The organism is Betaproteobacteria bacterium (assembly GCA_016194905.1).
In the GTDB taxonomy this organism is placed as follows: Bacteria; Pseudomonadota; Gammaproteobacteria; order Burkholderiales; family JACQAP01; genus JACQAP01.
Window position 1 is genome coordinate 1 of the sequence record JACQAP010000031.1, and the last position, 54726, is coordinate 54726.

Annotated in this window: 62 protein-coding genes and 2 pseudogenes (1 of these 64 only partly in view); 36 read left to right on the forward strand and 28 right to left on the reverse strand. The window is 59.7% G+C overall.

What is annotated here, in order from left to right; all coding sequences use genetic code 11:
- Positions 1 to 247 precede the first annotated feature (247 nt).
- The 4 genes from soxZ to HY067_20765 form a co-directional block, all read right to left on the reverse strand.
- On the reverse strand, positions 248 to 568 hold the full coding sequence (gene soxZ, locus HY067_20750) for a thiosulfate oxidation carrier complex protein SoxZ (protein MBI3530383.1): 321 nt from the start codon (positions 566 to 568) through the stop codon (positions 248 to 250).
- Positions 569 to 573: 5 nt separating this feature from the next.
- The gene (locus HY067_20755) at positions 574 to 984 is read right to left on the reverse strand and encodes a sulfur oxidation protein SoxY (protein ID MBI3530384.1); all 411 of its coding nucleotides are present in this window, start codon (positions 982 to 984) and stop codon (positions 574 to 576) included.
- A gap of 129 nt (positions 985 to 1113) precedes the next feature.
- Positions 1114 to 3294, reverse strand: coding sequence for a xanthine dehydrogenase family protein molybdopterin-binding subunit (locus HY067_20760; protein ID MBI3530385.1), 2181 nt, complete (start codon positions 3292 to 3294; stop codon positions 1114 to 1116).
- A gap of 7 nt (positions 3295 to 3301) precedes the next feature.
- Positions 3302 to 3748, reverse strand: a complete 447-nt coding sequence (locus tag HY067_20765; GenBank protein MBI3530386.1) for a (2Fe-2S)-binding protein — start codon at positions 3746 to 3748, stop codon at positions 3302 to 3304.
- A 324-nt stretch (positions 3749 to 4072) separates the two neighbouring features.
- Between HY067_20765 and HY067_20770 the strand changes: the two genes are divergently transcribed.
- The 9 genes from HY067_20770 to xylB all read left to right on the forward strand — a co-directional run bounded on the left by HY067_20770 (position 4073) and on the right by xylB (position 14706).
- Positions 4073 to 5404, forward strand: a complete 1332-nt coding sequence (locus HY067_20770) for an MFS transporter (GenBank protein ID MBI3530387.1) — start codon at positions 4073 to 4075, stop codon at positions 5402 to 5404.
- Between the two features lie 480 nt (positions 5405 to 5884).
- Complete coding sequence (locus HY067_20775) at positions 5885 to 7192, forward strand: sugar ABC transporter substrate-binding protein (protein ID MBI3530388.1); 1308 nt, start codon at positions 5885 to 5887, stop codon at positions 7190 to 7192.
- A 67-nt stretch (positions 7193 to 7259) separates the two neighbouring features.
- Positions 7260 to 8117: a sugar ABC transporter permease gene (locus HY067_20780; protein MBI3530389.1), complete on the forward strand. Its 858-nt coding sequence runs from the start codon at positions 7260 to 7262 to the stop codon at positions 8115 to 8117.
- A gap of 7 nt (positions 8118 to 8124) precedes the next feature.
- Positions 8125 to 8955: a carbohydrate ABC transporter permease gene (locus tag HY067_20785; GenBank protein ID MBI3530390.1), complete on the forward strand. Its 831-nt coding sequence runs from the start codon at positions 8125 to 8127 to the stop codon at positions 8953 to 8955.
- A gap of 32 nt (positions 8956 to 8987) precedes the next feature.
- The gene (locus HY067_20790) at positions 8988 to 10034 is read left to right on the forward strand and encodes an ABC transporter ATP-binding protein (GenBank protein MBI3530391.1); all 1047 of its coding nucleotides are present in this window, start codon (positions 8988 to 8990) and stop codon (positions 10032 to 10034) included.
- Positions 10035 to 10074: 40 nt separating this feature from the next.
- Complete coding sequence (locus HY067_20795; protein MBI3530392.1) at positions 10075 to 11463, forward strand: mannitol dehydrogenase family protein; 1389 nt, start codon at positions 10075 to 10077, stop codon at positions 11461 to 11463.
- Positions 11460 to 12257: an L-iditol 2-dehydrogenase gene (locus HY067_20800; protein MBI3530393.1), complete on the forward strand. Its 798-nt coding sequence runs from the start codon at positions 11460 to 11462 to the stop codon at positions 12255 to 12257. Before HY067_20795 ends, HY067_20800 begins: the two co-directional genes overlap by 4 nt.
- 12 nt (positions 12258 to 12269) lie before the next feature.
- Positions 12270 to 13199, forward strand: a complete 930-nt coding sequence (locus HY067_20805) for an AraC family transcriptional regulator (GenBank protein MBI3530394.1) — start codon at positions 12270 to 12272, stop codon at positions 13197 to 13199.
- A 13-nt stretch (positions 13200 to 13212) separates the two neighbouring features.
- The gene (gene xylB / locus HY067_20810; protein ID MBI3530395.1) at positions 13213 to 14706 is read left to right on the forward strand and encodes a xylulokinase; all 1494 of its coding nucleotides are present in this window, start codon (positions 13213 to 13215) and stop codon (positions 14704 to 14706) included.
- Positions 14707 to 14928: 222 nt separating this feature from the next.
- On the opposite strand, the gene HY067_20815 is transcribed toward xylB, so the two are convergent.
- Complete coding sequence (locus HY067_20815; protein MBI3530396.1) at positions 14929 to 15213, reverse strand: MerR family DNA-binding protein; 285 nt, start codon at positions 15211 to 15213, stop codon at positions 14929 to 14931.
- A gap of 77 nt (positions 15214 to 15290) precedes the next feature.
- Here HY067_20815 and HY067_20820 point away from each other — a divergent pair, with 77 nt between their 5' ends.
- From HY067_20820 to HY067_20855, 8 genes and pseudogenes are all read left to right on the forward strand, one after another.
- Positions 15291 to 15638 (forward strand): mercury transporter MerT, encoded by a 348-nt coding sequence (locus tag HY067_20820; protein MBI3530397.1) that lies wholly within the window; start codon positions 15291 to 15293, stop codon positions 15636 to 15638.
- Between the two features lie 12 nt (positions 15639 to 15650).
- On the forward strand, positions 15651 to 15926 hold the full coding sequence (merP, locus tag HY067_20825) for a mercury resistance system periplasmic binding protein MerP (protein ID MBI3530398.1): 276 nt from the start codon (positions 15651 to 15653) through the stop codon (positions 15924 to 15926).
- A 4-nt stretch (positions 15927 to 15930) separates the two neighbouring features.
- Complete coding sequence (locus HY067_20830; GenBank protein ID MBI3530399.1) at positions 15931 to 16146, forward strand: hypothetical protein; 216 nt, start codon at positions 15931 to 15933, stop codon at positions 16144 to 16146.
- A 471-nt stretch (positions 16147 to 16617) separates the two neighbouring features.
- The gene (locus tag HY067_20835) at positions 16618 to 17103 is read left to right on the forward strand and encodes a hypothetical protein (protein MBI3530400.1); all 486 of its coding nucleotides are present in this window, start codon (positions 16618 to 16620) and stop codon (positions 17101 to 17103) included.
- Between the two features lie 124 nt (positions 17104 to 17227).
- A pseudogene (locus HY067_20840) lies at positions 17228 to 17896 on the forward strand (DJ-1/PfpI family protein).
- 55 nt (positions 17897 to 17951) lie between these two features.
- Positions 17952 to 18545: a sigma-70 family RNA polymerase sigma factor gene (locus HY067_20845; GenBank protein MBI3530401.1), complete on the forward strand. Its 594-nt coding sequence runs from the start codon at positions 17952 to 17954 to the stop codon at positions 18543 to 18545.
- Positions 18546 to 18548: 3 nt separating this feature from the next.
- Complete coding sequence (locus HY067_20850; protein ID MBI3530402.1) at positions 18549 to 18719, forward strand: zf-HC2 domain-containing protein; 171 nt, start codon at positions 18549 to 18551, stop codon at positions 18717 to 18719.
- Positions 18720 to 18764: 45 nt separating this feature from the next.
- Entirely contained in the window at positions 18765 to 19529 is a 765-nt protein-coding gene (locus tag HY067_20855) for a haloacid dehalogenase type II (GenBank protein MBI3530403.1), read from the forward strand.
- A gap of 136 nt (positions 19530 to 19665) precedes the next feature.
- Here HY067_20855 and HY067_20860 read toward each other — a convergent pair whose 3' ends face one another.
- From HY067_20860 to HY067_20900, 9 genes are all read right to left on the reverse strand, one after another.
- Positions 19666 to 20067, reverse strand: coding sequence for a VOC family protein (locus HY067_20860; protein ID MBI3530404.1), 402 nt, complete (start codon positions 20065 to 20067; stop codon positions 19666 to 19668).
- A 54-nt stretch (positions 20068 to 20121) separates the two neighbouring features.
- The gene (locus tag HY067_20865) at positions 20122 to 20646 is read right to left on the reverse strand and encodes a GNAT family N-acetyltransferase (GenBank protein ID MBI3530405.1); all 525 of its coding nucleotides are present in this window, start codon (positions 20644 to 20646) and stop codon (positions 20122 to 20124) included.
- An 85-nt stretch (positions 20647 to 20731) separates the two neighbouring features.
- Entirely contained in the window at positions 20732 to 21247 is a 516-nt protein-coding gene (locus tag HY067_20870; protein MBI3530406.1) for a hypothetical protein, read from the reverse strand.
- A 384-nt stretch (positions 21248 to 21631) separates the two neighbouring features.
- Positions 21632 to 22612: an SMP-30/gluconolactonase/LRE family protein gene (locus HY067_20875; protein ID MBI3530407.1), complete on the reverse strand. Its 981-nt coding sequence runs from the start codon at positions 22610 to 22612 to the stop codon at positions 21632 to 21634.
- A gap of 194 nt (positions 22613 to 22806) precedes the next feature.
- The gene (locus tag HY067_20880) at positions 22807 to 22977 is read right to left on the reverse strand and encodes a hypothetical protein (protein MBI3530408.1); all 171 of its coding nucleotides are present in this window, start codon (positions 22975 to 22977) and stop codon (positions 22807 to 22809) included.
- 125 nt (positions 22978 to 23102) lie between these two features.
- A complete protein-coding gene (locus HY067_20885; protein MBI3530409.1) occupies positions 23103 to 23825 on the reverse strand; it encodes a hypothetical protein in 723 nt (240 codons plus the stop codon).
- The gene (locus HY067_20890; protein ID MBI3530410.1) at positions 23822 to 24721 is read right to left on the reverse strand and encodes a hypothetical protein; all 900 of its coding nucleotides are present in this window, start codon (positions 24719 to 24721) and stop codon (positions 23822 to 23824) included. Before HY067_20890 ends, HY067_20885 begins: the two co-directional genes overlap by 4 nt.
- Before the next feature lie 2 nt (positions 24722 to 24723).
- Positions 24724 to 27246: a CHAT domain-containing protein gene (locus HY067_20895; GenBank protein MBI3530411.1), complete on the reverse strand. Its 2523-nt coding sequence runs from the start codon at positions 27244 to 27246 to the stop codon at positions 24724 to 24726.
- Positions 27247 to 27343: 97 nt separating this feature from the next.
- Complete coding sequence (locus tag HY067_20900) at positions 27344 to 27706, reverse strand: hypothetical protein (protein MBI3530412.1); 363 nt, start codon at positions 27704 to 27706, stop codon at positions 27344 to 27346.
- A gap of 156 nt (positions 27707 to 27862) precedes the next feature.
- On the opposite strand from HY067_20900, the gene HY067_20905 reads away from it, so the two are divergent.
- From HY067_20905 to HY067_20915, 3 genes and pseudogenes are all read left to right on the forward strand, one after another.
- Positions 27863 to 28282: a two pore domain potassium channel family protein gene (locus tag HY067_20905; protein ID MBI3530413.1), complete on the forward strand. Its 420-nt coding sequence runs from the start codon at positions 27863 to 27865 to the stop codon at positions 28280 to 28282.
- 42 nt (positions 28283 to 28324) lie between these two features.
- Positions 28325 to 29143, forward strand: coding sequence for a class II aldolase/adducin family protein (locus HY067_20910; protein ID MBI3530414.1), 819 nt, complete (start codon positions 28325 to 28327; stop codon positions 29141 to 29143).
- A gap of 238 nt (positions 29144 to 29381) precedes the next feature.
- A pseudogene (locus HY067_20915) lies at positions 29382 to 29582 on the forward strand (superinfection immunity protein).
- Between the two features lie 452 nt (positions 29583 to 30034).
- On the opposite strand, the gene HY067_20920 reads toward HY067_20915, so the two are convergent.
- The 7 genes from HY067_20920 to HY067_20950 form a co-directional block, all read right to left on the reverse strand.
- A complete protein-coding gene (locus HY067_20920) occupies positions 30035 to 30178 on the reverse strand; it encodes a hypothetical protein (GenBank protein MBI3530415.1) in 144 nt (47 codons plus the stop codon).
- Between the two features lie 182 nt (positions 30179 to 30360).
- Positions 30361 to 30807 carry a hypothetical protein gene (locus HY067_20925; protein MBI3530416.1) on the reverse strand — a complete coding sequence of 149 codons (447 nt, stop codon included), beginning with the start codon at positions 30805 to 30807 and terminating at the stop codon, positions 30361 to 30363.
- A 93-nt stretch (positions 30808 to 30900) separates the two neighbouring features.
- Complete coding sequence (locus HY067_20930) at positions 30901 to 31134, reverse strand: hypothetical protein (protein ID MBI3530417.1); 234 nt, start codon at positions 31132 to 31134, stop codon at positions 30901 to 30903.
- Between the two features lie 350 nt (positions 31135 to 31484).
- Positions 31485 to 31658, reverse strand: a complete 174-nt coding sequence (locus HY067_20935; GenBank protein MBI3530418.1) for a hypothetical protein — start codon at positions 31656 to 31658, stop codon at positions 31485 to 31487.
- A gap of 247 nt (positions 31659 to 31905) precedes the next feature.
- On the reverse strand, positions 31906 to 32877 hold the full coding sequence (locus HY067_20940) for a hypothetical protein (GenBank protein MBI3530419.1): 972 nt from the start codon (positions 32875 to 32877) through the stop codon (positions 31906 to 31908).
- 59 nt (positions 32878 to 32936) lie between these two features.
- A complete protein-coding gene (locus HY067_20945) occupies positions 32937 to 33095 on the reverse strand; it encodes a hypothetical protein (GenBank protein MBI3530420.1) in 159 nt (52 codons plus the stop codon).
- A gap of 231 nt (positions 33096 to 33326) precedes the next feature.
- On the reverse strand, positions 33327 to 34382 hold the full coding sequence (locus HY067_20950) for an amidohydrolase family protein (GenBank protein MBI3530421.1): 1056 nt from the start codon (positions 34380 to 34382) through the stop codon (positions 33327 to 33329).
- Between the two features lie 297 nt (positions 34383 to 34679).
- Between HY067_20950 and HY067_20955 the strand changes: the two genes are divergently transcribed.
- Both HY067_20955 and HY067_20960 read left to right on the forward strand, forming a co-directional pair.
- Positions 34680 to 34973: a type II toxin-antitoxin system HigB family toxin gene (locus HY067_20955; protein ID MBI3530422.1), complete on the forward strand. Its 294-nt coding sequence runs from the start codon at positions 34680 to 34682 to the stop codon at positions 34971 to 34973.
- Between the two features lie 10 nt (positions 34974 to 34983).
- Entirely contained in the window at positions 34984 to 35358 is a 375-nt protein-coding gene (locus tag HY067_20960; protein ID MBI3530423.1) for a helix-turn-helix domain-containing protein, read from the forward strand.
- Positions 35359 to 35724: 366 nt separating this feature from the next.
- Here HY067_20960 and HY067_20965 read toward each other — a convergent pair whose 3' ends face one another.
- The 5 genes from HY067_20965 to HY067_20985 form a co-directional block, all read right to left on the reverse strand.
- Positions 35725 to 36909, reverse strand: a complete 1185-nt coding sequence (locus HY067_20965; GenBank protein ID MBI3530424.1) for a GGDEF domain-containing protein — start codon at positions 36907 to 36909, stop codon at positions 35725 to 35727.
- A gap of 190 nt (positions 36910 to 37099) precedes the next feature.
- Positions 37100 to 37429, reverse strand: coding sequence for a hypothetical protein (locus HY067_20970; GenBank protein ID MBI3530425.1), 330 nt, complete (start codon positions 37427 to 37429; stop codon positions 37100 to 37102).
- Between the two features lie 228 nt (positions 37430 to 37657).
- The gene (locus HY067_20975; GenBank protein ID MBI3530426.1) at positions 37658 to 38056 is read right to left on the reverse strand and encodes a GFA family protein; all 399 of its coding nucleotides are present in this window, start codon (positions 38054 to 38056) and stop codon (positions 37658 to 37660) included.
- 90 nt (positions 38057 to 38146) lie between these two features.
- Positions 38147 to 38779, reverse strand: coding sequence for a hypothetical protein (locus HY067_20980; protein MBI3530427.1), 633 nt, complete (start codon positions 38777 to 38779; stop codon positions 38147 to 38149).
- Positions 38780 to 38958: 179 nt separating this feature from the next.
- Positions 38959 to 40248 (reverse strand): beta-lactamase family protein, encoded by a 1290-nt coding sequence (locus HY067_20985; GenBank protein MBI3530428.1) that lies wholly within the window; start codon positions 40246 to 40248, stop codon positions 38959 to 38961.
- 457 nt (positions 40249 to 40705) lie between these two features.
- On the opposite strand from HY067_20985, the gene HY067_20990 reads away from it, so the two are divergent.
- The 5 genes from HY067_20990 (at position 40706) to HY067_21010 (ending at position 46305) form a co-directional block, all read left to right on the forward strand.
- Positions 40706 to 40984 (forward strand): type II toxin-antitoxin system RelE/ParE family toxin, encoded by a 279-nt coding sequence (locus HY067_20990; GenBank protein ID MBI3530429.1) that lies wholly within the window; start codon positions 40706 to 40708, stop codon positions 40982 to 40984.
- Positions 40984 to 41286, forward strand: a complete 303-nt coding sequence (locus HY067_20995) for a HigA family addiction module antidote protein (GenBank protein ID MBI3530430.1) — start codon at positions 40984 to 40986, stop codon at positions 41284 to 41286. Before HY067_20990 ends, HY067_20995 begins: the two co-directional genes overlap by 1 nt.
- A gap of 226 nt (positions 41287 to 41512) precedes the next feature.
- The gene (locus HY067_21000) at positions 41513 to 41950 is read left to right on the forward strand and encodes a Dabb family protein (GenBank protein ID MBI3530431.1); all 438 of its coding nucleotides are present in this window, start codon (positions 41513 to 41515) and stop codon (positions 41948 to 41950) included.
- A gap of 273 nt (positions 41951 to 42223) precedes the next feature.
- The gene (locus HY067_21005; GenBank protein ID MBI3530432.1) at positions 42224 to 43957 is read left to right on the forward strand and encodes a hypothetical protein; all 1734 of its coding nucleotides are present in this window, start codon (positions 42224 to 42226) and stop codon (positions 43955 to 43957) included.
- Positions 43958 to 44262: 305 nt separating this feature from the next.
- Positions 44263 to 46305, forward strand: a complete 2043-nt coding sequence (locus HY067_21010; protein ID MBI3530433.1) for a hypothetical protein — start codon at positions 44263 to 44265, stop codon at positions 46303 to 46305.
- A 208-nt stretch (positions 46306 to 46513) separates the two neighbouring features.
- Here HY067_21010 and HY067_21015 read toward each other — a convergent pair whose 3' ends face one another.
- Positions 46514 to 47728, reverse strand: a complete 1215-nt coding sequence (locus tag HY067_21015) for an RtcB family protein (GenBank protein ID MBI3530434.1) — start codon at positions 47726 to 47728, stop codon at positions 46514 to 46516.
- A 514-nt stretch (positions 47729 to 48242) separates the two neighbouring features.
- Here HY067_21015 and HY067_21020 point away from each other — a divergent pair.
- The 4 genes from HY067_21020 to HY067_21035 all read left to right on the forward strand — a co-directional run bounded on the left by HY067_21020 (position 48243) and on the right by HY067_21035 (position 49873).
- Positions 48243 to 48770 carry a DUF3617 domain-containing protein gene (locus HY067_21020; GenBank protein ID MBI3530435.1) on the forward strand — a complete coding sequence of 176 codons (528 nt, stop codon included), beginning with the start codon at positions 48243 to 48245 and terminating at the stop codon, positions 48768 to 48770.
- A gap of 187 nt (positions 48771 to 48957) precedes the next feature.
- Positions 48958 to 49215 carry a DUF4160 domain-containing protein gene (locus HY067_21025; GenBank protein MBI3530436.1) on the forward strand — a complete coding sequence of 86 codons (258 nt, stop codon included), beginning with the start codon at positions 48958 to 48960 and terminating at the stop codon, positions 49213 to 49215.
- Between the two features lie 4 nt (positions 49216 to 49219).
- Positions 49220 to 49465 carry a DUF2442 domain-containing protein gene (locus tag HY067_21030; GenBank protein MBI3530437.1) on the forward strand — a complete coding sequence of 82 codons (246 nt, stop codon included), beginning with the start codon at positions 49220 to 49222 and terminating at the stop codon, positions 49463 to 49465.
- Between the two features lie 105 nt (positions 49466 to 49570).
- Entirely contained in the window at positions 49571 to 49873 is a 303-nt protein-coding gene (locus HY067_21035) for a helix-turn-helix domain-containing protein (GenBank protein ID MBI3530438.1), read from the forward strand.
- A gap of 96 nt (positions 49874 to 49969) precedes the next feature.
- Here the strand turns inward: HY067_21035 and HY067_21040 are convergent, their stop codons facing one another.
- Positions 49970 to 51007, reverse strand: a complete 1038-nt coding sequence (locus HY067_21040; GenBank protein ID MBI3530439.1) for an aldo/keto reductase — start codon at positions 51005 to 51007, stop codon at positions 49970 to 49972.
- A 191-nt stretch (positions 51008 to 51198) separates the two neighbouring features.
- Between HY067_21040 and HY067_21045 the strand changes: the two genes are divergently transcribed.
- The 5 genes from HY067_21045 to HY067_21065 form a co-directional block, all read left to right on the forward strand.
- Entirely contained in the window at positions 51199 to 51438 is a 240-nt protein-coding gene (locus HY067_21045) for a helix-turn-helix domain-containing protein (GenBank protein ID MBI3530440.1), read from the forward strand.
- A 3-nt stretch (positions 51439 to 51441) separates the two neighbouring features.
- On the forward strand, positions 51442 to 52776 hold the full coding sequence (locus tag HY067_21050; GenBank protein ID MBI3530441.1) for a type II toxin-antitoxin system HipA family toxin: 1335 nt from the start codon (positions 51442 to 51444) through the stop codon (positions 52774 to 52776).
- Positions 52777 to 53058: 282 nt separating this feature from the next.
- The gene (locus HY067_21055) at positions 53059 to 53604 is read left to right on the forward strand and encodes a Spy/CpxP family protein refolding chaperone (protein MBI3530442.1); all 546 of its coding nucleotides are present in this window, start codon (positions 53059 to 53061) and stop codon (positions 53602 to 53604) included.
- A 95-nt stretch (positions 53605 to 53699) separates the two neighbouring features.
- Positions 53700 to 54404: a response regulator transcription factor gene (locus tag HY067_21060; GenBank protein ID MBI3530443.1), complete on the forward strand. Its 705-nt coding sequence runs from the start codon at positions 53700 to 53702 to the stop codon at positions 54402 to 54404.
- Between the two features lie 7 nt (positions 54405 to 54411).
- A protein-coding gene (locus tag HY067_21065; protein MBI3530444.1) for a HAMP domain-containing histidine kinase crosses the window boundary here: on the forward strand, positions 54412 to 54726 show its start. Its footprint extends 939 nt past the window's final position; the window shows 315 of its 1254 coding nt (coding positions 1-315); it begins with the start codon at positions 54412 to 54414; its stop codon lies off the right edge, out of view.

Below are 54726 nucleotides of genomic sequence, written 5' to 3' on the forward strand. Positions count from 1 at the left end.
AGGGGCTAGGGGCTAGGGGCTAGGGGCTAGGGGCTAGGGGCTAGGGGCTAGGGGCTAGGGGCTAGGGGCTAGGGGCTAGGGGCTAGGGGCTAGGGGCTAGGGGCTAGGGGCTAGGGATTGGAAAACTCTTCGTGATTTGGTTCCTGCTTTTTTACATCACGCATCTTTCTTCCGCAATCGCTATATTTCCCTAATCCCAAGCCCCTGTTTTTCCCCTAGCCCCTAGTCCCTGCTTCATCCCTAGCCCCTACGCGACGCTCAGCATCTGCGTAACCGTCGCGACGCCCCCTTGGTCATCCTTCCAGGTAAAGACGAAATCGCCGCTTTCCGCGGCCACTGCATAAAACGTAAAGAACGGATTGGTGGAAACGGCGGGATAAAGCTTTGCGCGGAAAATCTCGCGGCCGTTGTAGGTGCAGTCGAAAGATTCGACGATGTGGCGCGCAATCTCCTTGCCGGTGTTGTCGAGCCGGAAACCGGATTCCATCGGATGCTGCACCAGCGTGCGGATCTCGATGACCTCGCCGCGCTTCGCGCTCCCGGGCATGCGCACCCGCGCCGCGCCCATGCGGCTCACAGTCCGCACTCCGAGGTAACGACTTCGATATCCGCGGCAGCCGACCACAGCGAGTCGTCGCTCAGTACTGCCACCGCCGTGAGCTGCTGCGAAGTCGCCACGCGCGCGCGCGAAGTCAGGACTGCCTTGCCGTTGTAAGGCCCGAGCCGCACTTCCAGGATGCGCGGCAGATGGTTCTTTTCCGCGAACAGGTGGATGCTCTTCACGTACTCCTGTTCCGTCATCGGGCTGTCCACGCTGACGGTGACCGGCACGACGCTGCCGTTCTCCGCCAACCTGGGTATCTCGAGCTTCACCTTGCCGCGCTTGATCGGACGATCGCCGAACGTTTCGCGCAGCGCGACGACGAGCTCGTCGGGCGTCGCCTGCGCCGGCCGGACGAGAAGCAGGCACGCGCCGGCAGCCAACGCGCCGAGCGCGCGCCGCCGGCCCGCATCGTGACAAGCGTAACGATGTGACCGGTTTCCTGCTAAGTCCCGAGTCGTAAGTTCCGAGGCCTTGCTCTTTCTAGCCACGAGCCACCAGCCACTAACCACTCATGTTTTATAACTGAACCCATGATTCTTGAACGGCAGCGAACGCACGCGCTTGCCCGTGGCGGCGAAGATCGCATTGCCGAGCGCGGGGATGACCGCGCCGATCGGCGGCTCGCCGACTCCGCCCCAGAATCCGCCGGTGGGCACCAGGACGGCTTCGATCTTCGGCGTTTCGGCCAGGCGCAGGACCCGGTAATCCGAGAAGTTGCTCTGCACGACGCGACCGTCCTTGATGGTGATCTCTTCGTGCATGGCCGAACTCAGACCCCAGATCACGCCACCCTGCATCTGCGCGACGACCGCGTCCGGATGCACCACGTAGCCGCTGTCGAGCGCGACGACGACGCGTTTGACTTCGATGACCGTACCGTCCGTCACCGCGATCTCGACCACCGCGGCGGTGAAGCTGCCATAGGAATCGACCACCGCGATCCCGCGGTGAATCCCCTTCGGCGCCGGCTTGTCCCAGGCCGCGGCTTTCACCACCGCTTCCAGCACCCCGAGGTCCTTCTTGCCCTTCAGCAGCGGACGGCGGAACTCAACCGGGTCCCGGCCGGTGGCTTGCACCAGTTCGTCGATGAAGCATTCGCGGAAGAAGGGATTATGCGTGTGAGCGACGGCACGCCAGAATCCCGGCGGCACGTGCGGATTGCGCATCGCGTACTCGTCGGTGAAGTTCGGCACGACATACGGATTGTCCTGGAAGGACCGCACGTTCACCGGGTCGATGCCGTTCTTGATATCGGCCGGCCGCACCGTGATGAAGATGGACTGGTCGGCCTGGCGCACCTGCCACGCGTTCCAGTTGCCGTCCTTGTCCAGTCCGGCGCGCAGCTTCACCAGTGCCACCGGGCGGTAGCGGCCCTGCCTCATGTCTTCCTCGCGCGACCATTGCAGCCTGACCGGTGTGCCCGGCATCTTCTGCGCGATCGCCACGGCTTGCTTGGTGTACTCCTGATGCGGCCCGCGCCGGCCGAAGCCGCCGCCGGCGTGCATCTTGTGCACGATCACGTTTTCCAGCGGAATGCCCGCCGCTTCGGATGCCGCTGCAATAGTGGATTCGCCGTTCTGCGTGCCGACCCAGACTTCGACCTTGTCATCCGTCACGATCGCCGTCGCGGTCTGCGGCTCCATTGTCGCGTGGTTCAGATAAGGCGCGTGGTATTCCGCCTCGATCACTTTCGCCGCACTGCCGAGCGCAGCTTCCGCGTCGCCGTCCTTGCGCGCGACCGGAACGTCTTTCGCATCGATCCCGGTGCGCAGGAATTTCATGATGGATTCACTGGTGACGTTGCCGCTCTCGCCCACGTCCCATTCCACCGGCACAGCCTTGAGCGCCTGGTTGGCACGCCACCAGTTGTCGGCAACTACCGCGACCCAGTCGTCGCCGGCGACAACGGCCTTCACGCCGCGCGTGCCCTTCACTTTCGAATCGTCGTAGTTTTTGACCTTGCCGCCGAATACCGGGCACTGGACGATGGACGCGTGCACCAGGTTCGGCAGGCGCACGTCGGCGGCATAGATCTGCTTGCCGGTGGTCTTGTCGGCGATGTCGAAGCGGGCCGGCGAGGTGCCGATCAGCTTCCAGTCCTTCGGGTCCTTGAGCTTCGGCTCCTTCGGCACGTCGAGTTTCGATGCCGCCGCAGCCATCTTGCCGTAAGTGGTGCGCTTGCCCGACGCATGCGAGATCACGCTTTTCGCGGCCTTGCACTCGGCGGCGGGCACGCCCCACTCCTGCGCCGCTGCCGCAACCAGCATCTCGCGCGCGCTCGCCCCCGCCTTGCGCAGATACTCCTGCGATTCGCGGATGCCGCGGCTGCCGCCGGTGGACATCGATCCGAAAATGCGATTGCGCCTGATATGGTCGTTCACGTCCGCGTATTCCGGACGAACCTTGCTCCAGTCGCATTCGAGTTCCTCGGCGACCAGTTGCGCGAGGCCGGTGAAGGAGCCTTGTCCGAGTTCGGAACGGGCAACGCGGATGACCACGGTGTCGTCGGGCTGGATCACAACCCAGTGCGTGACCTCCGGTGTGCCTGCGGCAACGGCGGGAGTGCCGGCGGCAGCGGCGGCCTGCACCGTGCCCGACAGATCGACGCCGAGCACCAGGCCGCCGGAAACGGCGGCGGTCCTGACGAGAAAATCGCGGCGTCCGGCTTCGAATTTTTGCGGTTTCATCATGGCCTCCTCAGGCGGACTTCGCGACGAGATGGATCGCTTCGCGTACGCGCGCGTAGGTCCCGCAGCGGCAGATGTTGCTCATCGCATCGTTGATCTGCGCGTCCGACGGATTCTTGACTTCTTTCAGCAGCGCCGCGGCGGCCATGATCATGCCGCTCTGGCAGTAACCGCACTGCGGCACCTGCAGCTTCACCCAAGCTTTCTGCACCGGGTGCGACCCGTCCTTCGACAGCCCTTCGATAGTGATGACTTTGCCGGTTACCGCGGACACCGGCATCACACAGGAGCGCACCGGCTTGCCGTCGATGTGCACCGTACAGGCACCGCACATTGCGATGCCACAGCCGTATTTGGTGCCGGTCATGCCCAGTTCATCGCGCAATACCCAAAGCAGCGGCATGTCGTCTTCGACATTCACACTGACCTGTTTTCCATTGACATTGAGAGTGCCCAAGATGTGCTCCCGAAATGAATGTGTAAGGAAATATTTCGCCGCAGACCTGCCTGCCGACGATGGTAGCAAAGATACTACCGCAGGGAGTGCGACGGTAGCGGGAATGTCGTAAGGATCGTGACGCCGTATAAGGGCCTGAATCGTAACCTGGCATTCGTTCTCCCCCAGTTCTCGACATTCAAGCCTGCTCTCAGGCCGCACTTGCCTCGTCACGCCGTCACGATCGTAACGTTCGTCACGGCCATTCCTGCATAATCACGCGCGACAACCAACAATCGACGGCGCCTGACGCGCTGCGACAAAACATTCCCGGGGGGAACCACGATGGATTCACGCTTCAGGCCCGAATTCCAGCGCAGCACAATCCTGAAAGTGTCGTGGCGGCTGTTGCCGTTGGTCGTGGTCGCCTACCTGGTGGCCTACATCGACCGCACCAACGTCGCCTTCGCCGCGCTGACGATGAACAAGGATCTCGGCATCAGCGCCTATCTATATGGCCTGGGTGCAGGGATTTTCTTCTTCGGTTATGCGTTGTTCGAAGTGCCGAGCAACATGGTTCTCGAAAAAGTCGGGGCGCGGCTGTGGATCGCCCGCATCATGATTACCTGGGGCATCATCTCCGGCCTGATGGCCGCCGCAACGGGGCCGATCAGTTTTCTCATCCTGCGTTTCCTGCTCGGTGTCGCCGAAGCGGGTTTCTTCCCCGGCATGATTCTGTACTTCACTTACTGGTTTCCGGCGCAGTATCGCGGGCGCGTGATCTCCACACTGTTCGTTGCCGTCCCCCTCGGCAATGCGCTGGCATCGGTGGTTTCCGGCGCCGTCATGGAAATGGAAGGGGTCTGGGGCCTGCATGGCTGGCAATGGGTGTTCATCATCGAAGCCTTGCCCGCGGTGCTGCTCGCCGTCGTCGTGCTGATGCTGATGACTGACCGCCCCGCAGTGGCGAGCTGGTTGAATTCCGATGAAAAGGAATGGCTCGATACGGAATTGAAGGCCGAACGCGCGAAGATCGAAGGCGTCGGCCGCCTGACCCTATTGCGTGCGCTGACCGACCGGCGTGTGCTCGTCTTGTCCATGATTTATTTCACCAGCGTCATCGCCAGCTACGGCATCACCTTCTTCCTGCCGCAGATCGTCAAGGGATTGGGGCACTCTAACTTCGTGACGGGACTGCTGACCGCGATCCCCTATGTGATCGGCGTGATCGGCCTGATTTGCTGGGGACATTCCTCCGACCGGCGCAAGGAACGGCGCTGGCATCTGATAGTCGCCTCGACGGTCGGCGCTATCGGCCTCGCCGGCACGGCTTTCTTCACCGGGTCCGCCTGGGCGCTGGTCACAATGTCCGTCGCCGCCGTCGGCCTGTACGGTTCGCGGCCGTCCATGTGGCCGATGCCCTCGCAGTTTCTCACCGGAGCCTCCGCCGCGGTCGGCATCGCGCTGATCAATTCGATCGGCAACCTCGGCGGCTATGTCGGACCGTTCGTCGTCGGCTGGATCAAGGACAGCACCAGGAGCTTCGAGATGGGCGTGTATTTTCTGGCGGGCTGCGCGTTTACCTCCGCGCTGATCACCTACTTCGCGAAGCGGGCGACGGGGGCGGTCGTAGGGGCCAGGGGCTTCCCACGAGCGGATACCGGCCTTCGGCCATAAGGGGCTAGGGGCTAGGGGCTAGGGGCTAGGGGCTAGGGGCTAGGGGCTAGGGGCTAGGGGCTAGGGGCTAGGGGCTAGGGGCTAGGGGCTAGTAAAGTCTAGTTGCTCCGCGCGCGCGGCATTTTGTTCTTTAGTCTTTCCTTTTACCTTTCCTCTTTCCTCTTTATCTCTTTTCTCTTCGCCCCATGGCCTCAGCCTCCGGCTGCACCTTGCGTATTCACAGACAGCGCTTAGACGCTCTTGCTCGCGGCCATGAACAACCGGTTGCGCGCGAGGTTACCAACTGGTAGTCAACCGCGCCCGCACAATACTATTTTCTTGCCGGATTGCCGGATTCCCGGCCTATTTCCGCAAAACAGTATCTATCGCAGGTCCCGCGAGTATCAGAGCACCCCGCTGCCCCGCCTATCATGAACACCACCGATGTGACCAGCAAGCCGCACCGGGTCGACTAAAACTATATTAGAGGAGACTTGCAACATGAACCTGAAATCAGCCTTAGCGCTGGCATTCGGCCTGGCCGTTGCTGGTGCCTCGAACGCTGCCACCGAGCTTGTGATCGCAACGGTCAACAACGGTCACATGATAGAGATGCAGAAGCTCACGAAGTTTTTCGAGCAGGCAAACCCCGATATCACGATCAAGTGGGTCACGCTCGAAGAGGGCGTGCTGCGCCAGCGAGTAACGACCGACATCGCCACGAAGGGTGGCCAGTTCGACATCATGACCATCGGGATGTACGAAACCCCGATCTGGGCCAAGAAGAATTGGCTTCAAGAACTCAAGCCCGATGCCGCGTATGACGTAGACGACCTCCTGCCGGCGATGCGCCAGGGCCTGTCGGTCGACGGCAAGCTGTATGCGGCACCTTTCTATGGCGAGAGCTCGATGCTGATGTATCGCAAGGACCTCGCCGACAAAGCCGGTGTCAAGCTTCCGGAGCGGCCGACCTGGGCGCAGGTCAAAGACCTCGCCGCGAAAATCCACGACCCGAAAAACGGCGTCTACGGGATTTGCCTGCGCGGCAAGCCGGGCTGGGGCGACAACATGGCATTCCTGACTACGCTGGTCAACACCAACGGGGGACAGTGGTTCGACATGAACTGGAAGCCGCAGCTCGAATCCAAGCCGTGGAAAGACGCCATCAAGTTCTACGTGGATCTGCTGAACAAGTACGGACCACCCGGATCGTCGGCCAACAGCTTTAACGAGATCCTGGCGCTGTACAACGAGGGCAAGTGCGGCATGTGGGTCGATGCCACGATCGCCGCCTCTTTTATCAGCGATCCGAAGCAGAGCAAGGTCGCCGACAAAGTGGCTTTCGCGCAGGCGCCTGTCGCGGTGACGCCCAAGGGCGCCAACTGGCTGTGGGCTTGGGCACTGGCGATTCCGGCCGGTTCCAAGAACCAGGAAGCGGCGCAGAAGTTCATCGCCTGGGCCACGTCGAAGGACTACGTGAAACTGGTCGGCAAGGAAGCGGGCTGGGGCAGTGTGCCCACCGGAACGCGCAAGAGCACCTATACATCGCCGGAGTTCTTGAAGGCGGCCAAGTTTGCCGACGCCGAGAAGAAGGCGATCGACACCGCCAATCCCAACGACAGCACGCTGCCGAAATCGCCATACGTCGGCGTCCAGTTTGCCGCGATCCCGGAGTTTCAGGCCATCGGTATTGCGGTCGGACAGCAAATGAGCGCGGCTTTGGCCGGGAAAGTCACGGTCGATGAGGCGCTGAAGAGCTCACAGAATTCGGCAGACCGCGAGATGAAGAAGGCGGGATACTACAAATAATCCCCGAGTGTGTGTCATCTGACGTTCGGGCCGGCCGGCGCCGGCCCGACTACCAGGCACTGAAACGATGACCCGATTTCTTCCCCGAGCGCTGCTCGCGCCCTCGGTAATCACGCTCTTCCTGTGGATGATCGTGCCGCTGCTGATGACGATCTACTTTTCGCTCATCCGCTACAACCTCATGCAGCCAGGCGAGCATGGCTTCATCGGATTAGCCAACTACCAGTACTTCATCACCGACTCGTCGTTCGGGCCGGCCATAATCAACACGTTGCTCCTGCTCGGCAGCGTCATTGTCATCACCGTCGTCGTCGGAGTTTCGCTGGCCCTTCTCATCGACGATCCGTTCCCGGGGCGCGGCCTGGTGCGCGTGTTGCTGATCTCGCCCTTCTTCGTGATGCCCACGGTGAATGCGCTGCTGTGGAAGCACATGATGATGAACCCGATCTACGGGGTGTTCGCGCAGGTCTGGATTTTCTGCGGGATGCAACCCGTGGATTGGATGACGGACTGGCCGCTGTTCTCCGTCATCTTGATGGTTGCGTGGCAGTGGTTGCCGTTTGCCACGCTCATCTTCGTGACTGCGCTGCAGTCGATGAACCGCGAGCAGTTGGAAGCTGCACGCATGGATGGCGCACGCTACCTCCAACAGCTGCGCTATCTGTACGTTCCACACCTCGGACGCTCGATCGCGGTCGTGATCATGATCGAGATGATTTTCCTCATGAGCGTTTTCGCTGAAATCTACACGACTACCGGCGGAGGCCCGGGCGATGCCAGCACCAACGTCGCATTCCTGATCTTCAAACAGGCGTTGCTCAACTTCGATGCCGGCGTGGCTTCGGCCGGAGCCCTCTTTGCCGTCGTCCTCGCCAATATCGTGGCGATATTTCTCATCCGCCTCATCGGCAAGAACCTGGATTGACGAACATATGGCTCCCGCGCCCGCCTTTTCCACCGTCCTGCTCGTGCGTACCGTCGTCGCATGGATCGTGACTCTCCTGCTCTTCTTTCCGCTCGGCTGGCTGGTGCTGACCGCCTTCAAGACCGAGTTGCAGGCGATATCGGTGCCCCCGCTGCTGTTCTTCACGCCAACGCTCGACAACTTCGTAGAGGTGCAGCAGCGCAGCGACTATTTGCTCTACGCGAAGAACTCGCTGATCACCAGCGTGGTTTCGACGCTGCTCGGGCTGGCCATCGCGGCGCCCGCGGCGTACTCGATGGCGTTCTTCCGCAGCAAATGGACGCGGGACGTGCTGATGTGGATGCTGTCCACCAAGATGATGCCGGCGGTGGGCGCGCTGGTGCCGATCTATGTGCTGGCACAGACAACGGGACTGTTGGACACGCGCCTGGTATTGATCGTCGTGTTCACCCTCAGCAACCTGCCCATCATGGTATGGATGCTTTATTCGAGCTTCCGCGAGATTCCGCACGAGATCCTCGAAGCGGCCCGTATGGACGGGGCGACCGTGTGGCAGGAGTTCCGCCGGGTTTTGCTGCCGCTGGGGATGGGCGGGCTCTTCTCCACCGGTCTCCTGTGCCTCGTGCTGGCGTGGAACGAAGCGTTCTGGTCGCTCAACCTGAGCGCGGCAAAGGCCGGCACCCTGGCTGCGTTGATCGCCTCGTACTCGAGTCCGGAGGGTCTGTTCTGGGCCAAGCTGTCGTGCGCCTCGTTCATGGCGATCGCACCGATCGTGGTCTTCGGTTGGTTCTGTCAGCGGCAATTGGTACAGGGGTTGACGTTCGGCGCGGTGAAATGAATCGGCGGTGAAGTAACCTGGGAGTAACGCGCATGGCCTTTCTCGAACTCAATGGCGTAGAAAAATTCTTCGGCGAACAACGTGCCATCAAGGGCATCGACCTGACCATAGAGAAAGGCGAGTTCGTCGTCTTCGTGGGGCCCTCGGGATGCGGCAAGTCGACGCTGCTGCGCCTTATCGCCGGGCTGGAAACAGTCGATGGTGGCTCCGTACACCTCGACGGGCGCGACATCACCAAGCTTCCATCGTCGAAGCGCGATCTCGCGATGGTGTTCCAGAGCTATGCGCTCTACCCGCACATGAGCGTCTACGACAACATGAGCTTCGCCCTGATGCTGGCAAAGGTAGATCCGGCAGTGATCCGCGAGAAGGTCGAGCACGTCGCGAAAATTCTGAACCTGGAACCTTACCTGAAGCGCACGCCGAAAGAGCTGTCCGGCGGTCAGCGCCAGCGCGTCGCCATCGGGCGTGCAATCGTGCGTTCGCCCAAGGTATTTCTGTTCGACGAGCCGCTGTCCAACCTCGATGCGGCGCTGCGCGGACAGACGCGGGTGGAAATCGCAAAACTGCATCGGGAACTGGGTGCCACCACGATCTACGTCACCCATGACCAGGTGGAGGCCATGACGCTCGCGCACCGTGTCGTCGTGCTGCGTGACGGCCGGGTCGAGCAGGTGGGCACACCATTGGAGGCGTATTACCGCCCGAACAGTCAATTCGTCGCGCAGTTCATCGGCACCCCGCAAATGAACATGGTCGCCGGTCCCGATGTGGGTCAGTTCCAATCCGCGCTGCACATGCCGGTGCCACCCGGCGGTTACCTGGGCCTGCGTCCCGAGAGCCTGACCTTGAGCCCACCCGGTGGCGGACAACTGCAAGCCCGCGTCGAGTTGGTGGAGGCACTGGGCGCCGAGACGCTAGTCTACGTCAGCACCGCGCGCGGCACTCAGCTGGTGGCTCGCAAAAATAGCACCCAGAACCTGCCGCAGGTCGGCGATACGGTCGGGGTCCAGATCGACGCCACGGCTGCCCATCTGTTCGACTCGCAGGGTCGGGTCGTAGCGCCTTCCGCACGCTGATTTTCCGCCGGAGGCGCCATCCATGTCGGCCCCGCTCGTGATGCTCCACCTGGGGCTCGGCTTCTTCCATCGCGCGCATCAGGCGGTGTACGTTCACCGTCTCATCGAATCGGGAGACAACGGCTGGGTGCTGGCTGGTGGCAACACCCGGCCGGACATGATGGAGCTGATGGCCAACCTCGCGGCCCAGGGCGGCAGATACACGTTGGAGACCGTTGCGCCCACGGGGGCGCGAAGCTACACCAAGATCACGGCGATCAAGACTGTCGTCCCGTATGAGCCGAGCCTGGCAGGTTTGATCGCGATCGGAGCCGATCCCTCGACGCGCATCATCTCGTTCACCGTGACGGAGGCTGGATATTATCTAGACGCCAGGAATCGCCTGGATTTGACGTTTCCGGATCTGGCGGCTGATGTCGCGGCGGCGCGGCAGGGCAAGCCAGGCGGCACGATCTACGCCGCGCTTACAGCTATCTTGCGCGAGCGCATGCGCCGCTCGGGTGGCAAGGTCACGCTGCTCAACTGCGACAATCTGCGGCACAACGGCAAACGCTTCCGCGGCGGCCTGCTGCAGTTTATCGCGCTGCTGAACGACACCCGGTTGCACGACTGGGTCGTGGCGAACACCAGCAGTCCGAACGCAATGGTGGACCGCATCACGCCACGCCCACCGCCCGATACCGCCATGCGTGTCAAGAACGCCACCGGCTGGGACGACGCTGTGCCCGTCATGAGCGAAAGCTTCATCCAATGGGTGATCGAGGACGATTTCTGCAATGGCCGCCCGGCGTGGGAGCGCGTCGGGGTGGAGATGGTCGAATCGGTGAACCCCTACGAGGAAGCGAAGATCCGCATTTTGAATGCGAGCCACACCTGCGTCGCCTGGGCGGGCACGCTGGTCGGCTACCGGTATATTCACGAAGGCACGCGCGATCCGGCGATCCGGCGGATTGCACGGGAGTACGTAACCAACGACGCGATTCCCTGTCTCTCCACCCCGGAGCGGCCTAGTCCCATCGATCTCGCCGCATACCGCGACGTCGTACTGGAGCGCTTCGGCAATCCCGCGATCCAGGATTCGAGTCAGCGCGTGGCCATGGACGGCTACTCCAAAATCCCGGGCTTCATTGTCCCAACGGTCCGGGAGCGCCTGGAGAAGAACGCGTCGATAGCCAGCGTATCGATGCTTCCCGCGCTGTTCCTCGCGTTCCTGCAGCGCTGGCACCGCAATGAGCTTCCATACACTTATCACGATCAGGCGATGGACCCCGGAGCGGCGCACGCGATCTGCGCGGCGAGCGACCCGGTGGAAGCGTTCTGCGGCGATGCGGTGCTATGGGGTCCGACAGCCGGCGATCCGCGCCTGGTCCGGGAAGTCCGAGCGGCAGGCCGGCGCGTCGCAAGCCTCGTCCAGGAGCATCAGCGATGAACCAGCGCCTCGGGAACCGGCACGCCTTGCTTACCGGGGCGGCGGGCGGCATTGGCCTGGCGGTAACGGCCGCCTATCTTGCGAACGGAGCGCGCTGCACGGCGGTCGATGTGACGCGAGAACCTTCCCGGGAGCTCGCCGCGCTGATCGTGCAGCACCGGGATCGGCTGCAATACGTCGCCTGCGATGTCTCCCGCACCGCGCAGATCGATGATCTCATTGCTGCGGCGCAGGCGCGCTTCGGCATCATCGGCATCCTGTTCAACAACGCTGCACTGTTCGACCTCGCCCCGCTGCTGGAAAGCGACGAGGCGATGTACGACCGGCTTTTTGCCGTGAACGTGCGCGGCATGTTCTTCGTCATGCAGAAGGTGCTCGCACAGATGGTCGCGCAGCACGGCAATTCCGGCGCACCTGGAACGGTCATCAACCTCGCGTCGCAAGCGGGCCGGCGCGGCGAGGCCCTGGTCTCGCACTATTGCGCCACCAAGGCCGCGGTCGTAAGCTACACGCAGTCCGCCGCGCTCGCGATGGCACCGTACGGCATCCGTGTGAACGCGATAGCCCCGGGCGTGATCGACACACCGATGTGGAACCAGGTGGATGCGCTCTTTGCCCGTTACGAACAGCTCCAACCCGGAGAGAAAAAGGTTGCCGTAGGCAAGGCCGTGCCGCTCGGCTACATGGGCCGTCCCGACCAGGTCGCCGGAGCGGCAGTCTTTCTGGCGAGCGATGAAGCGTCCTACATCACGGCCCAGACGTTGAATGTGGACGGCGGCAGCGTGATGAGCTAGGGAGAGCAAAGTATGCGTGCCCACCAACGTCTTCTGCCCAGACATCGACAGCCTGAACTCGAACTCGATGCCTCGCGCATGCCTTCGCTCGGCTACGAGGCAGCGGAAGATGTCGGCTTCATCCGCTGCCTAGATCATGGCTTCCCGACGCCTCTCGCGCGTTGGCATTATCACGACGAGTATGAGCTCCACCTCATCGTGGCGACTTCCGGCAAGGCCTTCGTGGGTGATTGGATCGGACAGTTCCAGCCCGGGCATCTGGTCCTCACGGGGCCCCGCCTGCCTCACAACTGGATCTCCCTCGACTTGCCGGACGGCGGCGTACGCCTGCGCGACCGGGTGATTCAGTTTCATCACGAGCCGATCGAGACAGCCTGTAGGAGCGTGTCGGAACTTGCCGAGGTCCTGCCCCTGTTGGAGCGCGCGCGCAACGGGATCGAATTCTTCGGCCTTTCGGATCACGCGCGCCTTTTCTTCGAAAGAATCAAGAGCAGCCGGGGCCTGGAGCGGTTCGCCGCCTTCTGCCAGTTCATGGCCGATCTGTCGCGCTGCACCGAATACCAATTGCTATCCAGCGTGCGATTGCAGAGTTTCGACGACGATGTCTCGCTCGAGCAGATCAACAGCATCGTCAACCAGCTTACCGAGAACATCGCGCAAGCGCCGTCGATGAGCGAATTTGCGGCGCAGTTCGGCATGACCGAGAGCCGGTTCTCGCGTTTCTTCCGGCGCGCCACGGGGAACAATTTCATCGACTTCGTCAACCGCGTGCGCATCAGCAGAGCCTGCCTGTTGCTGATGGAATCGAACCGCTACATCACGCACATCTGCTACGACGTCGGCTTCAACAATGTCGCCAACTTCAATCGACGCTTCCTGGAAATAAAGGGCATGACGCCAAGTGAGTTCCGGCGTCATGCCAACCGCCGATTCGGCGACTGAGCCGGATTCGCGCATGTACCTCGGCATCGACCTCGGCACCTCCGAGGTCAAGGTATTGCTCCTCGATGCCGGCCATCAGGTTGTTGCAGTAACCGGGGAATCGTTGCAGATCTCCCGGCCCCGCCCACTATGGAGCGAGCAACACCCGCATGAATGGTGGGCCGCGCTCGACGGCACAATGCTGCGCCTGGCGGCGAAGCACGGCGGTGCGATGGCAAGGGTCAGGGCAATCGGCCTGTCGGGCCAGATGCACGGAGCCGTGTTGCTCGATGCATCGGGCGAAGTGCTTCGCCCTGCAATTCTCTGGAACGATGGCCGCAGCGGTGACGCGTGCGCCGCGCTGGAGTCGGCTGTGCCTGAGCTGCGCGGCATCACGGGCAATCTCGCAATGCCCGGCTTCACCGCACCGAAGTTGGTCTGGCTGCGTGAGAACGAGCCGGAAATCCACGCTCGCACCGCTTGTGTTCTGCTGCCCAAAGACTGGATCCGCTTGCGTCTGACCAACGAGCGGTTCACCGACTACTCCGACGCTTCCGGAACACTTTGGCTCGACGTCGGGGCGCGCAACTGGTCGGATCGGGTGCTCTCGGCTTGTGGATTGTCGCGCGCCCAGATGCCTTCCCTGGTCGAGGGCAGTGCTGCAGCCGGTCGCTTGCACGGAGAAGTTGCGCGGCGGTGGGGGCTGCCTGAAGACATACCCGTTGCCGGCGGCGCCGGCGACAACGCATCCAGCGCCGTTGGCATCGGCGCCGTCATGCCTGGTCAGGGGTTCGTTTCGCTCGGCACCTCCGGCGTCATTTTTGTTTGCTCAGACCGCTTCCTCCCGAACCCGGCCAGCGCCGTGCACGCGTACTGTCACGCGCTGCCGGGCCGCTGGCACCAGATGTCGGTGATGTTGTCGGCCGCCAGCGCCCTGCGCTGGGCCACGCAATTGACAGGTCGCGAAAGCGAAGCCAGCCTGCTCGGTACAGCGGAGGCACTGAGCCCGTCGCAACGAACCTCGGCGCCGTTGTTTCTACCTTACCTTGCCGGTGAACGCACGCCGCACAACGATCCGAACGCCAAGGGCGTGCTGTTCGGACTGACGCACGAGCACGGGCCTGGAGACATCGCGCACGCCGTGGTAGAGGGAGTGAGTCATGGACTGCTCGATGGGTTCAATTCCCTCGATGCGGAGTTGCGGTCGAGCGTACGCGAGTTGTCGTTGGTCGGCGGCGGTGCGCGCAGCAGTTACTGGGCGCAGCTTCTCGCTACGCTGCTCCAGCGTCCGCTCGTCCTGAGAGCCGGCGCCGAAACGGCTGCCGCGCTTGGGGCCGCACGACTGGCATGGCTGGCCAATGGAGGCGAAGAAACGGAAGTGTGTCGCACTGCGCCCGAGCGCAGCCGCTTCGAGCCGGATCCATCGCCAGACCCCAGCTTGCAAGCCCGCTATGAACGGTTCACCCGGCTGTATCCACAGGTCCGCGCTTTTTGGGCTGATCGATTAAGTAATCAGGTGATTGACTGATTTCGTGGTTGAAGAGCTTTGACGATTCTTAATCCCCTAATTTGTAGTAGACGCCACTTGATCTGACGACCCGTGTCCTGTTTTGGCAAGCGCCACCGACGGCTTTCTAGAAACTCGACCGTCGCTTCTCGACCCGAAGGCGTCAATAGCGGGTGTCTGCTTTGGGGCTATCGAATACTGAACTGAATCATTTGACGCGAGTCCGGCGAGTTGCGAAGGCGGCTAGCTTTGTTCCAAACATTGCCCTTTGCGAAACATCAGCCCTCTCCCTCGATCAGTCGCCAGCACGTCGATAATTGGGCAGGCAGCGCCGCCGTCACCTTGATCGCATTGCTTTACCAGCCTGGCAAGTACCTTCCGCATAGCGGCAAGGTCCGCAATCTTCTGTTCGATGAGCGCCACCTTGCGAGCGGCCAACGTCCGCGTCTGCGCGCAGGCGCACGCCTCATCCAACGTCAGGAGTCCTCCAACTTCCGCCAGCTTGCCGATCGTCAGTTCTGCCGTCATCACATTCCCCCCTTGACTCCGTACTTGGGTACGGGATTTAGAGTGGCACGTGGGTAAACAGGTTCAAGGAGAAAGGTATGGCACAGCTCACCGAAAAAAGCTCGTTGATCGCGGGCGTGCTGGCGGGCATTGGTGCGTCGGTATGCTGCGTTGGGCCGCTCGTGCTGCTGACCCTCGGCATCGGTGGTACGTGGGTGGGCAATCTGACAGCGATGGAGCCATACCGGCCCATCTTCATCGGATTGACGCTGTTGTTTCTCGGGCTGGCCTTTCGCAAGCTTTATCTGGTGCCGCAGGTCTGCACACCGGGCACACCTTGCTCCGATCCGCGCACTATCAAGCGCCAGCGGCTGAAGTTCTGGCTCATCGCCGTCCTGCTGCTCGTCCTGCTGGCTGTGCCGTCACTGGCCCTGCTGTTTTACTGAAAGAAAATCCTCATGCGCAAATTGCTGATTGCCGCGCTCGCCGTACTACCCCTCGCGGCGCTGGCCGCCACCCCGAAAACCGTCACGCTCGACGTTAAAAACATGACGTGCGAACTCTGCCCGATCACGGTAAAAAAGTCCCTCGATAAGGTTTCCGGCGTGAGCGTCGTCAAGGTCAATTTCGACAAGAAGACGGCCACCGTCACCTATGATCCCGACAAGGCCCAGCCCGAGAGCTTGACCCGAGCAACAACGAACGCGGGCTATCCTTCCGCAGTGCGGAAATGACTTTGTGAAGAATGCCATCGTCCTCGAATCCGTGCTGACCTGCCCGCACTGCGGTTTCGTCAAGCAGGAAACCATGCCTACTGACGCCTGCCAGTTCCACTACGAGTGCAGCAACTGCAAGGCGCTCTTGCGCCCAAATTCTGGCGACTGCTGCGTGTTCTGCTCGTTCGGCTCGGCGAAGTGCCCGCCCATTCAGGCACGGGGCTCGTGCTGCGAGTGAGTATTCCAGGTGTCGAATACAACCTTGATTGCGACGACCTGAACGTAGGCATTCAGGCGATGAGATCCGGCTAACGAATGTCTCGAAGTGGTCGGTTCACGACTTGTCGCTACGCGACCCAATATAGCTGCCGTTGCGAAGCCAACCAGATCCGATCCCGCAGGACACTCGTGCCGAAGGTGCACGAATCACACAAGCGCATTGCCGCCCGGATTCTTGCAGGAAACGCAATGGTGTCTTGCGTCCGGAGTGATGGTGCACGGCTCAGCGCATGTCTATTCTGTCGCCCTTGCCACTCGTTCCCTGAATCCAGAGGTCATCATGATTCGCCGATGGAATTTGCCGCCTGCGTGTAACACTCGGCACCTTCGATTCGACTAAAGCAGGTCCTCGAGGCGGATTTCACTTGCACATGGATTCGCTGCCCCGGGGTCGAAAACCGATGACCCACAATTTCCAAGGAGACTTCAAATGCTTTTCCCTTTCGTGAATCTGAAGAAGACCGCTGGAACCGCAGCCGTTGCCCTCGCACTTGCGCTCGCTGGCGCACCGCTGGCCCATGCCGTCAAGACCACCGGCGCGGAGTACAACACCCTGTACGCCGGCCTCGGCGCCAAGGGCTACGACGTCATGGCCTACTTCCTCGACGGCAGGCCCGAACTGGGTTCCGACAAGTACACCGTTCAATACGGCGGCGTGACCTGGCAGTTTGCAAGCCGCGAGCATCGTGACGCCTTCGCTGCCAACCCCGCCCGTTACTCGCCGCAATATGGTGGCTTCTGCTCCTGGGGTGTGTCGCAGGGCAAGTTGTTCGATATCGATCCGGTGAACGGCTGGAAGGTCGTGGACGGCAAGCTGTATCTCAACTTCAACGCGGACATCCAGAAGGTATGGGAAAAGGATTCCACCGGGTATATCGCAAAGGCGGAAAGGAACTGGCCGGCATTGAATCACTGAATCCATTGACGGCCCGTTTCTCGTACACGTGGCATGCGGTCCGCGGGTCAATCTGCGGACCGCAATCATTATTCTGGCTGCTGCTGCACGAAAGGCAGCAGGCAACCCTCACAGGAGAATGGCTATGAATCCACCGGTTACACCGGGATTCCGGCTTGGTATTTACATTTTCAAGGAAGCTGAAATTGTGGATTTTGCCGCACCCTACGGCGTCTTCTCGGTGGCGCGCCGCTTCGATCCGGAGCTCGACGTGTTCCTGATAGCGGAGTCGATGCACCCGGTCCAGGCACAAGCCGGCATGATGCTGCTGCCAAACTATGCCTTCAACGACCATCCTGACATGGATGCTTTTCTCATCCCCGGCGGCTTCGGAACGCGCTAGGAAATGCATAACGGCAATCTCCACCGGTTCATCGGCGGGCTGCCCGAAGACACGCTCCTAACCAGCGTTTGCACCGGGTCCTGGATTTACGGACAGCTCGGGCTGCTCGACGGCTTGCCGGCAACCAACCGCAAGGAGCCCGACCGGCTGGAAGCATCCAACCTGGGCAAGGTACCGATCGATCGGCTCAAAGTCATCGCGCCTAAATGCCGCATCAGCAGAGCGCGCGTCGTGGACGCCGGGCGCATTGTCACTGCTGGCGGCATCGCTGCGGGCATGGAAATGGGATTCCATCTGCTGCGGCGTGCGTGCTACGGCGAAGAATGGATCGGCGAGGTGGCCCGCGTCATGGAATACGCGGACGCCTACCGGCTATACAAAGACGACATCGAATATGCAAAGGCTGCCTAGATCTGCGTCTCCGATTGGAGCCGCGTCCGCCGCGGTGGCAATACCGTGCGAAGCGATGACTCGAAGGCCGGACATTGTGGACTTCGAAGCAGCGGCGGCAGCGTGTCGTCCATACCTGCTGCGCGTGGCAATCGTGCAATTGCGAGACCGCGACCTTGCGGAGGACGTGGTGCAGGAAACCCTCCTGGCGGCCTATCGCGGGCTCGACCGTTTCGCCCACCAATCCACCGTCAAGACGTGGCTCACCGGGATCCTGAAGAACAAGGTTCTTGATGCGCTGCGCCGGCGTAAGCGCGATCAGGTCGACATAATCGGACTGCAGGCCGAACTCGATCTGAATGATATCGACGAGTTTTTCACCTCCAGCGCCGAGCGCGTGTGGGAGATCGGTCCCGGGCAGTGGCGCGACCCTTCCGCGTCCTGGGAGGAAAAGCGGTTTTTCGACATGGTCGATTTCTGCCTGAAGCGACTGCCTGCCAGCACCGCACGCGTCTTCATGATGCGGGAGCTATTCGAGATGGAGACCCGAGAGATCTGCCTCGAACTGTCGATCACCGAGACCAACTTCAGGGTCCTGATGTACCGGGCGCGGATGGCTTTGCGGCGCTGCCTGGAAACCAACTGGTTTCTGCAGCCGATGGAGGCGTGAGAAATGATCACCTGTCCGGAGTCGACCCGTTTGCTGTCCGTGGGCATGGACGGAGAAATGTCATTCTTCAGGCGCCTGTTGCTGCGCGCCCATCTCAAGCGCTGTCCGGCATGCAGGCGTTGCGAGGAGCAATTCCGCTTCCTGCGCGCTACGATGCTGCGCTGGAAGATTTGACGTTCAGCCAATCGATGAATCAAAACAATCAGAAAAGGAAAAACCATGACAAGGTTTCCTGGAGCCAAAACTCTTCTCGCACTTTTGTGCGTGGTTTTACCGTGCGGACCGGGTTTGGCGCAGGAACACTCCACGCCGCGGTTCAAGGCCGTAGCATTCGACTATTTCGTACTTTTTGACGCCAATTCCGTCATTCCCGAAGTCGAGAAAGTCTTTCCCGGCAAAGGCGCCGAGATCACCAGGATGTGGCGCGGCAAACAGTTCGAATACGGTTTTCTGCGATCCATTACGAATCGCCACGCCGACTTCTTCAAAGTCACCGAAGACGCGTTGGTTTACACCGCCAAGGCAATGAAGCTCGAGCTGCCTCCCGGAGCACAAAAGCAGCTCCTGAATGCGTACCTGACATTGAAGCCGTGGCCCGATACCGTCGATACATTACGCAAGCTGAAAGCTTCCGGGGTGCGCATCATCATCATTTCGAATTTCAGTCAGAAGATGCTTCGTTCAAACGCCGACGGAGCAGGAATAACAGACCTCTTTGACGAATTGCTGAGCACCGAAGTAAATGGCACATACAAGCCCGAACCTCGTGCCTATGAACTGGGCATGGAAAGACTGAAACTCAAAAAAGAAGAAATCGTGTTCGCAGCCTTTGGCGGATGGGATGCTTACGGCGCAAAGAGTTTCGGTTATACGACTTACTGGGTGAACCGATTCAATCTGCCCATGGAGGAACTGGGCATTGAAGCCGACAAGACTTCCAACAATTTGGAGGGGTTGCTGAATTTTGTGCTGGGTCCTTCCTAACCTTGTTCAAACATCATCGCTGCAGCCATTCAGAAGCCAACGAGGAACTTATCCGAGATGAAATGGAGAAAGCATGGGACTTGAACCCGATTCTGGCTACGAGCATGAATAAGAGGATGCCCGTAGTGGAGCTGATTCAGGACGCTTCGACATTGCTCCACTCAGCATTCTGCAGAACGATACGGTAGCCGTCCTGGTCTTCGTACGTTCGGCCCTGGATTGTCCAGTACGGGTTGAATGACGCGACCTGTTTGAAGCCAGCCGCCGACATGTTGGCGCACGCTGCTTGCCACTCGGTCGACGAAGGGATGTAGAAGACTGCCAGGTCTTCGGCCGTAGGAGCGGGCACGACAGGATGGCTTCGACAGTGCGTGAACTCGAAGTGGTAATTCGCGCCAGCGGTGCCGAGCATGACGCCGTCGAACCCTTCATGGTTCTCGAAGCTGCCGACAACACGAAGACCGAGGCCACGGCAGTACATGGCTTGGGTTGCCGCTAGGTCGGTGACAGGCCTCGCGATCCGAAGGTGATGCTCCATAGGTATGCGGTTTGGTGTTCGAGAGCGATCTAACGTGACGCTCGGCGGCGGCGATTAGCCATCCGCTGGAGCGCGCTGTCGGGCTTCCATCCATCGTCCATCGGCAAGTACAACCGACGTTTCGACCTGTCTCGCGGGGATTGACCAGTATCTCCGGAGCAGGGAGTCTTTGTGCCTGTTCGGGACGACGGTGAATCCGTTCCGCCGATAGAACTCTATCGCCCAGGACGCGTCCGCCCAGGTACCAATCAAAACGGGCTTGTCCGTGAGGCCCTCCACATGGCGCAGGAGCCTTGTCCCCACCCCCTTCCTCTGCACGGTCGGCGTGACGTAGGCGTGGCGTACCAAAGCGACTTCTCCCTTGTCCTGAATCCCCATGACCCCTAACAGACGTCCGTCTTCCTCCGCGACCCAGAATGTGACACCGTCCGCAATCTCTTTTCCCAGTTCATCCGGCGGCATATAGGGTTCGCGCCACCGGTCGGCCGGTATCACTCCTCGATAAGCCTGGGCAGCCTCGTTGACGATTGCCAACGTTGCACCCAAATCCGCTCCCCGAATTTTTCGGATCAATACCATGCGTTTCCAGAAGCCCAACGCCTGAGTTAACCGGAGCCGCGAAGCGGCGTCCGGTTGAACGAATGGTTGGGCACCACGCCACGGCTCATCGATGAAGCAGCATTGCCAGCCTGGCAGCAAGGAGCTTCGCAATAAACTTGAGGGGATAACTCGAGTGACTGGCCATGTCGCTCGGAACATCGCCGTTCTCGGGCTTGAACTTTGTACAAATACGCATCTGCAAGGGCGGGATATCTCCTTTAAGCCGCGATCGGTACACATCAACCCAATGCTTCCCGTCATCGAAGTTGAGGAACATGGCTGAATTGCAGCAGGTGGCGATGACTCGGTTTGTGGCCGATTTTTCCCTGATCTTGTGGCTCTTCAAGAGCAGGGCTCCCTTTGAGCATTTAACGCGATCCTTTCTGTAGAGGATGTATGCGGTCCCGCCATCGGGATCTTGAACGGGACGTGCATTCGGTAACGCTTCAAGTTGGCGGGCGCCTTCCTGGCAATCGTCGCAGTAACAAACAACGCTTGTGATGGGAGCGCCGCTCGCTTCGAGTTCGACACTTCCGCATGAGCACCGAGCAGTCGTGTGGTTTTTCGGCGGTTCAGACATCAGCTACTCCTGTCTTCGTGGTGCCCAACAGTTATTCAACAGACCGACCGGTCAGTACTGTTGAAATTCGCAGGACGTGCCATCGCGCATTAATCATCTGATTGATCGCGTACCCCCCGAGAGGGTCTGTCCGCATATGCAATGATAGTACGGACGGGTAGCATCGGGTTATTGTGGAGCCTTGGCGCGACAGCCCGCTATGGAGGAAATACTCAACGGTCCGGTTTTGGCCGGTTTTTGCCCGTCGCTCGTCGGTCTAAAATTCCCAGGAATCGGACATTGTCTGTCAGATGGAGGCGCGACTACTTCACCTAATTACCCAATCAGTGAATTACCATTTTATTGTCCCCTCGCCCCTTTCCCCTAAGCAGGACGCGCGCGGCGTCAGCCGCCGGGTGCGCCCTGCGTATTCACATACAGCGCATAGACGCTCTTGCTCGCAGCCATGAACAACCGGTTGCGCGCGAGGCCGCCGAAGCAAAGGTTGGCGCAGCGTTCCGGCAGTGCGATGCGTCCGATCAGGCGCGCGTCCGGGTTGTAGATGACGACACCGTCGAGTTCCGCGTTGCCCATTCCCCAGCCGAACCAGATATTTCCGTCCGCGTCGCAGCGCATGCCGTCGGGCGTGCCGGGTCCGGCGTCGAGGAACTTGCGCTTGCGCGTGAGCCGCTTGCCGCCATCGGTCACGTCGTATGCGTAGATGTTGCGCGGCGTGCTGCCCGATTCGACCAGGTACAAGATCGACTCGTCCGGCGAGAAGCACAGTCCGTTCGGGCGGTTCACTTCGCTCTCGGCCACCGTGATCTCGCCGCTGCTGCCGTCGACGCGATAGACATTCATCGGCAGTTCCTGTTTGGCGACATGACCCTCGTAGTTGCCGAGCAGCCCGAAGGGCGGGTCGGTGAACCAGATGGAACCGTCAGCTTTCACTACAACATCATTGGGTGAATTGAGCCGCTTGCCCTCGAAGCGATCCGCGATCACGGTCACGCTGCCGTCGTACTCGGTGCGCGACACGCGCCGTCCGCCGTGCTCGCAGGTCACCAGCCGTCCCTGGCGGTCGCGCGTGTTGCCGTTGGCGAAGGCTGACGGTTTGCGGAATACGCTCACGGCACCGGTTTCTTCCTCCCACTTCAGCATCCGGTTGTTCGGGATGTCGCTCCACAACAAATAGCGACCATCGCCGAACCAGACCGGCCCCTCGCACCAGCGGAAGCCGTGTGCGATCCGCTCCACCGACGCGGAATTCACCCGGTATTTGGCGAAACTCGGGTCCAGTATCTGGATCGCGGGGTCGGGGTAACGCTGGCTCGGTTGCCAGGGAACCGTATTGTCACTGCGCAGGTCGGGACTGTCGGATGGCATGAGAAGGTCTCGCTTCGGAAAATATCGTTGTTGTGCGGGGGAAGGATAGCAAAGACAACGTGACGGCGTGACGGTCGTGAAAACAACGAAGGAAGTTTCAGTGGCGACTAACCTTCAGAAAACCGAAAGTTTCAGTGGAGACTAACCTTCAGGTTACGTCGTAACCAATACGTCGTAACTGAAACGCGCCAGGTTCATGCGCGTTTCAGTGCAGGCTGGCGCGCGGACTCGTTACCGATGGAATCGGCCGTTTGCGGGTAGCGCGCCTTAGCACCGCCTCTCGCCCCGGATCGCTCCGCGAACGCCGTGTCGACGGTGCGCCCCGCGTAGCGCGGCGTGATGCCGGAACACCAATTCCGTCGCATGCGGGCAACTCCGCTGCGCGGGCGATCCGTAATAGCGCATCGAGGTTTCACCGGAACAAAGCCAGCACATCTTCCTTGTAGGTCCGGTTTCAACCGGACAAGGGCCGAAGAGCGGCGCAGCAACCTTAGTGCGCGCTCGCCCTGATGTATACGACCGCCATGCCATTCGGGGAGAGCGACGGCTGCGAGCAGGTGACGCCATCGCAGCCGCTGATATTGCGCGGCGTGGCCTTGCCCTGCTGCAGATAGACGTCGCCCCACTCCAGCGCGCCTTCCATGCCTTGCTTGCTTTCGGTCTTGACGTAGACACGGGAGGTTCCGTAGAGCCGCTCCTGCCCCCTGACGTGGCTCAGCATGCGGCGGTGATCCTTGGACTTGGCGTCGTAGGGGAGCGGCGTAAGCTGACCGGTTTTGAGCGACAGCATGGCCAGGGGAGCTTTGCCGTTGTCCAAAACAACCAGCAGATTGTCGCGGTCCTCACCATCGAAGCCGACCAGCTTCTCCACGCCAGGAATCGTGTGCAGGACCTTGACCTCGCGCGCCTTCGCCGAGACCCTCACGACGCTCTCGCCCTGGAGTGAAACGACGCTTTCGCCGCCGGGCTCATAGACCGGCCAGCGATAGCCGGAATCCGTAGTGAGCGCCGTGCGACGGCCGAACTCGAGTTCGGCTATCCAGATTTGCCCGGCGATCACGTCGCTGTCGCCTTTCATCTGGCTGGGAGTTGCGGAAATTCCCATCACTCGCAAAATGCGATCGAACAAGGTATCCGCTCGTGCACCGCTTGCGTCTCCAAGCGCGATCCCAATGATCGCGGCACATACGCCTATCCGTAACGCGATGCTCATTCGCGGCGTCCTTCTTGATCGGAAACCAGAGTCGGGACGATACGGTCGTAGCCGATGATCTCGGTCTTCTTGGCATCGGCACGCGGGACCGTGAGGAGCGAGCGCGTGTTGCCTTCGCTCTTGCGTACCAGATAGGTCACTCCGTCCTTCCCTTCCCACACCAGCCACGCCTGCAGCCCCTCTTTCACGGGTTCAGCGCCGATCATGCTCACGCGCGCAAGCGATTTGTCGACGATCAGCACGCCGTAGTTGACCGGCAGCAGCAAACCCTGCACCGCGACCAGAAAGATCAGCAGTGCCCGCAGCAGCCAGGAGCTTCGTCTCTCTTCCGGGCTGCCGTGGAGGCCGAAGACGATGGCAGCCGGGATTATCGTTCCGGCGACCAGCCCGCTGTAGAAGAGGGACATGAGACCATCGCTGCGCATCAGGCACGCAAGCCAGGCGGGCTCTGGCGGAAGGCTTGGAGCGAGCAAAAGATTGCTGTAAACGAAGCACTGCCGCATCACGAGCTGGATCATCAGCACGGAGACGATGATACCGGCAAGCGCAAGGCGGATGGGGTGAGCGCGGGTTTGCGTCCACCGAGCGCACACGCTGGTGCGAATGGAGGCTGGCATCAAACGAAACGGGACGTACAGGAGGCCGAACACGATCAACGCGAGCAGAAGCACGATCGGCACCGCCGAGACGAGATAGACCACAAACTTCGCGCCAGCGAACAGGTAGCGCTCATCGAGCACTGCCAGGTCGGTGCCGACGCCCAGTGCCGTCAAATGGAAGCGCAGCGTGAGATAACCAAGCACGTAAAGCAGGAAGCTGGCGAAGGCGGTATAGGAGGTCCAGCCGGTGGCCACAGCCTTCAGCTTCTCGCCGATCGTGTCGAGAGGCGTCGCCACCGTTATCTCGTCACCAGCATGAACGCGCTCCAGAAGTAGGGATGGGCATACTCCGGCCGCTTCTTCACGGCCCTCAACGCTTGCCGCGCAGCTTCCGCCGGCGAGCCCACCTGCGCGGCGCGGTGGAACGTTTCCATCCACAGCGCCGTCGAGGCGGAGTCGACTTCCCAATAGGATAAAACCAAGGTGCTCGCGCCTGCATAGAGCAGCGCTCGAAGCATCCCCAGCACTTCATTCGAGCGGGTGGCCTCGGCCTTGCCGGTCTCACAGGCGCTCAAAACGACCATGCTGGTCTTGGCCAGCGGCAGGCCGAACATCTCCGCGGCGGTGAGCCGCCCGTCGTCCTGTGCTCCCTGGGCGAGCTTGAGGTAAGACAGCATGGGCTCCTGGCTGTTGAATCGTCCATGCACGGACAGATGCACGACTTCATAGTCGCCCACCGATGCCTTCACGTCCGACTCCTTGATCAGCGAATCGAGCATCACCTTGCTGCGTCCGGAATACAGCTTCGCGATGCTCTCGACCTCGTGCTCGCCCTCGCTGATCTCCGGATCGGCTGCCGCCAGCAGTGTCTTCTTCCCGCCAGCCGCAGTCTTGCGCAATCCCATCTGGATGGTAGCGCTCGGGGCGTAGGAAAGCTGGTAGCGCTCACCGAGGCTGGATCCATCCGACGGATTCTCCAGCACCTGGAACGGTAGCGAGTGCAGCGCATCGTGAGGGACGATCACCAGGCGCTCTCCGCGAATCGAGCTTGCGACGGGTTGGATCAGAAACAAGTACAGCTCGCGCGCCGTCTTGCGGTCGAAGGCATTATTGCGGTCCGACAGGCTTTTCTGCAGCGCTTCCACCTTGGCGAACAGCTCGGATCGCGGCAGGAATACGTTGCGCACGTACACTCCATCGGCATCGATGTGCCAGACGTTCACCGCGGTCTCGCTCACGAGGTACTCGAGCACCTCGAAATTGTCCTGCCTCATCCGCTCCTGCAGAGCCTGAAGGGAGATGGCGCGCGACGTAGTAAGCTCCTGAAGATGAGGTGCCTCCACCGAGATGCGTGCCAGCAGCTTGCGGTAAGCGTCCTCCAGCGAGGCGATCTCGCGCTCGACCGGGGCTAGCGCATCGGGTTTGGCGGCTGCGTTGATCAAGCGGAACAGATCGGCCTGCTTGGCCGCGATGGCCGTGCGCAACCGCACCGACTCGGCGTAGAGCTGCTGCTCGCCGGCTCCGGAGAGGCTCAGCTCGCGGGCGGCCAGCATATCCGCCATGGCGCGAGCGCGAGAGCGCTCCATCAGCTCGAAAGCCTCGGCATAGCGGCGCATGTCGAGCAGCTCCAGGATGGCGGAGTAGTAGATGCCCATCTTGCTTTCGAGGAAGGTGCCGCGCGCTTTGTCGTCTTGCAGCGTGCGCCGATCCTGTTCCAACAATTCCACCGCTTTCATAAAAGACGCCAGCGCGCCGGCGTGATCCCCCCTCGATTGCTGCATCAGGCCATCTGTGTGCAGCGAGGTGGCGGCGACCGAGTTGCCGAATGGGCCGGCTTGCGCCTCGAACCGCTTCGACTGCTCGTACAGCTGGCTCATCTCCGGCGGTAAACCGAAGTCCTCACTCACAAAGCGCTCCGTCGCCAGCACATCCGAGGGCTTCTCGGGATGGAAGACCTTCACATTCTGGAGGCTCTCTTGAGAACGCTTCTGGGCGCCGATCAGCTCGGCGCGCGCGTTGGCGGATTTCAAAAAATCCTGTGTCTGCTTGGCGAGTCCGGTCCAGCCCAGCCTCTGCGCGATCGCGAGGGCCTTGCCCAGGTCCTGACGCGTGCGGTCCAGGGCCTGGAAGCAAGCGTCGAAGGTGCGCTGGTAATCGCACTTCTCCGCCAGCTTCAAATAGACGTCCGATCGATCCAGGTAGCCGTAGTAGAGCAGCTCGTCTTTGATCCCGGGTAACGCGAAGGCACGGTTGAGGCTGTCTGCCGCCGCGTTGAAATTGCCCTGCTTCATCTGGAGCTGCGCCAGGATACCCAGGGCGTCGAATAGGTAGGTTTTGTCTGCCACAGGCGACGCCAAATCGACCGCGCGTTCGGCATCCGCCTGGGCAGCGCTGAGATTGCGCAGCTCTGCCTCGCTTTGGGCGCGCCCCACCAGGGCCTTGGCTTGGTGTGCGGGATGATTGGCTTTGCGGGCTGCCGCTTCGGCCTGCTCGTAGTAAGCGCGTGCCGCATCCCATTTGCCCTGCATGCGCTGTATTTGGCCAAGCCTGATCAAACTCAGCGCGGCGTTGGCAAGATCGCCCCGGCCGCTGAAGCCATCGACGCTGGCACGCAGCTGGCGCTCGGCATCAGCCAGGTCGGCAATACGCGATCGGTAGTCGCCAGTCTTGCGAAAGTAATCGACGAAGGCATCGATCTTGGCAATGGCGTCGCGCTGAAGCTCGGCGGGATCGGCTGCCCACCCGGGGGTGCCGGTCGCCAGCAACGCGGCAAGAAGCAGAAATCCAAGGATACGGTGGCACGGGCGCTTCCCCATTTCCATGCTCCGGTATGTAGGTTCGACGAGGAAACCTCGCGAGACGGCGCGACTATCAGCATATAGGACAACGGCGTTGCCGTACTAGCATGTTGATTTTCCGCTAACAGACATGGTAGCAGTAGCACATGCGATCTTCATGCAACCGATACTTCCTTTCACACTCGCCCTTCTCGACGTCACCGCCAGGTTGGACTTGCGACCCTGAGCAGTCTTCGCCAATGACGCCTTCCTGTCCTCCTCCTTGGTATCCCCAGGCGCCGGTCTGGGTATTGAGCCAGTAGCGTCCGTCCGGCACTGATGAACCGCAGTTGAGCGCGTCCAAGACCATGAGCTGTGCTCTATTCATCACGGCGCCGTTGACGATGACTTGACGCGACATTTGTTGGGCAAGCACGGGCAACGATGCGGCGAGCGCCACGCTGACGATCAACATGCGCAATTGTTGCAGGATAGAAATAATCATCTCGATCTCCTTTCGTCATCAGTAGTGGTTGATAAAATTGCATCCACCTAGAACAGAAATTTGTCGTCCTCGAGATTTCGTTTCGTGGTTGTCCACTATCGCTCACCTCATGCGTTTAAACCCCGTCACGGTTTCGAACTTGTTATCGGTACGCGCATGCTCCCCTCTCTCTTGCTCTGTCTTTTCCTGGTCGGCGTCAGCGTCATGATGCATTACGAAGCACTGCGACTGTTGAACGATCGCCTCAACAGTACCGAAATCATTTCCACCCGCGCCAAGGTGCTGGTCGCGCTGGTCGGCGCGATGGCGAGTCATCTTCTGCAGATCGCGGTATTCGCGCTCGCCTTCTGGCTGCTGCGCGACAAGTTCGGCATGGGCGGATTCGGCGGAACGTTCCAGGATTCGCTCGCCAGTTTTCTGTATTTCTCCAGCGAAACCTACACGACGCTGGGCTTCGGCGACATCTATCCGACCGGGCCGCTGCGCATGATCTGCGGCATCGAGTCGCTCGTCGGATTATTGATGGTGAGCTGGACGGCGTCGTTTACTTATCTGGAAATGCGCAGATACTGGTAGAGGTTGCGGGCTGAAAGCCGACTTCACAACCACGGAGGATCCATGAAGAGGAAAGATTCCACGTATCGCAGCTTCGCGAGGCGCGAGTTCCTGATCGGCGGCGGCGTCCTTCTCGCCGGCGCACTGACGGGCGCGGCGCGCAACGCACGGGCAGAACCCGTTACAGCCGATCCCGGATTGATCGAAGACCTGGTTGCGGCGAACCGCATACTCGCCGCGCTGGAAATCGTGGACGGCTACGGACACGTAAGCGTTCGCCATGACAAGAACCCGAACCGCTACCTGATCGCGCGTTCGATCGCACCGGAACTGGTCGGCGCGAACGACATCCTGGAGCTCGACCTCGACAGCAGGCCCGTGGGCAACGGCGATGCCAGAATGTATCTCGAGCGTTTCATCCACGGGGAAATCTACAAGGCGCGGCCGGAAGTCAAAGCCGTGGTCCACAACCATGCTGCCGCCGTCATTCCCTTCGGCGCAAGCCCCGTTGCGCTTCGACCGCTCTATCACATGGCCGGCTTCATCGGCCGAGGCGTGCCGATCTTCGATATCCGCGATGTCGCGGGTGACACCGACATGCTGGTGAAGACGCCGGAACTCGGCGCGGCGCTCGCGCGCACGCTCGGCGACAAACCCGCCGCGCTGATGCGCGGCCATGGCGCGGTTGTCGTGGGCGATTCGCTGCCGCAGGTGGTCGGGCGCAGCTACTACCTGCAGATGAACGCGAAGCTGCAGGCGCAGGCCATGGCGCTGGGCGGTGAAATCACGTATCTCGATGCCGAGGAGGCACACAAGACCGAGGGATTCGGCGGCTACGAACGAGCCTGGGACCTGTGGAAGCGGAAGGCGATGGGGAAATGACCGGAGAACGTCCACGGGATTCCGTGGGATACCGGCTTTGCCATAACCGGCTTCGCAACGCTTGCGCTCGGACACCATTCGGACTACAAATGTCGTTAGCCTTGGGAGGGGCGGTATATGCCGTTGGCAATCGGATCGGTCCACTTCACTGTGATTCTGGCAGAAAACAGCGTGCTTTCTGCTTGCGCACCCGGGGCATCCGGCGGAGGTCGCACGCTCATTACGCTTCCCGCGCTCCATGACTGAAGCATTAGGCAAGGTTTTTCCGGGCATCGAGGGATGGCTCATCGTGCTGGTGCCGTTGTTCCTGATCGCTTACTTCATTCCGTTCTTCGTCGCCGCCGGCCGTAAGCACCGCTTCAGTGCCGCGATCGGGCTGATCAATCTGCTGCTCGGCTGGACGGTTATCGGCTGGCTGGCCGCCATCATCTGGGCGGTCAACCGGGATGTGCGGGAACAGGGGGAAGACTCCGCGCCTTCGGGACCGCCGTATTTTCTGAACGAACCCCGACTGAACGAACGCAGCATCGACAATCAGGCCATCGAAACCGGCTCCACCAAGAAATGCCCGTTCTGCGCGGAAGCGATCAAGGCGGAAGCACTCGTCTGCCGATACTGCGGCCGGGATGTCGTTGCTACGGCGACGGGTGCGCATCAGGCGAGCACGGTGAATCCCGCGTCGATGGAGAAAAACCTCGAGGAATTGCAGGCGCTGCTGAAAGACCGCGAGGAAAGCGCCGAGCAGAGATTCGCGGAAGTCGAGCCCGCGATGAACTACGTGGCTCCGCAGGAGGAGATCGCAAGCGGTGACGTCTCGGCGGAAGTCGCGCAGCAGCTTTCAGGCTGGAAGAAGTTCGGGTGAGGCCGTAGGGACGTCCCTGCTTTTCCCCCTTACTTCATCTTGCTGCGTACATTCTGGTCCCGGATCGCTTTCCGACGGATGTCCCTGGCCTTCTTGTTCCGGGCCATTTCCGCGGGTGTGTAACGGACAAGCGGCTCGACTGCGGGGGTCTTTACCGGTTTTACTGCGTTCATGGGGATCTCCTGGTTGGAGACCCAATATACAGAGTCGCTGCCGGCAAGTATGTTTAATCTCCAAGCGGGAGCCGGGATCGCAGTGAAGGGGTAACGGGTGGCAAAAGCAGCGAGGGCGTGAAGGGTACAGACCTCCAAAACCCAGTCCCTTGCGCATATCCCGTCACCTCCGTGGTGACGCGTCACAACATAGCGCCAAGCGATCTGTCGCCGTACTGCTGCCTTTGGTTCGCAACCTGAAAGAAGCGTGCCGGATCGTTTTCGAGAATCAGCTTCTGAGCCAGCATGAGATCCGGGATCGGCACCGTGATATCGGGAACCGCGCAGTAGGCAATCCCGCTCTCCACACTCAGTACGTTGAATACACAGCGCTGCAAGATCTGGAAACGCCCCAAACCGCGGGCATCTACGGTGAAGTAACCGTAACGCAGGAACTCATCCCGCTGTGCGGTGCGCAGCACCCGAAGCAACAACTGCATGGCGCGAGCCTCGGCAGTCGCGTTCGCTCCGGGTGCTCGCACGAACAATCCGCTGGTCGCCATGGCGTCGTCCTCATCATAGAACAGGCGACGAGCGCCGCGGCGTAAAGGCTGGAGCACCCTCGGGATTCCGTTGACGCAACGTTCCATTACCTCCTCCAGAGGTTCGATAGCCCACATAACGCCGTCCCTGGGGCAACTGGTGCGGGCCAGCCAACAACGTTGCCGCCCAGAGACAGGCTTTCAGCCGCCGACAATGCGCGGAACAACGACCGTCTCGTCTTCCAGTGCGGAGAAATCGCTGACTTTCTGATCCGTCTTGCCGCCTGCCCGGTTTACGCCGAACGCGACCGCCCCGGCCGCCAGACTGCTTTCGAACAGTCGCTGCGCTTCGGCCCGGGCCTCTGCCATCTCCTCGCTATCGTCGAAGCCGATCTCCCTGTCGCCGGAAGAATCCAGAAATCGAAGTATCTTCATGGTGGTGTCTCCTTTGTTCAATCAGTGTCAAAAGCTCCTTGCTCCGGCTGAAACGGCCGAGCGGCATCGAACCGGACAGGATATGTCCGTGCCCTGTATGTTTTTCAAAGCGTTTTTCACCCTGCCGCGGCGCGGCGAGGAAAGGCGGGGCAGGCTGATGTCGCAGAAACGCTGCGGCCTGATACCGGAACCAGGAATGCGGGTGCCAATCATGATTAAACTCCTTTGACCACTCGGCGTGCATCGGCCGCGCAGTCAACTGCTTGTTTAACCGACAAACAGGTGCAGTAAACTCGCCACTGCTTCGGAAGCGAGCAATGCCGCACCCGTTTACTTCGACCCTGCCCTTTTCAAAATGGTTGCAATGCCGTGTTGCGTGGAGCCAGATGACGCGGCGCCGGAGGCAAAAACAGGGGGAGGAACAGGTTCGCTTCTGCTTTTCCTTTCCCCTGAATGGTCCAGTCCAGCCGGCTGGCGCGGGTGAGTTGCTCCTGGGTCTCGTGACCGGGGTGATGCGCGAACATGCCGTGCGGCTGAGCGGCGTGGCTAGGGGCTAGGGGCTAGGGGCTAGAAAAGTCTAATCGGACTCGGTCTTCTTACTTCCAACTTTATGGCCCTAGGCCATGTGGACCTTTCAGCTTTCCCCTCTGCCATCGGCGGGGAGCGCTTTGTTCCACCTAACTTCGGGACGACGTAATAAAGTTGAAAGGGGTTTATGCACACTGCAGGCTTGATCAGATTGGTTCCACGATTGGCTCTGTTCTGCCCGTTCTACTTCAGCTCTATGCCGAGCTTTTTTCGAAATTGCCGGTGGTTGGTGGGGCGCTCGCGGGCCGAGAAGTAATCTTGCGGGAACCACACGAGCTTGAACGTGGCCTTCTTCTTCTCCGGATTCACGTCGTCGAGAATCAGCGAGAAACGCGTGCCGTCCGCGAGCAGCGTGTTGTCGGTAAACGGGAAGTCGAACCACGTGAGCCGGAAGTCGTAATCCGCGGAGACCGTCTTCCCCTCGCCGTCGGGCGCCTTGCCGCTGATCCTCATCGAAACCGCGAAGTCCTGGTCCGCCCATTTTTCGGGCGTCGAAACCGTGAAGGCGAGCGTGTAAAGCCCGTTCGGAGAATCGACGCCGATGAGGTCGCCAAAATATTTGCTGACCAGCGAACACGGGGACACCGGCTTGTCTTCCGTGGAACTGCGCGCCGTGGCCTCACTCAGATCCAGCCGATAGACGCACGCCTGTTGCGCGGCTGGCACGCTACCGTCGGCCTGCGTGAGCATGGCGAGCTGCCGCTGCAGGACCCGGCGTGCGACCGACCGTAGCGATTCACGCGGATCGCCTCTCCGGCTCCCCGTCATCTCCCTGACCGGCTCGTGCGCGAGACGATCGTCGACATGATTCATCACCGGCTTCAGCTCGAAATGCTCGTGGAAGTTGAGTGCGAGGAGCTCTACGAGTAGCCGCTCGCGATCGACAGGTATTTCCCCATTGAGTTTTTCCTGGCCCAGCATCTGGCCGATCAGGTCGTGGAACATGTTCGCGCGCAACGAGCTGTCCGCCTGTTCCCGCTGACTCAGCAAGTTTGAGGCGGTCATGGAGGACTGAAACGAGCTCGCAATGATCGTAGTGCCCACCACCGCGCCGGCTGCAATCAGCTTCGCTGCCACGTCGAAGAATGGCAACAGTCTGGCTGCCAGTCCACTCGGCGCGTTGTTGGCAGGGGCGGGCGGGGCATTCGAACTCATGATCGGGTTTTCGACGGCAGATGCATGTATGTAGAGGGAAGCAGGCGAAGAGCCTCAGATCACGCCTTCACCCACTTGCCATCCGCCGTGCATCTGAACCCGTTGACCACTTCGTCCGTACGATAAGTCCTGCCATCCTTGTAACAGTCTGCGGATGCGGCTGAAACGGTGCCCGCAAACAAGATCAGGAGCAAACAGGCAATCGGCAAGCGTTTCATGGCGTTCCTCTCTTTCGTACCGATATGAACGATCAATCCCCGTGGCAACGTCAACAGGTTAACTGCACGACTAATACAGATGCCTTACGGATCGGTTGAAACCCAACGGGCTGGTGATTGCCAAAGTCCAGTTCTTACTTCCACTCTTTTGGCTCCGGCTAACGCGTCGGCCGTGTCATGGGTGCGTTGCGCGAGAAAACCCCGGTCTGAGCCGGTGGCTCCTGCACAGCCTCATTTGCGGATCTGCCTGGCTTCCCATGCCCTCACTTTCTGCCGGGCTGCATCGAAGATGCGCTCGAAGTTCCGCGACTTCACCTTGCTCGCCGTCTCTGCGTCCAGGCGCTCCCACAGGCGCTGATAGGCGTCGAACGCCTTGAGATAGTCGGCCTGTGACTTGGGTGCAACGGTATCGCTCCCGAACAGGAATCGATCGGGATATTGCTTCAGCAGTTTCACCCACGCATCCAGAGTAGCGTCGTCGGCCACAATCCATTTGGCCACCTCGTCCCAGGAGATATCGAAGTTCACGTGCGAGAACTCGTCGCTGCCGAGCATCTCCCGAAGCAACTCGAGATGATCGGCGGTTGGCTTGACGAACCGGCCCAGCCCGGTGTGCGCCCAGATGATGGAAGTGCCCTTGTGGGCGCGAAAAACGGTCTTGAGATCGTCGAAATGCGCGGGCCGGCCGGGAGCGGGACGCACGGTGTTGATATCGTTGTGGAGGATCACGACCAGGCCGGTCTCGCCTGCGAACGTCAGTATCTTGTCCAGCGCCGGATTCAGCAGGCTCGCGGTGTGGCCTGACACTTTCGAGGAAACGAATTCCTTGTGGACGGAAAACTCGCCGATGCCCGAGAAAACGCCCGGATACATCAGCAGCACTCGGCGTATATGATCTGCCGCGTACATGTCCGTCGGGTTGAACCCGGTGATCATGGGATCGATCCGCTTGCGATCCTGCGGAGGCAGATGCAGATATTGATCCGCGATGATCGCGTCCGTGAACGAGTAGTAATAGAGCTCGGCATCCGAGAGCAGATAGTAGTCGGGAGCACGCGGTCCCGATTCGAAAGAGTCCCACTTCTGCTGCAACGGAATGCCGAACACGGCGGCCCGCCCGGTCCGGTCACCCATGATTTTCAGGAACTCGGTCAGGCTGAGGCCTTCCTGGATGTAGTTTGTCAGGTGAAAGTGGGAGTCGTTGAAGTCGTGGGCCGCGCCTCTGTTCGCAAAGCCCGCGAGGACGAGCACGAGCGCCGCGGACACAAGCAGTGAACTTTGTCGCATTTGTCGTCTACCTAGTTACGGAAAAAGTCGGAGTTGCGAGGATACCAAACTGCGCCGGAAGGCGTGCTTGCACCGCTTGATGCGGCGGTAGAAATTCACGCGGTCCGCGGGTGACGCGAGGCTTGCCGGGGGCGTGCGCTTGTGTCCTGTGTCGGGCATTCAATCCGCGATTGAATACGTCGATTCTCGTCAGGTTTCAGCCGCAAATCAGCGGAACAGGACCCTGGATATCCGACCGCCCTGTGACGGGTAAATAATGATTTGCTCCCACAACGGGAGCATGGTAGTTTAAGTGCCATGCGGATCATCGCACTCAAGACGCTGCGTGATTTCTGGGGGAAGCATCCGCAGGCTGAGGTACCGCTCCGCGCATGGCACGCGGTGTCGAGCCGCGCGGACTGGCGAAATCCGGCGGACGTGAAGGCGGCCTATCGGACAGCGAGTTTTCTGGGTGGAAATCGAGTGGTATTCAACATCAAAGGCAACGACTTCTGTCTGGTCGTCGCCGTGCACTACAACCGCGGACTGATGTTTATTCGATTTATCGGCACGCATCGGGAGTATGACCGTATCAATGCCGAAGAAATTTGAGGACTGAGTGATGAACTTGCGACCGATCAGAACCAGGCGCGATCACCTTGCGGCGCTGAAGGAAGTCGAATCCCTGTGGAATGCTCCGGCGGGTTCGAAGGAGTCAGACCGGCTTGAAGTGCTGACGCTGCTGATCCAGGCGTACGAGTCGGAGCACTACCCCATCCCCGATCCGGAACCGATCGAATTCCTGCTCCATGTCATGGAAGCCCGCGGACTGACCCGGAAGGACCTTGAACCGTACATCGGTTCACGGGCTCGCGTAGCCGAGGTACTCAATCGCGTACGTCCGTTGACGCTCGAAATGATTCGTCGCCTGTCCGAAGGATTGGGCATTCCTGCGGATGTCCTGGTACGCCGGTACGAGTTGACCGAAGCAGCCTGAATGTCGATGGTAGCCAATTTCGTGGGGTTTTCAGCCACGAATCAGCGGAACAGGACACTAACGTTGTGAAGAGCCTAGGGCGCAAACGCCTGGAAGCCAGAGGCTGGAAAGTCGGCACTGCCAGGAGATTTCTCGAACTGACGGACCAGGAAGAAGCCTACGTAGAGCTTCGTCTCAAACTCGCCGATGCGTTGAAGCGGCAACGCATGCGTCGCAACCTGACTCAGGCGGATCTGGCAAGAACCATCAAGTCCAGCCAGTCGAGTGTGGCAAAAATGAAAGCGGGCGATGCCTCCGTCTTTCCCGATCTTCCGGTGCGGTCGCGGCGAGCGATGGGCGCCACCCACAACGACCTCGCGAAGATCATCACGCGTTCGCGCCTTGACCCTCCGCTACCACCGCGATCAAAGGGGCCACCACCGTGCAATTGCGGCCCTGGTCCTTTGCGCGGGAAATGGCTTCGTCGGCCGCGTGCAACACCGCATCGAGATCAGCCCCACGTTCGCCCACAGCAACGCCGACACTGACGGTTGCGCCTATCTGCCTGTCGTCCACGACACAGGCCTGTTTCTGAATGGCCTGCCGTGCGCGCTCCGCGATACCGAGAGACTCCTTTTCGGCGGTCATGGGCATCATCAGAAGGAATTCCTCCCGGTCGTAGCGGCCGACCTTGTCATAGGGCCGGACGTTCTTGCGGATCACCCCAGCCGCCCACTTGAGCATCTGGTCACCCGCGCGTTGGCCGTGTTCATCGATCACGTTCTCGAAGTTATCCATTCCGAAAATGGCGATGCTGAACGGGGTCCTCGCGCGATGGCTGCGTGAATGCTCCCCTTCGATTTCGGCGATGATGGTCAGGCGGTTGCTCAAGCCGGTTACCACGTCGACCATCCCTGTGGTTTCCATCGTGGCATAGAGTTGCGAGACCTCCAGCCACAATACGCACACGGTCAGGAAGGCCAGGCTCACGGCCCAAACAAGGACCAGCGCTGGCGAGCCGAACTCCGACGGCAATTCGTTCCCGGTAACCGGCGGCAACGCCTCGAGGATCGACGTCGCAGCCACTGCGAATAGCAGCACCGCCACCGCCGCGGCGGGCGCGGCGATTCGGCTGCCGCGGACATTACTCCAGATATCCCAGGCAGCCCGCGCAACAACGCCGCTTACCAGAATCAAAATCGTGTTGGCGTGACCGAGCGGACTCGGATAGGTAAAGGTGAAGAAAATCCATCCGAACAGCGCAATACCGATAACGGACAAGTCGAGTACCGTACCGGGTCCCTTGATGCCGCAGATCCGGTTGAGCGCGCGAACCATCATCAGGACTGCGCAAAGGACGCCGGTCCACCCGGCATACAGCAGCGCGACATTCCGGGTCAAGGCGTAGACATAGAGCAAAGCGTAACCTGCGCCGAATGCCAGCGTGGCGGCGCCCCACAGGCCGGCACCCCGGACACCGGGCTGCAGGTGCGAAAACACGACGGAAAGAACCCCCAGCCCAAAACCGATGGCGATGGTCAGGAGAACCAGTGTCGAAATATCCAGGGTCATGGCCGGGCGCAACAGAGCTTTCCGAATTCATTCTACACACTAACATTCAGGACGAAATGGTTACCGCGAAACTCTTGTGCTCCCGACTCGACCCTTTGGCAACCCCGAGCCGCTGTGGAAGTCGGGGACGTTGGAAAACATGGAGAGATCGCGCGCGGACATTTACCAACACTTGATGGAAATTGCTCGTTCAGCGAGTCGTTGCGAATGCGAAGTCGCTGATGTGAGATCCGCCTTCGGATTCCTGCCGGGAAAGCGGGGCGAATCGCGCTCCCGTTCCGAGATCCGCCACGTGCGGGGTCGCTTTTAATTTGGGCTGGCCCATGCTGTGCTCCCAAAACACAAAGCGGCGCTTTTGTTCGTGCCAGCGGCCGATGGTCGTCAGATCGTCCAGCAATCCGTTGTAGTAAGCCCCGTGCAGCAACGAATTCAGTGGCAGCACCTTGCGTTCGAGCAACGCCTTTTGCGCCGCGGTGAGCTGGGGCTTCGCTTGTGCGACCAGCATTGAAAACTCGGCCATGTTTGCACTCCTTTCGGTTCGCAGAATCCACCCTGTCCTGTCTTCTCGGGTGTCCCGCGGTGTAGGCGGTATGGGCCTATTCGACGCGCATTTCACCCGCGAGGACAGGGAAATCCGCCCTATGGCGGCTATGGCATGACAGACGGTACCGAAGCCAGAGGCCGCAGTAAGGAACGGCCAAAAACGGGGAACGAACGGTAGAGAAAACGGCTGCCGACAAATGAATTGTCAGCCTTGCGGTCGCTCGGAATACTGCGGCAGAGCATCGTGGATCTCGAACCAGTCGGCTTTGGACGCCACAAATATGTGGGCCCCGGGTCCTTCGGATAGGGGTGTATCGAGGGTACCGAGACGGACGCGAACCTGCGGGAAATTCTCGCGGCGACTCATGATAGGAGAACCGCAATTCGAGCAAAATGTGCGATGCATGCCTTCGCTGGAACTGAAGCTGCGAAGCGATCCCTCGCCCTGGACAATGACGAAGTCCTTTGCGGAGACGACAACATTCGAGGCAAATGCCGATCCGCTTGCCTTACGGCAGCGCGAGCAATGACAGTAAAAGGCCGGGCCGAGCTCGCCACGAATCTCGTACTTCACGGCGCCACAAAGACAGCTACCTGTGTGCATTGATGCTCCTCTTGGGGTAAACGTTCCGCTTGACCGGCCCGACGCAGCGGCTCGAAGCGACGCTGTGTAGGGTCCGTGTCGAACCGGAGGTTAGGCGTCATTCGGTACAACCCGTGCAGCCATAGTACGAATAACGGCGAGGCGCTCCTCTTTGGCGGCGGTGAAGGCCTGGGCAATATATGGCATGACAGTCGGCGTGGCTTTTGCCATGAGCGCGTGCATGTCAATCGAGTTCAAGTCGGCATTCCTCAGCAGTTGCTCGATTGCAGAACTGGCGCCTCCGATGTGAGCGGATGAGGCAGACGAGTGCAGCAGAAGGTTTCGGTAGGTAGCAATCTTGTCAGCGGCTTCTTCGCCGAAGTAGAGGCGTACCGAGATTTCGGGAACCTCCAGCTCGCTTAAGAGATCGTGAAACCTAGCTTGATATTCGCTGTAGTCCTTCATGAACTCGTTCGCGGCGGCGGAGCTTTGAGCGCGAGCGAAAGCATCCGAGCAAGCAAGCGTGTAAACGGTTTGCATGGCAAGACGCATGGCGTCATTCAGCGTCTTGGGGACCTCTTGCAGCAGCCGAATCTGTTCTTTCAACATGGCCTCAGACCGCTGAATCTTGAATTGCTTGATCCAGTTTCTGTGGCCTAGCCACGCCGTGAATGCCGCGACGAGCATCGCCACAACTGCCGTCACGTAAGGTGCGATCGCTTTGACGAACTCTAGCGCGTCCATTTTCCCAGGACTCCTCTTAGACCTCGCAAATGACCCCTAACTTCTATTTATCCTGCATCGCCTCCGGATAACACGGCGTTGTTGGGATAATCTAGAGACGATGTTCGGATAACACAGCGGTGCGGAATAACAAGGCACTTGTAATATTTCCTTCAATTAGCCCCGCCCCCTGCGCGCCGTCACTCCACGATCGACTGAACCACCAGGGTCTTGAACGACGTCGCGAACGGCAGCAGTTGCTTCACCGACTGCATCATGTACACGCCGACCAGTTCTTCCTTCGGGTCCACCCAGAAGTAGGTCCCGGCGTAGCCGGCCCAGTAGTACTCGCCGACCGAGCCGTCCATCGGGTTCAGCGCGGTGGGGGCACGCGGGCCGTCGGTGCGCACCGCGCCGAGCAGGCCGAAGCCATGGCTCGGGCCGGGCAGGTAGAACGGGCCGTGGTCGATGCCCGGTCCGACCTGGTCCGTGGTCATCAGCTCCACCGTCTTCTTGCCGAGGATTCGGGAGCCGTCCAGCGAGCCGCGGTTCAACAGCATGTGCGCGAAGCGCGCATAGTCCATGACCGTCGACGTCAGGCCCTGGCCGCCGGCCTCGAATTTCACCGGCTTGGTGGGATCGGTGTATTGGAGGATCAGCCCCTTCTTGTCGTCATCGAAGGGTTCGACGAAGCGCGCAACTTTGTCGGGCGCGACGCGGAAAGCGGTGTCGGTCATGCCCAGCGGTTTGGAGATGCGCTTCTCGAAGAACTCCCCGAGCGTCATGCCGGACACCACCTCGATCAGGCGCCCGAGCACATCGGTCGAGCGGCTATACCACCATGTGGTGCCGGGTTCGTACTTCAGCGGGATCTTGCTGATGCGCGTGACCAGTTCGGCGTTCGTGATCTCCATATCGTCGGCGCCGGCATCGAGGGACATCTGCTCGACCGGCCCGCCGCCCGGGAACGGCTTGAAGAACCCGTACGTGAACCCGGAGGTGTGCAGCAGCAGATCCAGCACGCGGATCGGATTCTTCGCCGGCCGGGTCTGGACCTCGGCGGGTTCCTTGACGCTTCCAGCATTGGTCGCCACCTGCATCTTCGCCAATTCCGGCAGATACATCGAGACCGGGTCGGAGAGTTTGATCTTTCCTTCCTCCACCAGAATCATCGCCGCGACGCTGGTGATCGGCTTGGTCATCGAATAGACGCGAAAGATCGCATCGCGCGACATCGGCTTCTTCGTGTTCGGGTTCTGCACCCCATATGCATCGAAGTAGACAACCTTGCCGTGCCGCGCGACCAGCGCAACGTAGCCGGGGATTTCGCCGGCATCCACCTTCGCCCCGAGCACCTTGCGGATGTTCTCGAGCCGATCCGACGACAGACCGACCGATTCCGGCTTTGCGCGCGGAAGATCGGCGGCAAGTACGGTAACTGCGATTAACCAAAGAGCGAATGCAACGGCGAAGCGTCGAGCGAGTGACATGGCGGTCTCCTTTTTTCTTGTAAACAGGCAGAGACAAAATAGACCAGCGCACGGGCGGCGACAATCGAATCCGGTGATGCGATGCATCATGCAGGAACCGGTATCCCGGTTCCCCACAAGGGGGTACCGGCCTAAAAGAGTACTCCCGGCTTCGCCTGGGTATTCGGCCATGAGGGGCTAGGGGAAATTCAAAAACAACAAATCGTTTGGTTCCCAGTGCATGCGCTAAGAAAACAGGGTGAGGGGTTAGGGACTAGGGAAAAATCAAGAACAATAAATTCTTTAACCTTAGCCCCTAGTCCCTGCTCCATCCCTTATGGCCGTAGGCCGGTACCCCGTGGGAGCCCCTTTGCCCTCTCCACTTTCATCTTTCCTCTAAGGAGATCCTGCTCACTCGCTTTCTTGGCCAGTTCGATGCCTGTTGCAACGTGTAATGCCATGCATTACACTTTCTTTCGTGATCAGAACGTTTGCGCACAAGGGACTGCGTCGATTCTTCGAGCAGGACGACAGGCGGGGCATTTCCTCTGAACATGCTCCAAGGATCGCACGGATTCTGGACCGTCTCGACGCGTCACCGTCTCCGGCCGACATGAATTTGCCGGGCTTTCACTTTCATGAATTGACCGGGAAGCGGCGCGGCAGCTATTCCGTCAGGGTTTCCGGAAACTGGCGGATCACATTTCGTTTCGAAGGCGAAGATGCCTTCGATGTGGATTTGGAGGATTACCACTGATGAGTACCAAACGCCCGACCAAGAGACGGCCGACCCATCCCGGCGCAATTCTGCGCGAGGATGTGCTGCCGGCACTGAACATCACGCAAACCGAGTTCGCCAAACATTTGGGCGTCTCTCGCCTGACCGTCTCAGAAGTGCTGCACGAGAAACGGGCGCTTTCGCCCGACATGGCGCTCCGGCTCTCGAAGCTCTTGTCCACCAGTCCCGAGAGTTGGCTGAAGATGCAGCAGACGCTGGACATCTGGGAGTTGGAGCGGCAAGGTGACTACGAGAAAATCAAGGCGCTCAAGGCAGCCTAGCGTTTTTTAGAATTTGTTCAAAGCTTCAATCGTGGGGCAGACAGGGTAAGTCACTTGGCTTGGTGCTTTCGCTGGACGAACTGCAAAACAACCTGGCTGGTTGGCGATGGACAGGTCGAGGGTTTGAATCGAACATTCAACTTGGGTCTAGTGAGGCAGCGTCCTGCATCTGCGTTGTAAGCAGGCACGGCGGCCTTCCGGGCTCTTCAGCAAATCAGGAGAAGTCATGTCGTTCAGAACCAAACTCATAGTCGGTCTCGCAACTTTGCTCGTAGCAGGCACTGCTTTCGCCGACATCCAGCACATTGTCGTCTTCGGGTACAAAGCCGGCGTGTCAGCGGAAAAGAAAGCAGAGATCGCGACCCGGTTCCTGGCACTGAAGAATCTGGCCAAGCGAAACGGTCAGCCCTACATCATCTCGATCACTGGCGGTAAGGCCATCAGCAAAGAGGGTTTCGATCAAGGTCTGGAACAAGCCTTTGTCGTGACCTTCAAGAACGAAGCAGACCGTAACTTCTTCGTTGGAAAACCCTACTCCGACGCAATGGATCCCGCTCACGAAGCGTTGGCGCAAGTCGTCGTGCCCCTGGTGGCGGCAGACAGCACGGGGAAGCCAACCGGTCTGTTCGTCTTCGACTTTAGTGACGACCGTTCGGCGCGTTGACAACTGCTTCTTCGTTGTTGTCGGTATGCGAGATAGGAGATCAGTGATTGGTGATTGGTGCCCCGCAGGGGGATACCGGCCTGCGGCCATAACTGGTGACTGCAATTGGATTGGGGCTTCGGGTTAGTTCCTTGCGCAGTATCTCCCAGTTACCAATCACTAATCACCAATTACTATGCGGCAGCCCTTTCCCATTGACGCAGCCTGCGGCTGCGCTAGACAAGCGCCCCTTTTCAGTATTTCATATGCATACGCCTTGGGAGGGGCGACATCATGTCGTTGGCAATCTGCTCGTACTGCGGACGTGACAGTATGGCGGCAGAGGAGGTTAGAAAGTATAAGCCTTACCCTCGTGATTCCCTACAGTTCAGGCTAGGCAAGGGGCACGGACTTTTCCCTCAGTTTCGATGGGGTTGCGCAGCGCTGCTGTTCCTGGCTTTCGCGCGCTCGGTTGTTGCTTTCGAGGGTTACGAACACAAACACCTGGGCGATTTGGCGTTGCGAATTGCGGTCGACTACGCCGAGGTCGCGAAGTTGAAGAATTCCGAGAAAGATTTTTATTGGGCCTCGTTGTTCGATGAGCGCTGCGACAAACTTCATTCCGCTGTCCAGTCGTTTTACCGTACGCGATCCGGTTCCGTCTGTCCCCATATCGAATCCATGGCACCCTCTTATGGCGATTTGGTAAAACTCGTGGACTACATGAACTATCCGCATCAACTGTTAGAGAGTCCGGCTGCTCAAATGACGACCGGAATACCAAAAGACTTCAAGCAACTCAATCAACGATTGATTGAAGATGGGCATAAAAATTTGACTTTCGGAATGGCTCGGGCCGCGACCAACAATGAATATCATTTTCAAGCTGGATTATTCAATTTGTTGATCAGACTGCATAGTGAAGCCATCGATTTGTCCAGCAGAAATGAACTATTTGCAGCGCTGGTCACAAACGCACTGGCAGATCATTTTCTTCATGACTTCTTTGCTCCCGGCCATATCACGACCTCCCGAGAAAACTCCCACGATGCAGTCGCGCTCGGAATGCACGACACAGTGAATCGACTCGGTGCGCAGTTTGAAATTAGCCAAAACCAAGCTAAGTGGAAAGATGGACTGGAACCAATTCTCGATTTTATCCGCGACAATCATCGAATCATTCGAGGCAACTATGATTTATCCTTGGGAAATACTCGTTACACAGAAGATGAAATAGCGAGCGCTATCGCTAGTTTGGAGAAAGACCACAAAAGGTTAAAAGTTGTAGGCGACGATCTCCTTCAGACCAATGCGCGACAGCAATTGTTTATTCTTCTCGTAGAGATCCGAGCTTTGCTCGACATCCTCAATGCTGACTATCAAACAAATGGCGATCTATCTCCCGGGAGGAATAGCCTAGACGAATATGTCTGGACCGAATATGACGACTATAGACCTGACATTAAACCGAGGGCTGGCATTCCCTACGGGGAATACGATATCGACGTGAGATTGCTGTCCCGCGCATCAAATATCCTTATCGTTGCCATCGGAGGAGAAGCCCCAATCTCGGAGCTCAGTTCATCGCGCCTACTTTTGAATGCTGAGATCGTGCCCCTCGCGCTGATTGGTGAGTCAGAGTTTCTTCGTGCACACACCATCAACAAACCGACACAGCAGTGTCACGTCTTTAGTTTTTGCAACATAGGGCCGGCAATCGGTATCACCTTTATCAACGATACTAGATTCTCTGCTCTAGGTCCGAGCCTACGCATTATCAAAGCCTTCCCTAAAATAGATACACAGGTCAGCATTTACTATCAGCTACTGAAATACGATTTTCAGATGTCAGAAAGAAAATCGTCGTATGGCGTTCGGTTCGATACTGGATTCAGTCTCTACACCGCATTTATCGCATTGGGTAAAGGTTATTTTGTGGACAGCGAACAGCAGCTTCACTCGGATACCGTAGTGTCGTTTGGAATTGCTTTGGGTTTTCCACTGAGCCGGTTGCCTGTGCATTGGTAAATTCCGCCTACCGACGTACGGTGGGACTCGTCTAGCAGTACTGGGGAAACGGGGTCAGCCTGAGCCGCTTCGTGCGCACTCGCAGGTCAACAGCGCGCGCTGCCTTGCCGCCCTCATTCTGGATGTTTCGAACTCAACGACGCATCGAGCGGGTTGAAGGGATGGCGGCCGGGGAAGATACTGGATTTTTCTGAAGCCCCTGCCACCTGGACGTCACGAGATCGCCTTTGGCGGGAAGTACATCGGGGACGGGTTTACTCAGGACATAAAGTATTTGATCAACGTTCGGTGAGGCGGAGAGATTGTTGGAAGAGTTTTGTGCAATTATGCAGGCCAGACCCTTAGAGCACTCGCTTAGAGCACTCGGCGGTCACGAAACGGACCACCGAGCCGAGAAATGGAGTGATGAAGGTATGACTTCTCCCGAATCGAAAACGAATAGGCTATCCGCATTTGTCGGCCGCAGTTTTCTCGATGTGGACAAGCAAGTATGGCTTGAAATTAGAGAGATGCTTGAGTCGATGCGACCAGTCGGCTTTGTATTCGAAGACGCGAAGGAGGCACAGCCCAAGCCGGTGTCGGAGAAAGTCAGAGATGGCATTCAGAGGAACGACATTTACATCGCCATCCTCACTCGACGTCATTTGATTTGCAGCGAAATTAAAGCGGGCTTTTCTTTGGCGCGATTGTTTGGAAGTGCGAAGTCTAAGAGCCGTTGGACGGCATCGGAATGGATAGTCGAAGAAATTGGGTATGCAATTGGATTGAAAAAGTACGTGCTCCTTATGCTGGAGGAAGGAGTTTTGTTCCCGACGACTGATCTTGATGGGGACATGGAATGGATTTCCTTTCAGAGAGGGTCCGTAAACGCCTGTCAATCGCGGTTGACGCAGATAATTTCTCATCTTGTAAATGTGCGCATGCCGCTCCCCTTAGAAACCGCGCCTCCAGGTGAAAGTACTTCACCATCTGTTATTGAGGTAGCCGAAGAACATCAACCCACCTTTTTTGCTCAGGTGGAGGAAATCGCAGAGCTATCGATTTCTGATCCGAAAGAGGCGGATGTGAAGGAAGCGGATTTGCTTTCGAATTTTGAGGGCGATGAGATCTACGAGGAAATCAGGAACCTTATTCTCCGGAAACGTGCCATTGCTGGCGACCGATCTGCATTGAGCATGCTCTTGAGCAGAGCTGATAGCGATATCGAGAGCTTCTCTGCAGCATCGCATTTGTCGCAGTTTTATAAATATTTCGGACAGATCGAAAAGGCGATTGAGTGTGTTCTGAACGTGGTTGACCGGATGCCCGAACAAAAACAGTGGGATGCCTTAATGCGGCTTGCTGGTCTATATATGGGGAAAAAGGAATGGCGCAAGGCACAAGAATCCCTTGTGAGGGCGTGGAAGCTGTCGGGCGCAGCCCCCAGGAAAGTGGCAGTGATGCAGTTGGTTGCGGATATTGCCAAGGAGCAGGGCGATTTTGAGCTTGAGTTGGCGATGCTGGAGGCAGCGTTGGATGTTGACCCCATCAACAGCACTTTGCGATTTCGGCTGGGTTATGCATATTCAGCGTCGAGGCGCGATAAGTTGTCCGTCCTTCATTACAGAATTTACGTTGCCCAAACTGGCGACCCCGTGGGATGGAATAATTTGGGCATTTCGTACGCCTCTCTCAAATTGAACGGGCGCGAAATCATGGCCTACGATCAGGCGGAGGAGAAGAATTCTCTCGCGCGAGCAAATCTGGCGTGTGTATATCTTGAGCGCGGTTTTCTGATTAAAGCTGAGGAACTCGCAAATCAGGTGCTTTCATCAGACTCGAACGAGGGCAAGGAGCGCGCTGCATACGCGATCGGAAAAGTGAAGGAAGTGAGAGACGAGGAAGAAGGCACCGTTTCAAAAATAGCCGAAGAAACGTCGGCCGAGCGAGCATTTATGTTGGGTTATGCAGCGTCTTTTTTTTGCGATCAGCCCGTGTTTACGAGCGCAACTTTCACCGGACATTATGGAAAGTTAAACCTTGTAGTCACGGACGGAAAACTCAGCGCGACTGCCGAATCTCGGACGCGTGCTGGAGGCCTGATGGCGTTGGCCGCCCTTGGTGGAATTACGGGCGGGAATGGTGTTCAATTTGTCGTTCGACAAGATAGTATCCAGGCGTCTCTTCAAGGCCGCACCGCAAGGGGAAAATTGGAATCACGCACACGCATTGATAGCGAATCAGAGGGTGCTGCAAGAGTTGTAACGAGGAACATTTTTATGGCGATGTCAGAGGACTTGTCTAGTATTGAAGTAATGGAAGTCGAAGATAGTAAGGCGTCGATTTATAAGCTTCAGAGAGTCGCCTAAGGTGGACGCCATAAAGATAGTCGCTGCACTATGGGGCGAAAGGCTCGTCTTTTCAAATCTGTTGCCTCCCTGCACCGCCGCGTCAGAGCAGAGCGGGGAAAGCGGAAATTCAGGAAATTCGCGGGAAATTCGGGTCAGGCCTGTAGAACTGCATAAATGAAACGAGCATCAGTTGGTGCCCGTTTTATTTTTTTCACGCTTGGTAGTACTACCCCTTCACGCAGAGGATCTGCTTCAGGGTCGCAACGACCTCGACGAGGTCGGTCTGCGCCGCCATCACGGCATCGATGTCCTTGTACGCCGACGGGATCTCGTCGATCACGCCTTCGTCCTTGCGGCATTCGACGCCTGCCGTTTCGAGCGCCAGGTCCTTGCGGGTGAAGACTTTGCGCGCCTGAGTGCGGCTCATGCGACGGCCGGCGCCGTGCGAGCACGAGCAGTACGACGACGCCTCGCCCTTGCCGCGCACGATGAAGCTCTTCGCGCCCATCGAGCCCGGGATGATCCCCAGCTCGCCGGCGCGAGCGCTCACCGCGCCCTTGCGCGTCACCCAGATGTTCTCGCCGAAATGCTTTTCGATGCGCGCGTAGTTGTGGTGGCAGTTCGTGACTTCGCCGACGAAGCCGACCTCACGTCCGAGGTTCTTCGCGAGCGCCTTGTGCACGAGGTGCAGCATCAGATCGCGGTTGAGCGATGCGTACTCCTGTGCCCAACCGAGCCCTTCCACGTACGCCTCGAACTCCCGCGTCCCCTCGTCCAGCCACGCGAGGTCGCGATGCGGCAGGCTGCGGTCGATCCGTTCGGCTACTTTCTTGGCCATGTGCATCGCGCACTGGCCGATGGTGTTGCCGACGTTGCGCGAGCCCGAGTGCAGCATGATCCACACCGCACCTTCGGCGTCGAGGCAGATTTCCACGAAGTGGTTTCCGCCGCCGAGCGACCCGAGCTGGCGCCACATGCGCGGCTCGTCGAAGCGGCCCATCTCGTCGAGGATGCGCAGCTTCGGGAAACGCTCCTCAAGCTTCTGCATGCGATTCCCTAGGGTGAGTGCCTCGCGGGTTCCCTCGGGCGCCAGCGGCTGCCTGTGGAAGTTGATGCCCACGGGCACGTCGCGCTCGATCTGCGCGCGCAAACGGCTCAGGCTCTCGGGAAGATCGGCGGCGGCCAGGTCGGTTTTAACGGCAAGCATTCCGCAGCCGATGTCCACGCCCACCGCGGCCGGCACGATGGCCGCGCGCGTCGGGATGACTGTTCCGACGGTCGCGCCCTTGCCGAGGTGGACGTCGGGCATCACGACCACCGGTCCGGCCAGGATCGGGAGCTGCGTGACGTTGCGGATCTGCTCGATCGCATCCGCCTCGACTTCCATGTCGCCCGTCCAGAGGCGGGCGCCCGGAAGCATCCTCTCGTACTGCTCTTTCATCATGATCTTTCCCACTCCGGGTTGATGATATTGCAAATCGCGGACACAAGTCTCCCGCCCCCCCCTGCGCCCGCCACCATCTGCGGCGGGCGCCGACAAAACCGCATCCGGGTCGCCAAAAAACAAAAGCCCGGAGCTCTTTCGAGTCTCCGGGCTTCGCGGTGTGGCCACGATGACGCACGACCTCAGGCCATCGTCATCCTCCCGGAGACAAAGCGATCCTCGCGCGCTGAGGATATGCAGGGCGCGACGCCGCGCACGAGCCGCTGCGCTCGTGGTTCGTTCGTCCGCTGGTGCGTTAATCGTGTCATCTCCGGTTCCAAAAAAAATTGCTGCTTTTGCGAGGGTGCGAATCCTGCTCCGGCAAAACGGGCGTGTCAATTTGAACTCGCGCTTTCGGGTTACGTCGTTGCCGATACGCCGGAACCAAAACGACAAGCTCTATCGCTCCCCGATCGAAGCGTGCCCTTGAAGTAAACTGCAATCCGATAGTTCTCTGACTGCAGGAGATAGCATGTTTGCGAGAACGCTGGTCACGATCGCCGTTGCACTGGCTGCAAGCACGCCGTTGCAAACGCTCGCCGCCTCCTTCAACGCCAAGCCCGGCGCGTGGCAAATGAGCATGAACACCCTGATAGTGGGCAATCCGCTCCCGCCGGACGTACTGGCGACCATGCCGCCGGAAAAACGCGCGAAGGTCGAGAAAGCCATGAAGGAGCGGGCGGCCAAGCCCGTCACCCTCACGCACAAGATCTGCGTGACGCAGGAGAATCTCGACCAGGACCGCATCATCCAGGCCGACAAGGACGACGGCAAATGCACGCGCAAAGTCGTGTCGAGAACCGAAACCCGGCTGGTGATGGAGCAGACCTGCCCGGAACCGCACGCCTCCACATCGCAGATGACGATCGAAGCCAAGACGCCCGAAAGCCTCTCGGCCAACATCGTCAGGGTACGCGGCGACGGGAAGGGCAAGGTCCTGGTGGACATAAAAGGTTTCTGGCTCGGCCCGAACTGCGCCGGCATCAAGGACGACGACTGAGAAGCGACAAGCGCAACCAATTCACCATGAAGGCACGAAGACACGAAGACACGAATGAGAAACTCCGCCGGGTGCACCGCAGGCAAGACGTTCTTGATCGCCATTACCCTTTTATCTCAGTAGCAATCGGCGATATGGCCTTCCTCATGAGGTTGCCTGTGATCGCTCGTCAGCGTAACCTTTTGCAATGCCGGAGTTAAGCCGTTTTCTCGGAATCATCATCGCGATGTACTACCGGGATCACGCCCCTCCGCATTTTCACGCTATCTACGGAGAGCACGAGGTTGTCGTGGAGATTGAAGGTGGCATCGTGAGCGGCGAGTTTCCCAGGCGTGCTCTGGCCCATGTGCAGGAGTGGCGAGTGGTCCACAGGAGAGAACTGCTCGCCGACTGGGCGCTGGCACAGGACCGCCAGCCATTGAACAAGATCGAGCCTTTGGAGTAGCGACATGCGCTATCGTCTGATCCATGCCCGCCATATGACGGGATATGTGCTGCGCCTGAAGTTCAGCGACGGGGTCGAAGGTGACATCGACCTGGGACCGGAATTGCACGGCACGATGTTCGAGCCGCTGCGGGATATGGACACCTTCAAGCGTTTCCGTGTCGACCCCGAGTTGCACAATCTCGTGTGGCCAAACGGGGCTGACTTCGCTCCGGAGTTTCTCCACGACAACGTGCGCGTGACCGCGTAGCGGTTCACGCATGTAACCCAGTCAGGCTTGACTAGCTGGGTTTTTGGACGCGAAACCCGTTACGGGCACCGATGATGCCCGTTTTATTTTTTTGGAAGTTGAAAAATGCGATCCGCCAAGAAAACAAATGATGCGGAAGTACAGACCTTCCACCGGGATCTTCTGCGTAGCGTGAAGCAGATGAAAACGGGCAAGGCTGCGCGGAAATCGCGGGTGAAAGTTCCGGCCGTCGTGGCCGCCCGCAACGCGAGCGGGCTCAGTCAGGCGCAGTTCGCGGAGCTTCTCGGCATTTCGGTACGAACGCTCCAGAAGTGGGAACAAGGCGAGCGCGAGCCATCCGGCGCGGCAAAGAGCCTTATCCGTATCGCACAGCGCCACCCCGAAGTGCTTGTTGATGCGATGAAGTGATTGGGTGGTGCGCGAGGCAGGCCCGCGGAATTGAACAAACGAAACGGGCACCGATTGGTGCCCGTTTTCTCGTCTGACGTTCTTGCTGCTCTTCGCTCAGGCCGCCGGATTCGGGTAGCGCAACTGAATCTGCTTGATCTCGTCCAGCGTCTGCGCGTCGAGCGCGAATTGCGCCGCGGCGATGTCCTCCTCGAGTTGCGCCATCGAAGTCGCACCGACGATCGACGCCCCCATGAACCAGCGGCTCGCAACATAGCCGAGGGCCAATTGCACCAGCGTCAGCCCGCGCCGTTGGGCGAGTGCCGCGTACGCATCCACCGCCTCGGAGACCATCGGTTTGCGGAAACGCAGGCCGAGCGAATCGAACAGCGTGAAGCGCGTCCGCGCCGGCTTCGCCCCGCCCATGTATTTCCCGGAGAGAATGCCCGCCGCGAGCGGACTGTAGGCGAGCAGCGACATGTTTTCGCGAAACAGCGTCTCTGCGAGGTCGTTGTCCACATTGCGCGACAGCAGGCTGTAGCTGTTCTGCAGCGTGACCGGTCCCGGAAAGCCCAGCTCGTCGGCCGCCCGGCGAAATTCGCACACCCCCCAGGCCGTCTCGTTGGACAGGCCGTAATGGCGGATCTTCCCGGCCTTGATCATCGCGGCCATGCCCGCCACCTGATCGTGAATCGAGGGGCCGTCTTTTTCCTTCGCGGGATCGAACTCGGTCGCGCCGAAATTCGGTACGTTGCGTTGCGGCCAATGGATCTGGTACAGGTCGATGTAATCGGTCTGCAGGCGTTCGAGGCTGGTGTCCACCGCGTCGGCGATCACGTCCGGCGTCAGGTCGGTGCGCCCGTTGCGGATCCAGTCGCGGCGGCCCGGCCCGGCGACTTTCGTCGCGATGACCAGCCGATCCCGTTCCTGTTTCGCCAGCCAGGTGCCGAGATAGGTTTCGGTGCGCCCTTGCGTCTTCGCATTCGGCGGCACCGGATACATCTCCGCGGTATCGATGAAGTTGATGCCCTGATCGATCGCGTAGTCGAGCTGTTGGTGGGCCTCGATTTCGGTGTTCTGCTCGCCCCAGGTCATGGTGCCGAGGCAGACCCGCGAAACGTTCAGGTCGGTGCCAGGAAGGTTTTTGAAGTGCATGACAAGCTCCGGTTCGGAAACAAGAGGCCTAGCGTAGCCGAAAACGCGCCGCGACCGGCGGGCGGCATGGAAAGCGTGATCAGGCGCGACAGCAGGATGCAGGGCAAACCTGCTCATCAGTATTAATGATATTTGACGTATATCAGCAATCTTGATACTGTGCGTTTATCATCGATACTGATAAATCAATCATGACGCAGCTACTGACCAACAGCACGCAGCTTGGCCACATCATCAAGGCCAGAAGGCGCGCGCGCGGTCTTACCCAGCATGCGCTGGCAACGAAACTGGCGATCACCCAGAACCGCATGTCGCAGATCGAAGCCGACCCCGGCGCACTCGGATTCGATCGCCTGGTCGACCTCTTCAACATCCTCGGTCTGGATCTGGTCGTCCAGGATCGCCAACCACGGCGCAAGGACGACTGGTAAGCCATGGGCAGAAAATCCCGTATCCGGGAACTTGCCATCTGGGTAAATGGCCACCGAGCCGGTGAGTGGACCATTCCCAGACGGGGCGTAGAAGCATTCCAGTACGACGCGGGGTGGATGAAGTCTGCCGAGGGCCGTCCACTCTCCCTGTCGATCCCATTCAGTCCCGACAATGCCCCGATCAAAGGCAGGGCAATCGCCAATTACTTCGACAACCTGCTCCCCGACAGCGACTCGATCCGCCAGAGAATCCAGAACCAGTTCGGAACCGATTCCCGCAACGCATTCGACCTGCTCACCGCAATCGGCCGCGATTGCGTGGGGGCGGTCCAGCTATTACCCATCGGCGAACAACCGGGCGACATCCGGACGATCGACGCAAAGCCGCTTGGCGAAGCCCAGATCGAAGCCAGGCTGAAGCAAACCGTCTCTTCCGTGCGACTGCGCGAGCTTGCGCAAGACGAATTCCGCATCTCGATTGCCGGCGCCCAGGAAAAAACGGCGTTTCTGTATCACAAGCGCAAATGGTGCGAGCCATTGGGCAGCACCCCGACGACGCACATTTTCAAACTTCCGCTTGGCCTCGTCGGCGGCCGCAATGCGGATATGCGCTCGTCGGTGGAAAACGAATGGCTGTGCTCGAAAATAATTCGCGCATACGGCATCCCCATTGCGGACTGCGAAATCGCGCGGTTCGGGTCGCAGAAGGTACTCATCGTTGAGCGCTTCGACAGGTTGTTGCACTCCAGCGGGAAATACTGGCTTCGCCTTGTTCAGGAGGACTTCTGCCAGGCACTGGGCTTGCCCTCCACGAGGAAGTACGAAGCCGACGGAGGACCTGGAATCCCGGAACTGGCACGCATACTCGGCGGTTCCGACGACAGGGAGAAAGACCTGGCGGTACTGCTCATAGCGCAGATCGTGTTCTGGATGCTCGCAGCGGGTGACGGGCATGCAAAGAATTTCAGCATTCGCATCCTGAGCCAGGGCCGCTATCGCCTGACGCCGCTTTACGACGTGCTCTCCTTCTGGCCGATTGTCGGCAAGGGGCCGAATAACATTGCCCGGCAGGACCTCAGGCTGGCGATGGCCATCCGCGGAAAGAACAAGCATTACCGCATGAGCGAAATTCTCCGGCGGCATTTCAACGAAACTGCGGCGCTGACCGGCATGGGCGAAAATGCCGAGCCGCTCATAGAAGAGATCCTAAAGCGAACGCCGGATGTGGTGGCTTCAGTCCAGCGCGAAATTCCCGATGGTTTCCCGCCGAATGTCCTCGATAAAATCCTGTCTGGACTGACCGACTCGGCCAAACGGCTCGCAGCCATGCCAGGCTGACACTGGGTGAGGAGTAGTCGTCTACATTGAAGAAGGGTTCGCGCGGATAGGAAAGATACGAAATCATTTCGAACCGCCCTGCAACGCCGGGGTATTGGGCGGTCAACGCGGGATTGGGTCGAACAGCGCTTGGCGCGACGGCTACCGGCCTCGTTGCCCTGAATTTGGCGAAGCCCCGCCGCTTTACAAATCTTTACCTTCGCGAGAACGGCCGTTAACGTCCCGCCGCCAAGGTGGCGGCATCGGGCAATGGTGCCCGACCCTCTTCACGGAGACACTGATATGGAAACCCTGGAAACCTCCCCCCAATCCTCCGGATCTCGCTGCAGCCGGTCCGGCCACGGCGGCGCACGCTTCGGACGCGGTCTATTCATCCTGCTGGTGGCGCTGGCTGCGGGCTTTGTCGGCGGCTATGCCGGCAGATCTTTCGCGCATGGCCCCGGCAGTCTGATGTCGGAAACGATGGATCCCGCGCAGTTGGACGAGCACGTCGAGCGCATGGTCAAGCATCTTGCCGTTGAAGTGGATGCCACGCCGGAGCAGAAGGACAAGCTCACTGCCATTGCAAAAAGTGCCGCCCACGACCTCGCGCCGTTGCGGGGCAAGGTGAAAAGTGCACACCAGCAGGCCATCGACCTGATGAGCGCCGAGAAGGTGGACCGTGCCGCGATCGAGAACCTTCGCGCCGAGCAGATCGCGCTGGTGGACGCCACCACGAAGCGGTTGACCCAGGCACTGGCGGACGCAGCCGATGTGCTGACGGTGGAACAACGCAGGAAACTCGCCGAGCTCGCGCAGCACTTCGGCCACCGGTTCCATCACGGCTGAGCGGCCGCTCCGGCATCCAACGATCCAACCGCACGGGCCGGGCTTGTCGAAGCTCTTCGACAAGCCCGGCCCGTGCGGGTAAATTCAGGCTCACCGTGCCCGCCACACACTCCGCATCCAGCCGCATCCTCCTGATCGAAGACGACCCGCGCCTGGCTTCGCTGGTCAGCGAATATCTGGGCGAGGCGGGCTATCGCGTCACCGTGGCCGAAACCGGCGCCACCGGATTGGACCGCGCGTCGCGCGAAGCCTTCGATGCCCTGGTGCTGGACCTGATGCTGCCGGACATGGATGGCCTGGACGTGTGCCGCAAACTGCGCGCCGATTCGGCGCTGCCGATTCTCATGCTCACCGCGCGCGGCGATGCGATGGACCGCGTCGTCGGTCTGGAAATGGGTGCGGACGATTATCTGCCCAAGCCCTTCGAACCGCGTGAACTGCTGGCGCGGCTGCGCGCGATCCTGCGGCGCGGCAGGGCAGGCATCGCCGCTGATGTCCTGCGCTTCGGCCGGCTGGAGATCGACCGCGGCGCCCGCGCGATACGCATCGACGGCGTGTCGCGCGAGATGACCAGCCATCAGTTCGCGCTGCTGCTCGCATTGGCGGAAAGCGCCGGTCGCGTGCTCTCGCGCGAAGCTCTGATGGAAAAATTGAAGGGCGAGACCCTGGAAGCCTTCGACCGTTCCATCGACGTGCACATCTCGCGCATCCGTGCCGCGATCGAGGACGACGCGAAGAGACCGCGCCGGATCGTCACCGTGCGCGGAAGCGGCTACGTGTTCGCGCGGCAGCAGGATTGAACTGCCGATGACACGCCTGTACTTCCGGATTTACCTTGCCGTGCTGGCGAGCCTGGTCGTGTTTGCGCTGGCCGCGGGCCTGCTATGGCGCACGCTGGGCGACGCTGCCGGTGTCTGGCAAGGCGGCGAAATGGTGGCGCAGTTTGCGCAGAACATCCTGCCGCCGGCCTCCACCGACAAAACCGGGCAGCAGGCCGCGCTAGAAAAAATCAGCGCCGGCCTGCGCGCGGACGTGTCGCTGTTCGCAGCCGACCGCAGCCTCCTCGCCGCCGTGGGCGCACCCCTGTCCCTGCCGGAAGAAGAGATCGCCCGCGGCATGTTC

What these genes read in the sequence shown, in the direction of transcription:
- HY067_21005 (MBI3530432.1), top strand. Translation starts at nt 42,224, where the DNA reads ATGTCGTTGGCAATCTGCTCGTACTGCGGACGTGACAGTATGGCGGCA.
- HY067_20910 (MBI3530414.1), top strand. Translation starts at nt 28,325, where the DNA reads ATGAAGAGGAAAGATTCCACGTATCGCAGCTTCGCGAGGCGCGAGTTC.
- HY067_21055 (MBI3530442.1), top strand. Translation starts at nt 53,059, where the DNA reads ATGGAAACCCTGGAAACCTCCCCCCAATCCTCCGGATCTCGCTGCAGC.
- HY067_20795 (MBI3530392.1), top strand. Translation starts at nt 10,075, where the DNA reads ATGCTCCACCTGGGGCTCGGCTTCTTCCATCGCGCGCATCAGGCGGTG.
- HY067_20800 (MBI3530393.1), top strand. Translation starts at nt 11,460, where the DNA reads ATGAACCAGCGCCTCGGGAACCGGCACGCCTTGCTTACCGGGGCGGCG.
- HY067_20960 (MBI3530423.1), top strand. Translation starts at nt 34,984, where the DNA reads ATGAACTTGCGACCGATCAGAACCAGGCGCGATCACCTTGCGGCGCTG.
- HY067_20975 (MBI3530426.1), bottom strand. Translation starts at nt 38,056, where the DNA reads ATGCACACAGGTAGCTGTCTTTGTGGCGCCGTGAAGTACGAGATTCGT.
- HY067_20865 (MBI3530405.1), bottom strand. Translation starts at nt 20,646, where the DNA reads ATGGTATTGATCCGAAAAATTCGGGGAGCGGATTTGGGTGCAACGTTG.
- xylB (MBI3530395.1), top strand. Translation starts at nt 13,213, where the DNA reads ATGTACCTCGGCATCGACCTCGGCACCTCCGAGGTCAAGGTATTGCTC.
- HY067_21040 (MBI3530439.1), bottom strand. Translation starts at nt 51,007, where the DNA reads ATGCACTTCAAAAACCTTCCTGGCACCGACCTGAACGTTTCGCGGGTC.
- merP (MBI3530398.1), top strand. Translation starts at nt 15,651, where the DNA reads ATGCGCAAATTGCTGATTGCCGCGCTCGCCGTACTACCCCTCGCGGCG.
- HY067_21045 (MBI3530440.1), top strand. Translation starts at nt 51,199, where the DNA reads ATGACGCAGCTACTGACCAACAGCACGCAGCTTGGCCACATCATCAAG.
- HY067_20900 (MBI3530412.1), bottom strand. Translation starts at nt 27,706, where the DNA reads ATGATTATTTCTATCCTGCAACAATTGCGCATGTTGATCGTCAGCGTG.
- HY067_20905 (MBI3530413.1), top strand. Translation starts at nt 27,863, where the DNA reads ATGCTCCCCTCTCTCTTGCTCTGTCTTTTCCTGGTCGGCGTCAGCGTC.
- HY067_20970 (MBI3530425.1), bottom strand. Translation starts at nt 37,429, where the DNA reads ATGGCCGAGTTTTCAATGCTGGTCGCACAAGCGAAGCCCCAGCTCACC.
- HY067_21000 (MBI3530431.1), top strand. Translation starts at nt 41,513, where the DNA reads ATGTCGTTCAGAACCAAACTCATAGTCGGTCTCGCAACTTTGCTCGTA.
- HY067_20935 (MBI3530418.1), bottom strand. Translation starts at nt 31,658, where the DNA reads ATGTTCGCGCATCACCCCGGTCACGAGACCCAGGAGCAACTCACCCGC.
- HY067_20775 (MBI3530388.1), top strand. Translation starts at nt 5,885, where the DNA reads ATGAACCTGAAATCAGCCTTAGCGCTGGCATTCGGCCTGGCCGTTGCT.
- HY067_20760 (MBI3530385.1), bottom strand. Translation starts at nt 3,294, where the DNA reads ATGATGAAACCGCAAAAATTCGAAGCCGGACGCCGCGATTTTCTCGTC.
- HY067_20955 (MBI3530422.1), top strand. Translation starts at nt 34,680, where the DNA reads ATGCGGATCATCGCACTCAAGACGCTGCGTGATTTCTGGGGGAAGCAT.
- HY067_21035 (MBI3530438.1), top strand. Translation starts at nt 49,571, where the DNA reads ATGCGATCCGCCAAGAAAACAAATGATGCGGAAGTACAGACCTTCCAC.
- HY067_21030 (MBI3530437.1), top strand. Translation starts at nt 49,220, where the DNA reads ATGCGCTATCGTCTGATCCATGCCCGCCATATGACGGGATATGTGCTG.
- HY067_21015 (MBI3530434.1), bottom strand. Translation starts at nt 47,728, where the DNA reads ATGAAAGAGCAGTACGAGAGGATGCTTCCGGGCGCCCGCCTCTGGACG.
- HY067_20965 (MBI3530424.1), bottom strand. Translation starts at nt 36,909, where the DNA reads ATGACCCTGGATATTTCGACACTGGTTCTCCTGACCATCGCCATCGGT.
- HY067_20835 (MBI3530400.1), top strand. Translation starts at nt 16,618, where the DNA reads ATGCTTTTCCCTTTCGTGAATCTGAAGAAGACCGCTGGAACCGCAGCC.
- HY067_20805 (MBI3530394.1), top strand. Translation starts at nt 12,270, where the DNA reads ATGCGTGCCCACCAACGTCTTCTGCCCAGACATCGACAGCCTGAACTC.
- HY067_20930 (MBI3530417.1), bottom strand. Translation starts at nt 31,134, where the DNA reads ATGAAGATACTTCGATTTCTGGATTCTTCCGGCGACAGGGAGATCGGC.
- HY067_20790 (MBI3530391.1), top strand. Translation starts at nt 8,988, where the DNA reads ATGGCCTTTCTCGAACTCAATGGCGTAGAAAAATTCTTCGGCGAACAA.
- HY067_20785 (MBI3530390.1), top strand. Translation starts at nt 8,125, where the DNA reads ATGGCTCCCGCGCCCGCCTTTTCCACCGTCCTGCTCGTGCGTACCGTC.
- soxZ (MBI3530383.1), bottom strand. Translation starts at nt 568, where the DNA reads ATGGGCGCGGCGCGGGTGCGCATGCCCGGGAGCGCGAAGCGCGGCGAG.
- HY067_20855 (MBI3530403.1), top strand. Translation starts at nt 18,765, where the DNA reads ATGACAAGGTTTCCTGGAGCCAAAACTCTTCTCGCACTTTTGTGCGTG.
- HY067_20985 (MBI3530428.1), bottom strand. Translation starts at nt 40,248, where the DNA reads ATGTCACTCGCTCGACGCTTCGCCGTTGCATTCGCTCTTTGGTTAATC.
- HY067_21025 (MBI3530436.1), top strand. Translation starts at nt 48,958, where the DNA reads ATGCCGGAGTTAAGCCGTTTTCTCGGAATCATCATCGCGATGTACTAC.
- HY067_20895 (MBI3530411.1), bottom strand. Translation starts at nt 27,246, where the DNA reads ATGGAAATGGGGAAGCGCCCGTGCCACCGTATCCTTGGATTTCTGCTT.
- HY067_20950 (MBI3530421.1), bottom strand. Translation starts at nt 34,382, where the DNA reads ATGCGACAAAGTTCACTGCTTGTGTCCGCGGCGCTCGTGCTCGTCCTC.
- HY067_20980 (MBI3530427.1), bottom strand. Translation starts at nt 38,779, where the DNA reads ATGGACGCGCTAGAGTTCGTCAAAGCGATCGCACCTTACGTGACGGCA.
- HY067_20820 (MBI3530397.1), top strand. Translation starts at nt 15,291, where the DNA reads ATGGCACAGCTCACCGAAAAAAGCTCGTTGATCGCGGGCGTGCTGGCG.
- HY067_20995 (MBI3530430.1), top strand. Translation starts at nt 40,984, where the DNA reads ATGAGTACCAAACGCCCGACCAAGAGACGGCCGACCCATCCCGGCGCA.
- HY067_20815 (MBI3530396.1), bottom strand. Translation starts at nt 15,213, where the DNA reads ATGACGGCAGAACTGACGATCGGCAAGCTGGCGGAAGTTGGAGGACTC.
- HY067_20875 (MBI3530407.1), bottom strand. Translation starts at nt 22,612, where the DNA reads ATGCCATCCGACAGTCCCGACCTGCGCAGTGACAATACGGTTCCCTGG.
- HY067_20885 (MBI3530409.1), bottom strand. Translation starts at nt 23,825, where the DNA reads ATGAGCATCGCGTTACGGATAGGCGTATGTGCCGCGATCATTGGGATC.
- HY067_20770 (MBI3530387.1), top strand. Translation starts at nt 4,073, where the DNA reads ATGGATTCACGCTTCAGGCCCGAATTCCAGCGCAGCACAATCCTGAAA.
- HY067_20850 (MBI3530402.1), top strand. Translation starts at nt 18,549, where the DNA reads ATGATCACCTGTCCGGAGTCGACCCGTTTGCTGTCCGTGGGCATGGAC.
- HY067_20870 (MBI3530406.1), bottom strand. Translation starts at nt 21,247, where the DNA reads ATGTCTGAACCGCCGAAAAACCACACGACTGCTCGGTGCTCATGCGGA.
- HY067_20780 (MBI3530389.1), top strand. Translation starts at nt 7,260, where the DNA reads ATGACCCGATTTCTTCCCCGAGCGCTGCTCGCGCCCTCGGTAATCACG.
- HY067_20940 (MBI3530419.1), bottom strand. Translation starts at nt 32,877, where the DNA reads ATGAGTTCGAATGCCCCGCCCGCCCCTGCCAACAACGCGCCGAGTGGA.
- HY067_20860 (MBI3530404.1), bottom strand. Translation starts at nt 20,067, where the DNA reads ATGGAGCATCACCTTCGGATCGCGAGGCCTGTCACCGACCTAGCGGCA.
- HY067_21050 (MBI3530441.1), top strand. Translation starts at nt 51,442, where the DNA reads ATGGGCAGAAAATCCCGTATCCGGGAACTTGCCATCTGGGTAAATGGC.
- HY067_20945 (MBI3530420.1), bottom strand. Translation starts at nt 33,095, where the DNA reads ATGAAACGCTTGCCGATTGCCTGTTTGCTCCTGATCTTGTTTGCGGGC.
- HY067_20845 (MBI3530401.1), top strand. Translation starts at nt 17,952, where the DNA reads ATGACTCGAAGGCCGGACATTGTGGACTTCGAAGCAGCGGCGGCAGCG.
- HY067_20880 (MBI3530408.1), bottom strand. Translation starts at nt 22,977, where the DNA reads ATGCGACGGAATTGGTGTTCCGGCATCACGCCGCGCTACGCGGGGCGC.
- HY067_20925 (MBI3530416.1), bottom strand. Translation starts at nt 30,807, where the DNA reads ATGGAACGTTGCGTCAACGGAATCCCGAGGGTGCTCCAGCCTTTACGC.
- HY067_21020 (MBI3530435.1), top strand. Translation starts at nt 48,243, where the DNA reads ATGTTTGCGAGAACGCTGGTCACGATCGCCGTTGCACTGGCTGCAAGC.
- HY067_20920 (MBI3530415.1), bottom strand. Translation starts at nt 30,178, where the DNA reads ATGAACGCAGTAAAACCGGTAAAGACCCCCGCAGTCGAGCCGCTTGTC.